Source organism: Acidovorax sp., from assembly GCF_027492855.1.
GTDB lineage: Bacteria > Pseudomonadota > Gammaproteobacteria > Burkholderiales > Burkholderiaceae_C > Acidovorax.
On the sequence record NZ_JAPUDY010000065.1, the window covers coordinates 1 to 57,671 of the forward strand.

Consider the following 57,671-nt stretch of genomic DNA (forward strand, 5'->3'; position numbering starts at 1 on the left):
GCGAGAAGAACACGGCCGAGAACATGCTGGTCAGGATGCCGATGCAGTGCACCACGGCAAAGCCGCGCACCGGGCCGGAGCCGAAGGCCAGCAGCGCCAGGCCCGCAATCAGCGTCGTCACGTTCGAGTCCAAAATCGTGGCCCATGCACGCTCGTAACCGGTGTGGATGGCGACCTGCGGCGAGACACCTTCGCGCAGTTCCTCGCGGATGCGCTCGTTGATCAGCACGTTGGAGTCGATGGCCACCCCGAGAGCGAGCGCCATGGCCGCGATGCCGGGCAGCGTCAGCGTGGCCTGCAGCATCGACAAAATGGCCATCAGCAAGAGCACATTCACGGCCAGCGAGACGGTGGAGAACACGCCGAACAGCGCGTAGTAGATGCACATGAAGACCGCAATGGCCACCATGCCCCACACCACGCTGTGGACGCCGCGCTCGATGTTGTCGGCGCCCAGGCTGGGGCCAATGGTGTATTCCTCAATGATTTCCATCGGCGCGGCCAGCGAGCCCGCGCGCAGCAGCAGCGCGGTGTCGTTGGCCTCGGCCGTGGTCATGCGACCCGAGATCTGCACGCGGCCGCCGCCGATTTCTGAACGAATCACGGGGGCCGTAACCACCTCGCCCTTGCCCTTTTCAAAGAGCACGATGGCCATGCGCTTGCCGATGTTCTCGCGCGTGATGTCCTTGAAGATGCGCGAACCCTTGGCGTCCAGCGTGAGGTTCACGGTGGGCTCTTGCGTCTGGCCGTCAAAACCGGGCTGGGCGTCGGTGAGGTTCTCGCCGGTCAGGATGACCTGCTTTTTCACGATGACGGGCTGGCCGCTGCGCTCCAGATAACGCTCGGAGCCAAACGGCACCGGGCCCCGGCCGGTTTCGGCCGCACGCGCCTCGGTGCCTTCGTCCACCAGGCGCACTTCCAGCGTGGCGGTGCGGCCCAGGATGTCCTTGGCCTTGGCGGTGTCCTGCACGCCGGGCAGTTGCACCACGATGCGGTCCAGGCCCTGCTGCTGGATCACGGGCTCGGCCACGCCCAGCTCGTTGATCCGGTTGTGCAGCGTGACAATGTTCTGCTTGAGGGCCTGCTCCTGCACGCGGCGCGTGGCCTCGGGTTTGATGGAGGCGCGCAGCTTGAACTCGGTGCCTTCGGGCGTGCTGGTCAGTTGCAGGTCGGTGAACTGGTCCGCGATCAGGTTGCGGGCCGCCGTCATGGTGGCTTCGTCGCGCACCTTGATGTCGATGTTCTGGCCTTCGCGGCTGATGCCGCCATGGCGGATGCTTTTGTCGCGCAGCGCGGTGCGGATGTCGCCCGCATACGACTCGGCCTTCTTGGTCAGGGCCGCCTGCATGTCCACCTGCAGCATGAAATGCACGCCGCCGCGCAGATCCAGGCCCAGGTACATGGGGTTGGCGTGCAGGGCCTTGAGCCACAGCGGCGAGCGCGACACGAGGTTCAGCGCCACGATGTACGAAGCGTCGTTCGCATCGGGCACCAGCGCCTTCTGGATGGCGTCCTTGGCCTTGAGCTGGGTGTCGGGCGTGTCAAAGCGCGCGCGCACCGAGTTGCCTTCCAGTGCAACGAAGTCGGGCTTGACGCCGGCTGCCTTGAGGGCTTCTTCCACCCGCTGCTGCACGGCGGCGTCCACCTTGATGGTGGCCTTGGCCGACGACACCTGCACGGCGGGGGCTTCGCCAAAGAAATTGGGCAGGGTGTACAAAACCCCCACGAGCATCACGATCACCAGGATCGCGTACTTCCAGACCGGATAACGGTTCATGTTTACGCCTTTTCCACGCCCTGCCAGCCAACGCCGCGCAGGGGCCGTCCCGCCGCGCTGGCGGCGTCACCGTCTTTGCGCGCAGCGCTAAAGACGGTGAAAAGCGCGCAGCGCCTGCGGGGGATGTTCATTAATTACTTGACCGAACCCTTGGGCAGCACCTGAACCACGGCGCTGCGCTGCATTTGCACCTCGACGCCATTGGCGATCTCGATGTGCAAAAAGCCTTCGGACAGGCGCGTGACCTTGCCGACGATGCCGCCAGCGGTGGCCACTTCATCGCCCTTGGCGATGGCTTCGATCATGGCGCGGTGTTCTTTCTGACGCTTCATCTGAGGGCGGATCATGACGAAGTACAGCACCACAAACATTAGCACCAGGGGCAGCATGCCGGTCAGCGAAGACATGATGTCGCCACCACCAGTGGCGGCTGCGGGTGCGGTTTGGGCAAAAGCGGAAGAAATAAACACGGACTGGACTCCACAACGGATGGTCAAAACACACAAAAGCCGCCAACGGCCAGCGCCAAAGCGCCCACCAAGGCGGAACAGGACATTGTATGCGGCACCCCGCCTGCCGCCCAAGGGCTAAGACCCAGGCCCACAGCGGGTGTTTGCCGGGGCGTACAACACCCATGAAGACAGGGAACGGGATATCAACAAAAACAGGCCCCAGCGCCTGATAAACAAGCGTCAATAGCTCCTATTTTAATAGCAAAAGCCCGCACAAGTGCGGGCTTTTGTATCAGGATACAGGCGCTGCGCCGAACTTCAGGCCGCCTGGCGCTGGTCGGGCGCCGCCTTGCCGGTGCGCCACTGGGCCATCAGGCTGTCCCACTTGGGGCGTGCCGTTTTCAGGTGCCGTTCCTTCACATGGCCGTAGCCCCGGATCTCTTCGGGGATGCGGGCGATCTCCACCGCCAGGGCCAGGTTGTCGGCATTCAGGCGGGCCAGCAGTTCGTCGATGGATGTGCGGTATTCCACGATCAGCGCGCGCTCCATGCGGCGCTCCTCGGTCTTGCCGAACACATCGAGCGCTGTGCCGCGCAGGCCTTTCATCTTGGCCAGCAGGCCAAAGGCGCTGCGCATCCAGGGGCCGAACGGCTGCTTGACGAGCTCACCCTTGTCATTCTTCTTGGCGGTCATGGGTGGCGCGAGGTGGTGCACCAGCTTGTAGTCGCCCTCGAACATGCCCGCGATCTTGTCGGTGAAGGCCTTGTCGGTGTGCAGGCGCGCCACTTCGTACTCGTCCTTATAGGCCATGAGCTTGAACAGGTAACGGGCCACGGCCTCGGACAACTTGGTGCTGGTGCCCAGCTTGGCTTCAGCGGTTTTCACCTTCTCGACAAAGGCCTGGTAGTCGGCTGCATAGGCGGCGTTCTGGTAACCGGTGAGGAACTCCACACGCTTGCCCACCATTTCGGTCAGCGAGGGCTTCTTGACGAACTGGATCACCTGCGCGGCGGCAAACAGTGCCTGCACCGACGCCAGATCGTGCGCGCAGCGGCGGCCCCATTCGAACGCGGCCTTGTTGTTGTCCACCTGCACGCCGTTGAGCTCCATGGCGCGCATCAGCGACGCGTAGGTCAAGGGCACACGGCCCTTTTGCCAGGCGTAGCCCAGCATCAGCGGGTTGGTGTAGATGCTGTCGCCCAGCATCTGGGTGGCCACCTGCTCGGCGTCAAAGCTGCCCACACCGCCCGCGCCCACGGCCGCCGCAATCGCGCTGTCGCAATTGGCGCCGGGGAACTGCCAGTCGGGGTTGGTCACAAAGGCCGCCGTGGGCGTGCTGTGCGTGTTGAGCGCCACGAAGGTGCGGCCCGGCTGCATCACGGCCAGCGTGTACTTGTGGGCGGCGACGATGGAATCGCAGCCGATCACCAGGTCGGCCTTGGCGGTATCGACCTTGGTGGTGTAGATGGCTTCGGGGCGGTTGGCGATCTGGATGTGGCTCCAGGTGGCGCCGCCCTTTTGGGCCAGGCCGCCTGCGTCTTGCGTGATAACGCCCTTGCCGTCCAGGTGCGCGGCCATGCCCAGCAGCGAGCCGATGGTGATCACGCCCGTGCCGCCCACGCCGCCGACCACGATGCCCCAGGCGGCTTCGGCCACGGGCAACACGGGTTCGGGGATGGCGGGCAGCGCCGACAGGTCACCCTTTTTTTCCTTCTTGGGCTTCTTGAGCTTGCCGCCCTCCACCGTCACAAAGCTCGGGCAGAAGCCGTTCACGCACGAATAGTCCTTGTTGCAGGTGCTTTGGTTGATGCGGCGCTTGCGGCCGAATTCGGTCTCCACCGGCTCCACGGAGAGGCAGTTGGATTTGGTGGAGCAGTCGCCGCAGCCCTCGCACACCAGCTCGTTGATGACCACGGTCTTGTCGGGCGTGGCCAGGGTGCCGCGCTTGCGGCGGCGGCGCTTTTCGGTGGCGCAGGTCTGGTCGTAGATGATGACCGTGCAGCCTTTGATCTCGCGAAACTGGCGCTGCAGCGTGTCGAGCTCGTCGCGGTGGTGCACCGTCACGCCTTCGGCCAGCGCCACACCGTCGTACTTCTGCGGCTCATCGGTCACGATGATCAGCTTGACCACGCCTTCGGACTTCAGGCTGTTCATGATCTGCAGCACCGAGTGCCCCTCGGGGCGTTCGCCCACGGTCTGGCCGCCGGTCATGGCCACCGCGTCGTTGTACAACACCTTGTAGGTGATGTTGGTCCCGGCAGCAATCGCCTGCCGAATGGCCAGCAACCCACTGTGGAAGTAGGTGCCGTCGCCCAGGTTGGCAAACACGTGCTGATCGGTGGTGAACGGCGCCTGGCCCACCCAGGTCACGCCCTCGCCGCCCATCTGCGTGAAGGTGCTGGTTTTGCGGTCGGGCATCCAGTTGGCCATGTAGTGGCAGCCGATGCCCGCCACGGCGCGCGAGCCCTCGGGCACGCGGGTGCTGGTGTTGTGCGGGCAGCCGCTGCAAAACCAGGGGGCGCGCTCGCCCGTGTCCACCTTCAGCTCGGCCATGCCCCGCTCGCTGGCCTCGATGACGGTGATACGTGCGTCCATGCGGGCGATGATGTCGCTGGGCACGCCCAGCTTCTTCAGGCGCTTGGCGATGGCCTTGGCGATGATGGCGGGCGTGAGATCGGCCTTGGCGCGCAGCAGCCAGTTCTGGCTGGGGTTGGGCATGCTCCATTCGCCGCCCGTCGCATCGCCCTCGGGTTCGTCGAACTTGCCCAGCACGTTGGGGCGCACGTCGGCGCGCCAGTTGTAGAGCTCTTCTTTCAGTTGGTATTCGATGACCTGGCGCTTTTCCTCCACCACCAGGATCTCCTGCAGGCCCTCGGCAAAGTCGCGGGTGATGGTGGCTTCGAGCGGCCACACCACGTTGACCTTGTGCACGCGGATGCCCAGTTGGCGGCAGGTGTCGTCATCCAGGCCCAGATCCACCAGGGCCTGGCGCGTGTCGTTGTAGGCCTTGCCGCTGGCGATGATGCCGAAGCGGTCGTTGTTGCCTTCGATGACGTTGTAGTTGAGCTTGTTAGCGCGGATGTAAGCCAGGGCCGCGTACCACTTGTAGTCCATCAGGCGCGCTTCCTGCTCCAGCGGCGCGTCGGGCCAGCGGATGTGCAGGCCGCCGGGCGGCATCACGAAATCCTCGGGCATCACGATCTTCACGCGGTCGGGGTCCACGCTGATGCTGCTGGACGACTCCACCACCTCCTGGATGGTCTTCATGCCCGACCACACGCCCGAGAAGCGGCTCATGGCAAACGCGTGCAGCCCCATGTCCAGGATGTCCTGCACGCTGCTGGGGAAAAACACCGGCAGGCCGCAGGCCTTGAAAATGTGGTCGCTCTGGTGCGCGGCCGTGCTGCTCTTGCTGATGTGGTCGTCGCCCGCGATGGCGATCACGCCGCCATGCTGGGCGGTGCCTGCCATGTTGGCGTGCTTGAACACGTCAGAGCAGCGATCCACGCCAGGGCCCTTGCCGTACCAGATGCCGAACACGCCGTCGAACTTCTTCGATTGCGGATACAGGTCCAGCTGCTGCGTGCCCCACACGGCGGTGGCGCCCAGTTCTTCGTTCACGCCGGGCTGAAAAACGATGTTGTTGGCCGCCAGGTGCTTTTTGGCCGCCCACAGGGCCTGGTCATACGTGCCCAGGGGGGAGCCGCGGTAGCCGCTGATGAAACCGGCGGTGTTCAGGCCCGCCGAGGCATCGCGCTGGCGCTGCAGCATGGGCAGGCGCACCAGGGCCTGCACGCCGCTCATGAAGGCCCGGCCGTGATCCAAAGCGTATTTGTCGTCGAGCGTGACAGTCTCTAAGGCCTTGCGGATGGATTCGGGCAGAGGGGCGTTCATGGCTATGTCTCCAATGGCTTTGTGTTGCGTGCCTTGTGGGCGCGGGTGGGGCAGGGCCATGCCGCCCGTTTAGGGCGGTGGCTCCAATGTGAGGAGAAGTGTATGTCTCTGGCGCTGATATGTCTTTGCGTTCTGTGCCGTGTTTAGGCTATTCTGAGAAAGGATCTTTCTTTTTTAGCCATCATCTTGAACACTCTCGACAAATTCGACATCGCCATCCTCAACGAGCTGCAGACCGACGCTCGCCTGACCAACGCCGAGCTGGCCCAGCGCGTGGGGCTGTCGGCCGCACCCTGCTGGCGCCGCGTGCGTGCGCTGGAGGAAGAGGGTTTCATCAAGGGTTACCGCGCCGAGATCGACCGGCACAAGATCGGCCTCGGGGTGCTGGCGTTTGTGCGGCTGGATGCCGACCGCAGCACGGGCGACCTCACGCGCACCATGGAAGAGGCCATCCGCAAGATCCCCGAAGTGATCGCCTGCCACTACATCAGCGGCACCGGCACCTTCGAGCTGCAGGTGGTGGCGCGCGACCTGGACAGCTTTTCGCTGTTTGCGCGCGACGTGCTGCTCAACCTGCCCAACGTGAAAGACATGCACACCAGCTTCTCACTCGGCGAGGTCAAGGCCAGCAGCGCCCTGCCACTCACACACCTGGTACGGGTCAAAGGATGATAGCTATAAAATTCATAGCCACTAAGGATTGATGGACGCGCGGAGAGGCCTGTTTTGGCTTCAAATCCGTGCAGCACAAGCCCCCGCCCCGGGGCGAGGGGCACGATGTGGCTGGGCGCCCTGCAAGGTAACAAGGCGTTAGGGCGTGGTTCCTGCGCGGGGTATGCTGTATAAGCCTGCGGAACCACAGCGGGGCTGCCAAGCTGCCGCACGCACCCTCTCCGCCACCCGCCTGCAAGGCCCTGCACCTCGTGTCCCTGACCGGGGTGTTGATTCGCAAGGTGGCTGCGCGAGCGGTTGCCGGTGGGTCTACCAATACGACGGTTCCTTTCACGCACAGCCCCAGGGCCTGCCGACCGGAGCCCAAAAAGAGGGCGAGGGCGGCATGATCATCTGGGGCATTTTCTGGGGCGCTGTGCTGGGCTCGTGGTTCGGCGGCTACGGCGACTTCGGGCCGTTTGTGGGCGGCATTCTGGGCTTTTTCGCCGGGCTGTCGCTGCGCTGGGCGATCCGCTCGGCCATCCGCACCGAGCTGCAGGCGCACGCTACCAAGGCCACTGCCCAGCCCACGCGGGCACCGCAGGCAGCGCCGGTTGCCGAAGACCGGCCTGTGGCGGCGGCGCCCGTGCCGCAAGGGCCCGTGCCACACGCACCCCCTCCACCACCCACCACCAGCGACGATCCCCGGGATGCGGACGACGCTTTTTGGACCGGCGAACTCACGCCCCAAGGCCTGCCGCGCGTCCCTTCGTTGGCCCCGGCGTCGGCCCCGGTGGCCGCCCGCACGGACGCGCCTGCCGCACCCGCCGAGCCCCGCAAGACAACAGCCCAGCCCGCCCAACCCAACCCCGTCGAGCTGGCCGTGCTCGCGGCCAAGAACTGGTTTCTGGGCGGCAACACCATCGTGCGTGTGGGCTTGGTGATTCTGTTCATCGGCCTGTCCTTCCTCGCGCGCTACGCGGCGTCGGCCGGGCTGCTGCCGGTCGAGTTCCGCCTGGTGGCGGTTGCGGCGGTGGGCATTGCGCTGCTGGGGGTGGGGTTTCGCAAGCGCACCGAAAAGCCCGGCTTTGCGCTGGCCCTGCAGGGCGGCGGCGTGGCGGTGATGTACCTCACGGTGTTCGCCGCCTTCCGGCTCTACGGGCTGCTACCGCCGCTCTGGGCCTTCGGGCTGATGATCGTGGTCTGCGCGGCCAGCTGCGCGCTGGCGCTGCTGCAGGACTCGCGCGCGCTCGCGGTGGCCGCGTTTGCCGGCGGCTTTGCGGCGCCCATCCTGCTGTCCACCGGCCAGGGCAGCCACGTGGGCCTGTTCAGCTACTACACGCTGCTCAACCTGGCGATTTTGTTCATCGCCTACAAGCGCTCCTGGCGCGTGCTCAACGTGGTGGGGTTTGTGGCCACCTTTGGTGTGGCCACGGCCTGGGGGGCGCTCAAATATGTGCCCGATCACTACGCCAGCACGCAGCCCTTCCTGGCGGGCTTTGTGCTGATCTACCTCGTCACCGCCATCCTCTATGCGCGCAACACGCCGACGAAGCTGGGCAAGACGGTGGACAGCATGCTGGTCTTCGGCACGCCGCTGGTGGGCTTTGGGCTGCAGGCCGGGCTGGTGCAGCCGTTTGAGCTGGGTGCGGCCTTCTCGGCGCTGGCCTTTGCGGCGGTCTACCTGCTGGCCGCGACTGTGCTGCTGCGCCGCGCGCAAGCCAGCTGGCGCCTGCTCACCGAATGTTTCATCGCCATCGGCGTGGGCTTTGCCACGCTGGCCGTGCCGCTGGCGCTGGACGCGCAGTGGACCTCGGCGGTGTGGGCGCTCGAAGGCGCGGGCGCCTTCTGGGTGGGCATGCGCCAGGCGCGCTGGATGCCGCGTGCCTTTGGCCTGGTGCTGCAGGTCGTGGCCATGCTGGCGTTCATGGGTGGCGTGGACGGCGGTGGCCTGCAGGTCTCGCCCCTGCCGCTGGCCAACCCGGCCTTCCTGGGCGCGATGCTGATTGCGCTGCCGGCCTTGCTGCTGGCATGGTGGCTGCGCCAGCCCCAACCACACAGCGGCTCGGCCTGGGCCCAGGGCTATGCCCGGGTGGAGGTGCTGCTGCCCAGTCCGGCCTACCTCTACGGCTTTGTCTTCTGGTGCCTGGCCTGGTGGCTGGAGATCACGCGGCGCGTGCCCGGCCTGGAGCAGGGCCAGTGGCCCGTGCCGGTGTTCTCCGGCCGCGTTGCCGAACTGCTGGGCATACTGGCCGTGGTGCTCAGTGCGGCCCTGTCGATGGTGCTCGGCCTGCGCACGCGCTGGGCCGTGGCCACCTGGCCTGCGCGCGCCACCATCGGCGTGCTGGCGCTGGGGTGGGTGGCGCAGGTGGTGGATGGCCACCGCGTGCTGACCACCCCCGCCTGGGCCGTGTGGCCCATCGTGCTGGCGCTGCACGGCTGGATGCTGTGGCAGACCGACCGTTTGCAGGCGGCGGAAGCTGAGGGCCCGTCCGCCCAAAGCGCGTCGCGCTTCGGCTGGTTCCACGCCGCCACGGCCTGGCTGGTGACCTTGCTGCTGGCCGACTGCCTGTGGTCCGGCATCGGCAAGGCCGAGCTGTGGCGCACCTCGTGGGCGGGTGTGGTCCTGCTGGTCAGCGCGATTGCGGTGCTGATGCTGCTGGCGCTGTGGGCGGGCCGTGGCAACCGGCCTGCGGCACGCGCGGCGCTGCCCTGGCCGCTGAACCCGCATGCCGAGGCCTACTACTGGCTGGCGGCCCTGCCTTTGGCGGCGCTGGTGTTCGGGGGCGCACTGCTGTCGGCCGTGCATTCGTCGGGCCACACGGCGCCGCTGCCCTACATCCCGCTGCTCAACCCCACCGACCTGACCCTGGCGCTTGCGCTGGGCGGCCTGGTGTTCTGGCGGCGGGTGCTGCTCGCCGCGCTGCCGCCCCCGGCCCGCTCGGGCGGGGTCACCGGGCGCCATGCGCTGGTGGCCTTGGCGCTGCTCGCGTTCATCGTGATCAACACCGTGTGGCTGCGGGTGGCGCACCACTTCTTTGGCGTGCGCTGGGATGCGTTGGCTCTGTTCAACAGTTTTGTGGTGCAGACCGGCTACGCCATCCTGTGGACGCTGCTGGCGCTCGGCATGATGGTGCTGGCACACCGCCGCGTGCAGCGGCCGCTGTGGCTGGTGGGCGCGGGCCTGCTGGGCGTGGTGGTGGTCAAGCTGCTGCTGATCGATCTGTCCAACGCGGGGGGTGCCGAACGCATCATTGCCTTCATCGCCGTGGGCGTGCTCATGCTGGTGGTGGGCTACTTTGCGCCTTTACCTCCCAAGTCGCCACCCAAGGCGGCCGCCCCTGCGGAGCCTGCCGCGCCACCGCTGGCGCCATCGCAACCAGAAACACTGCCATGAAGAAGCCTGCCGCCCTGAACCTGCCCCTGGTGCTGGCCACTGCCTCCCTTTGCCTGTGCGCCGGTGTGGCCCAGGCGGCCGCCGATGCCAGCAGCCCTGCGGCCTACGCCATCCGCATTCCCGTCACGCTCGCGGCCGATGCGCCGCTGCAGCGTGTGACGTTGCCCGCCCAGGTGCTGGTGCGCCTGCAAAGCCCGGGCTATGCCGATGTGCGCCTCTTCAACGGCGCGGGCCAGCCTGTGCCCATGGCGCTGGCGGGTGTGGCGGCGACCAGCGCGCCCGAGGAATCGGTGACCCTGCCCGCCTATCCCATCCTGGGCGCGGCCAGCAAGGGCGCGGCCGGGCTGGAGGGGCTGTCGCTGCGCATCGAGGAGCGCCAGGGCCAGCGTGTGGTGCAGATCGACACGGTCGCCACAGCAGGTGCTACTGCCACACAAGCCGTGCGCGGTGCGCTGCTCGACGCACGCAATGTGCAGCTGCCCGTGGCCCGCATGGCCGTGGACGCCGATCTGCCTGCGGGCCAGCCCGTGACGTTCCGGGTGCAGGCCAGCAAGGACCTCAAACATTGGCAGCCGCTGGCCGAGACCGTGCTCTACCGCGCCGACGCGGCGGCGGCGCCCACGGCACCAGGCCGCCTGGGCAACGAGCAGATCGACCTGCAGCGCGCCGACCTCAAGGGCCACTACCTGCGCGTGACCTGGGGCGACGCTGCCGTGACCCTGCGCGGCGCCACGCTGGCCACCACGCGCAGCACGGGCCCGCGCGATCGCGTCAGCGCCAGCCTGGCCACGCCCGCCCTGGCCAACCCGCGCGAGCTGGTGTTTGCGCTGCCGTTTGCCACGCCGGTTGCGGCGCTTGCCATCACCCCGCCCGGCAGCAATGTGCTGATTCCGGTGCGCGTGCTGGGCCGCAGCCACCGCGAGCAGCCCTGGTCGCCACTGGCGAGCGCGGTGGTCTACAGGATGACCATGGGAGGTAAGGAACAAGCCAGCGGCCCCGTGGAGCTGGGCGGCGCCTCGGTGCGCGAGATCAAGATCGAAGCCGACTCCAAGACCCCCGGCTTCGCCGCCGCACCTGCTCTGGCGCTGCAGTTTGAGCCCACGCAGCTGGTGTTCCTGGCCAGCGGGCAAGGGCCCTTCACGCTGGCGGCGGGGCTGCCCGGCGCCAGCGCGGCCGCCAGCGCCTTCCTGCCCTTGGCCAGCCTGGTGCCGGGCTACCAGCCCGTGCAGGAGAACCAGCTACCCGTGGCGCTGGCCGATGTGGCCCGGGCCGACATCACCGGCGGCCAGCCCGCAGACGGCGCGCTGGTGCCTGCTGCGACCGCCAGCGGCGGCATCTCCACGCGCAGCGCCGTGCTGTGGGGCGTGCTGCTCGCGGGCGTCGCGGCACTTGCGCTCATGGCCTGGCTGCTGCTGCGGCAGACCCGGCAGGCGGGCACCCAGGCCCCGGCTGCGCCGACCGATGCGGCGTGAAGAGGTGTGCAGAGGCGTGAAAAGGCGCGGGGCCGGTGGTGAGGGCCTGTTTGGCGCAGGTCCGCAGTGGGCTATTTGGTGCTGAGCCACCACGGCCGCGCCAACCGTCGCACAATGCGCAGACATGCCGCCATTGCCGTCCCACGAAAGCACGCGCAGCGTTGCGCCCCCGCCCTCCCCTGATGTCCCGGACCTGAGCCCGGGCGCCCCGCCGCAGAGCGATGCGGCCGCAGACCGTGCCGCGCGTGCGGATCTGGCTCGTGGCACCGAAGAGTCCGTTGCCGCCCAGTTGGGGGACAGCGCAGCGTTGAACCAGACGGCCTCGCTCTCGCCGCTGGCGCCGCTGTCGGTGCCCGTGTTCCGCATGCTCTGGCTCACCTGGGTGGCTGCCAACACCTGCATGTGGATGAACGACGTGGCGGCCGCCTGGCTCATGACCACGCTCACCACCTCGCCCATCCTGGTGGCGCTGGTGCAGTCGGCCTCCACCCTGCCCGTTTTTTTGCTGGGCCTGCCCAGCGGCGCGCTGGCCGACATCCTGGACCGGCGCCGCTACTTCATCGCCACGCAGTTCTGGGTGGCCGCCGTGGCGCTGGTGCTGTGCGCATTCATCCTGGCCGGTGGCATGACGGCGCCGCTGCTGCTGGCGCTCACCTTTGCCAACGGCATTGGCCTGGCCATGCGCTGGCCGGTGTTCGCCGCCATCGTGCCCGAGCTGGTCAGCCGTCCGCAACTGCCCGCTGCGCTGGCGCTCAACGGCGTGGCCATGAACGCCTCGCGCATCATTGGCCCGCTGCTGGCGGGCGCCATCATCGCCAGCGCGGGCAGCGCCTGGGTGTTTGTGCTCAACGCCGTGCTGTCGGTGCTCTCGGGCCTGGTCATCATGCGCTGGAAACGCACCCACGTACCCAACCCGCTGGGCCGCGAAAAGCTGACCAGCGCCATGCGCGTGGGCCTGCAGTTCGTGCGGCAATCACCGCGCATGCGGGCCGTGCTGTGGCGCATTGCCGTGTTCTTCTTGCACGCCACTGCGTTGCTGGCGCTGCTGCCGCTGCTGGCCAAGGGTCTCGACGGCGGTGATGCAGGCACCTTCACGCTGCTACTGGCCAGCATGGGCGCGGGCGCCATCGTGGCCGCCATGTTTTTGCCCCGGCTGCGCCAGGCCATGGCGCGCGATGTGCTGGTGATACGCGGCACCGTGCTGCAGGCCGCCGCCACGGGCGTGATGGCCGTGGCGCCCAATGTCTACGTGGCCGTGCCCGCCATGGTGATTGGCGGCATGGCATGGATCACCACGGCCAATTCGCTCAGCGTGTCGGCCCAGCTCGCGCTGCCCAACTGGGTGCGGGCGCGCGGCATGTCGATTTATCAAATGGCCATCATGGGCGCCACGGCCTTGGGCGCCGCCGTGTGGGGCCAGGTGGCCACACTGACCGACGTGCACGTCAGCCTGGGGATCGCCGCCATCACCGGTGTGCTGGCCATGCTGCTGGTGCAGCGCCTGGTGGCCGACCGCAGCATGGAAGAAGACCTGAGCCCCTCGCGCGCCTTCAAGGCGCCAGTGGCCGAGGTGCCACCCGCCCCAGGCCATGTGGTGGTCACCATCGAATACTTCATCGACCCTGCCCGCGCCACCGAATTCCGCGCCGTGATGCAGGAGAGCCGCCGCAGCCGCCTGCGCCAGGGCGCGCTCTCATGGCAACTGCAGCACGACATCGCCGACCCGGCACGCTACGTGGAGCAGATCGAGGACGAGTCGTGGACGGAGCACCTGCGCCGGTTTGACCGCGTCACCGCCCACGACGTGGCGCTGCGCGAGCGCAAACTCGCCTTCCACACGCGCGACACACCGCCCGTGGTGACCCGGCTTTTGGTAGAGCGATAGCTATCAAAAATATAGCTACTAGCGCTTAATCATCAAGCGCAAGGGCCACTTTTCATCAAGATTCCGACGGCCGCACAAAGCTGCGCTGCAGAATGCCCAGCAGCATGGTGCGCAGCAGCGGCTGCAGCCGCGCGGCGTCGGCGGGGGGCTTGAGTGCGGCGGCCAGCTCCGCCCCGTGGGCGGCTACCGTGCCCGTGACTTCGGCGCGCCAGCGCGCGGCCAGCTCTGCCGCTTCGCCGGGCGGCACGCGCTGCTGGTGGGCGATGACGAGGTAGTGTGTGCAGGCCGCTTCGGCGGCATGGAGCTGCTGGTCTTGCCGCCCCTCGTCCTTCTTCTGGAAAGAGCGCACCACCCAGGCCGTGGTACCGCCCAGCAAGGCCCCCAGGGCCGTGCCCGCGCCCAGGGTGAGGCCGCCCGTGCCCAGATCGATCAGCGCCCCGGCCTTGGCGCCCGCTGCTGCGCCCGCAGCGGCCCCTGCCGACGTGCCCAGGGCCAAGGCCGTGCCATCGACACGGCGGGGCGTTGCTGGCAGCGCCATGGGCTGGGCCGCCGGGGGCAACTGGGGTAAGGGAGGCGCAGGCGGCTGGCCGTGCAGGGCACGCAGTGTGGCGTCGAGCGCCTGCACTTGCTGCGCATACTGGTGGGCGGCGTCGTCGCCGGGGCCCAGCGCTGCGCAGGTCAACAAGTGCTGCGCCAGCGCGTGCACGGATTGGTCGAAACATTGCTCATTGCGCTCCACCCAGGCTGCGCGCAGCCGCTCCAGCGCGTGTTGGTGCGCGGGCAGCGCGGCCTCCAGCCGGTCGAACAGAGCGGGCTCCAGCACCCAGCTTTCGCCAAAATCCGCCCAGCGCAGCGCCAGCACGGGGGCATGGAGCCAGGCGGGTGGCGGCGGTGTGTCGCTGCCCCAATTCAGCACGGCATCCACCGGCTGGCCGGCCTGCGCGAACTGCAGGCGATCGCCCTGCGTGGTCTGCACGGCGCCGCCCTGCAGCGCCTGCGCCTGGGGGCCGTGCAGGCCGACCATGAGGTCGCCCGGCAGGCTGGCGCGCAGCGCATCAAAGGCCGGGTCCGCCAGGTCGATGGCGCCCTGCCACTGGGCCTCGCGCCAGCGCGCCCAGGCGGCCAGTGCCAGCCGGGGCAGCACCACGGCCAGCGTGAGCAGGCCCACGTACATCCACACCCAGCGCCCCCCGGCCAGGCCCTCGCCCGCAAAGTTCTGCGTGGCCGCGATCTCTTGCAGCGAGAACGGCGCCAGGCCCAGCAGCGCCGAGAGCGACCAGAACAAAACGGTAACGATGGCATGCACCTGCCCGGCGTCGAGAAAGGTGCTCTCCCAGCCAAACTGGTAGCGCACGACCAGCCCGCGCAGCAGCAGCGACAGCGCGATGCCCGCACCCCAGGCCGCCGCGCACAGGTGCAGAACGCGCACCGCACGCTGCTGCTGCAGGTGGGCCGTTTGCGCGAGCCAGCGGGCATAAAAATCCGCCGCGACGCGCGCGGCCAGCCCGCGCCCGCTGCCAAAGCGGCCCAAGTGGTGCAGCGCTGGCAGCAGCCATGTGCCCTGCCCCACCGGGCGCCATGCGTGCCAGGCGATCAGCATGTACGCGGCCAGGTTCCAGGCCAGCACGATCAAAAGCGGCGGCGAGAGCAAATCCACCCGGTGCGCGTTGGCGATGCGGTCAATGGCCAACCCCGCCAGCAGGGCCACCACGGGCAGGCCGCGCGCCAGCCAGCGCCAGCGCGCGGCAGGCTGGCGCAGCGCGGCCACGGTGGTATCCCTGCCGCCAGCGCGCTGGGCGATGGTCTCGGCCCGCTCCAGCACCACGTCGCCCACGTCCACGCGCTGCACGCCACGGTGGCGGGCGGCGGCCACGGCGCTGCGCGTGGCCTCGTCGCGCTCGGTCTGGCTGACCAGCGTGCGCCCGGCGTCCGCATGCTCGACCGCCTGGGCGATCAGCACGGTGCGCAGCTGGGGTTCGGTCACACGCATGAATGCTCCTGTTTTAATAGCATTTAGCGCTTGATGAATAAGCGCCAGAGCCATTTTTAATGCCTATTTTGGCCACAACGCCCACAGGCGCAGGCCCTGCTTGAGCCGCCCGGCGACGTCGCCCGCCTCTGGCCCCCAGCCGGTGAAGTAGTCCGCACGCACCGCGCCCAGGATGGCGCTGCCGGTGTCCTGTGCCAGCACCATGCGCTGCAGTTGCACCTGCGGCCCCGTGGACGCCAGCCACACGGGTGTGCCGTAGGGGATGCTCTGGCGGTCCACCGCGATGGAGCGGCCGGGCGTGAGCGGCACACCCTGCGCGCCCTTGGGACCAAAGCCAGCGTCCAGCGCGTTGAGCTGCTCTTCGCGAAAGAACACATAGCGCGGGTTGCTCCACAGCAGCTCGTTGGTGCGCTGCGGGTTGGCGGCCAGCCAGGTGCGGATGCCCGGCCAGGTGGCATCACGCGTGGCGCCCTGGTCCAGCAGCCAGCGGCCCACGCTTTGGTAGGGCTGGTCATTGGTGCCCGCGTAGGCCACCCGCACCACCGACACCGAGCCGTCCGCCTCGGTGATGCGCAGGCGGCCCGAGCCCTGGATGTGCAGCACCAGCGATTCGACCGGGTCGCGCAGCCACGCAATGGCGCGGCCAGCCAACGCGGCCTGGGCCTCGGGCAGCGTGTCGATCTGCTGGCGTGTGTACCAGGGCTTGCGTGCACCCAGGGTGGTGGGCACCCGGTAGATGGGCACGGTGAAGCCGTTGCCGGGCTGGCGCGCGGCATCCATCATGGGTTCGTAATAGGCGGTGAGCAGGCCTTCGGCATTGCCATCGGTGGCTTCCACGCGGTAGGGCTGCAGGCGGGCGATGAGCCAGGCGCGCTGCTCGTCGGCGGTGGCGATGCTCAGCTGGCGCACCTCGCCGCACAGCGCGGTGAAGGGCGGCGCGGGCCGCTCGCAGCTTTTGATCCAGGCGTTCCAGGCTTCGTGCAGCGCGTCGTTGTTGAAGCCCGGCAGCTCGGCCCAGCGCACGGGCACCCAGCGGCTCTTGGGCTGCGACAGCGGCGGCGGCAAGGGGCCGGTGTCGCCGGGCAGCACGGTGGCGCTGGGCGGCTGCAGGGGCGGCGGTATAGCCCCAGGGGTGGAGGGACTTGGCGCGGGAGGGGTGGAGCAGGCGGCCAGCGTTCCTACAATCAGCGCCGTCAATAGTGGGCGCAGGAGTGTCAATGTCATGGGGTTGATTTTGCTTGAAGCGCTGCTGGCGCTGGTGGTGCTGGTGGCCATCGTGTGGTGGACCATGTTCTCGGGCCGCCGGCGCGGGGAGCTGAAAGTGAAAGACGAGCCCGCGCAAGGCGACGACTCGGCACCGCCCCCACCGCCTTCAGCGCCCCCTGGGGCCTCCTGATCCGCACGGCACGCCCCCGCCCGCCTGTGCGTGCCGTCCTACAGGCATTGTGTGGTCCTGCCGATGGCGGCGGGCCGTGCTCCGGGCCACCATGGCTGCTGTGTCCGTCGCTGTGCACGGATCCACTGAACCATTAAGGAGCACACACATGCGCAAACACATTCTTTTGGGCGCCACCGCCGTCATCGTTCTGGCCACTGGCTGTGCCAGCATGGACGACACCCAGCGCCGCACCGCGACCGGGGCCGGGGTTGGCGCCTTGGCAGGCGCGGTCATCGGCTCGGCCACCGGGGGCAACGCTGGCACGGGCGCGGTCGTTGGGGCAGGCGTGGGCGCCTTGGGCACCTACATCTGGTCGCAGAACATGGAGCGCCAAAAGCGCGAGATGGAGCAGGCCACGCAGGGCACCGGTATCGCCGTGACGCAAACGGCGGACAACCAGCTCATGCTCAACGTCCCCAGCGACATCTCGTTTGCCGTAGGCCGTTCGGACATCCAGCCCAACTTTGCGCCGGTGCTCGACCAGTTCGCAGCCAGCCTGCGCAACAACCCGAACACCGACGTGCGCATCGTGGGCCACACCGACAGCACGGGCAGCGATGCCATCAACAACCCGCTGTCGGTGGACCGCGCAGCCAGCACCCGCGGCTACCTGAATATGCGCGGCGTGGACAGCCGCCGCATTGCGGTGGAGGGCGTGGGGTCGCGCTACCCCATCGCCACAAACGACACTGCAGACGGCCGTGCGCGCAACCGCCGCGTCGAGATCTTTGTGGGCGAGCGCCCACGGGGCTAAAAGAAAAATCGCCTATTGCCCTGTTCGCAACAGGTTGGCCAGCTCCACCGCAGACTTGACCTGCATCTTGTCGAACACGCGCGAGCGGTGCACCTCCACTGTGCGCACGCTGATGTCGAGCTGGTCGGCGATCAGCTTGTTGGGCAGGCCGGCGACAACCAGATCCATCACGTCGCGCTCGCGCTCGGTCAGCTCGCCCAGACGCACCTGCAGGTCGCTGCGCTCGCGCAGTTGCGTGAGGCGCTCGGTGGACTGGGCCAGCGCCTGCTCGATGCGGTCCACCAGGGCGTTGTCGGAGAACGGTTTTTCGCAGAAATCGAACGCGCCGCGCTTGACGGTGTCCACCGCCGTGGGCACGTCGGCATGGCCGGTGAGGAAGATCACCGGCATGGTGGCCAGGTCGCCCCGCGCGGCCAGCAGGTCGAACAGCGCCAGCCCGCTCATGCCCGGCATGCGCACGTCCAGCAGCAGGCAACAGGGCTGGCGCTGGGCCGGGCGGCTTTGCAGCATGGCGTCGAAGGCCTCGGCGCTGTCAAACGACTCGCTGGGCAGCCTGCGCGAGCGCAGCAGCCACGCCAGGGCTTCGCGCACGCTGGCGTCGTCGTCCACGATGTACACGGTGGCGTTGGTGACGGGCTCCATAGGTCAGTTCATACCAGTCTGCATTCAAAAAATATAAATACGTTCACGCTGAATATGAAACCGGCGCAGCCGCTCAGGGGGGTTGTCCGTCATACAGGGAGCGTGAAGGTGAATACCGTACCACGCGGCTCATGGGGCGCGAATCCGAGGAACCCGCCGTGCTGCTCGATCACCGTGCGGCACATGCTCAGGCCCAGGCCCATGCCCTCTGCGCGGGTGGTGAAAAACGGTGTGAAGAGTTTCTCCGCCACTTCGGGCGGAATGCCGGTGCCCTGGTCGATCACCGCAAACTCGATCCAGCCACTGTATTTGTTGGAGGCCGCCCGCCGCACCCGGATGTCGAGCACGCGGGTGCGGATCGCCGGGTCGTCCATGGCCTGCATGGCGTTGCGCGCCAGGTTCAGCAGCACCTGCTCGACCATGGTGCGGTCGCACAGGGTGGGTTCCAGGCCCGGCTCCACCGCAGTGTTCACGCGCACGCCGAGCTTGCGCGCCTGCAGGCTCACCAGCGGCAGGATGGCGTCGAGCAATTGCTGCGCATGCACCGCCTCGCGGGCCTGGTCGCGCCGGCGCACGAAGTCGTGCACGCTTTTGATCACGCGGCCAGCGCGTTCGGCCTGGCGGGCGATCTGGCGCATGGCCAGGCGCATGTCCTGCAGCGCCGCGGGCTCGGCTGCAGGCGCTCCGGCGGGCGCTGTGGCCTGCTCCAGCAGGTTCAGCGAACCATTGGCGTAGCTTGAGATGGCCGCCAGCGGCTGGTTCAGCTCGTGGCTGAGCAGCGAGGCCATCTCGCCCACCGTGGCCAGCCGTGCAGTGGCCTGCAGGCGCTCTTGCGAGGCGCGCGAGAGTTCCTCCACCCGCCGTTGTTCGCTGATGTCCAAAAACGCGCTCATCCAGCCTGCACGCAGGCCCTGCGCATTGATCAGCGGGGCCTCGATGATGAGCACGGGAAAACGCGTGCCGTCCTTGCGCATGAACTCGGACTCGAAGCCTTCGCGCGGCGGCATGGTGCCCGCAAAACGGACGGCCTGGCGCTGCTGGTACTCCTCCACGCGCTCGGGCGGCCAGTAGGGGGCTGATGCGCTCAAGCCCAGCAGTTCCTCGGGTGTGAAGCCCACCATGTCGCAAAAGGCTGGGTTGACGTAGGTGATGCGCCCTTCCAGGTCGCGGGCGCGCAGGCCGGTGACCAGCGAGTCCTCCATGGCCTTGCGAAAGGCCAGCGCGTCGGCCAGGTCGCGCTCAGCGCGCAGGCGGCGGCGGTTGTCGCGCACCAGCACCGCCATCACGGTCACCAGGGCGATCGACATGGCCGTGACCAGCGCCGTGAGCACGTTGGGAAACACGCTGGGCGCGGTGTGCCAACTGTCCATGCGCAGCACCAGGGTGGTGCCCGGCAGGTCCAGCAGGTGCTGCGCGGTGAACATGCGGGAGCCCCGGCGCGGCGCGCCCATTGCGGCCAGGCGCGTGCCATCGGGTTCAGTGAACGAGGCCTCCTGGCTGCGCGTGAGGTTGTGCGCCACCAGGTTGATAAGGATGTCCTGCAGCGCATAGGTGGCCACCAGAAAACCCGTGGTGCGCCCACCTGCGGTGAGAGGCACGCACAGCTCCATCATCTCCGACCCCAGGCCATCGCCGTGGGGCTGGAAGTAGCTGCTGGAGTAGGCAGGGCTGCCCAGGCGCCGGGCGTTGGTGCAGGCAATGGTGAGCTCGGACTGGCTGCTGTCACGCACCCGCACGTCCCAGGCCACAGGGCGGTAGGGTGACTGCACATGGGTGCGCATCCGCAGGCTGGCGTCGCGCCACTCCAGGCGCACCATCTCGCGGCGGCCGCGCAGCAACTCCGAGGCATCAACCTCCCAGGCCAACTGGCCGGAATGGTCGGTGGGCAGCGCCTGCAGGCTTTGCAGGTTGCGCGTGAGCGCGGAGCGAATGTCGGACACCGCATCGGCCGCGTCGCGCTCCAGGTGCGACTGCACCTGGCTGGCTTCGTAGCGCCCTGCCAACCACACCATGGTGGCAAGCATCGACACCACCAGCAGCACCAGCGCCGTCCACAGGGACCAGCGCCGCCAGGCGCCACGCCAGCGCTGCAGCAGGGTGCGTTGTGGCCTAGGGCGTGTCACAGCACGCGGTGTGTCAGCGCAGGCAGCTGTGTGCGGATGTCGCGCAGCCGCTGCGCGTCCAGCACGCCAGTCACGGTGCCCGGCGCCTGGTCCTGCTGCGCCAGCACGGTGCCCCAGGGGTCCACCAGCATGCTGTGGCCCCAGGTGTGGCGTCCGTTCTCATGCACGCCGCCCTGCGCGGGGGCCAGCACATACGCCTGGTTTTCCACGGCACGGGCGCGCAGCAGCACCTCCCAATGCGCCTGGCCCGTGGTGTGCGTGAAGGCGCTGGGCACCAGCAGCAGGTCGGCGCCCGCACGGGCATGGGCGCGGTACAGCTCCGGAAACCGCAGGTCATAGCAGACGGACAGGCCCACGCGCCAGTGCTGGCCATCGCGCGCCTTGAGGTCAAACTGCACCGGGGTATCGCCTGCCTCGATGACGCGGCCTTCGTCGTACAGCTCGCGCCCGTTGTCGAAGTGAAACAGATGGATCTTGTCGTAGCGGGCCACGCAGGCACCGGTGGGGTCGAAAACCAGCGTGGTGTTGCGCACCCGGTCTGGCGTGGTGGTCTGCAAAGGCAGGGTTCCACCCACGATCCACATCTGCAGCGCGCGCGCCGTGTCGGCGAGAAAACGCTGGATGGCCCCGTCGCCATCGGCTTCGCGCGCGGCAAGCTTGTCGGTGTCCTTGTGGCCCATCAGGCCAAAGTATTCCGGCAGCACGGCCAGTTCTGCGCCGCCCTGGGCGGCCTGCGCGAGCAGGGTGTGTGCGGCTTGCAGGTTGGCGTCACGCTCGGTGCCTGACACCATCTGGATGGCGGCAACTTTCATGAGGGCTCTCCGGTTTTGGGGGGATTGGAGCGGGGCGCAGTTTCGGCGGCGGGACTGGCCTCGCGGCCACGGCGCGCCACGCGCACCACGCGCGGGTCGGTCCAGGTGCCGTCCACCCGGAACTCTTGTGTGGCTGCCTCGATGAGCGGGCCGCGCAGGAACACCTGGGCCAGGAAGCTGCCCAGGCCGATCACGGGGTTGATGGCCGTGGCCACCAGCGAGGCGGTCATGGCGTTGATCTCGGGCACCACCACCACCCGCAGATCCTGGGTTTCGTGGTCGATGTCGGCATGGCCCTCCATCAGCACGGCGGCATTCACGCCCTTCATCTGCAGGTTGTTGGTGGTGGCCACGCCGCGCTCGATGCGCACGTCGCCGCGCACGAAGTCAAACGCAAAACCTTCGCTGAACACGTCGCGGAAATCGAGCGTGAGCCGACGCGGCAGCGACTGCAGGCTCAGCACACTGAGCAGCTTGGCCAGGCCCGGGTCGGCCTTGAGGAACTGCCCGGCTTCGATGTTCAGGTTGATCTGCCCGTTCATGGAGCGGTAGTCGGGGCTGATGGGCGCGCCGATCCAGGCCACCTGCCCCTCCATGCGCCCCTTGCCGTTGCGCACCACGTTGGCCATGCCCATGCGGCCCAGCAGGTCGCCCGAGTCACGGATGTCGAGCTTGAAATTCAGCACCGTGCGCCGCTCGGCCGACCGGGGGCCGGTGCCACCCGCTCCTGCTGCATTGAGCATGGCCCAGTTGCCGTTGGCCGTGAAGCTCGCATCAGGGGCCGTGATGTTGAACTTGGAAAGCCGCCATTCGCGCTGGGGGCCATCGCCGCCCCGGTTCTGGGCTTCTACTTCCACCCGCCCGAGCCGTTTGCCGCGCAGCTCGAATTCGTCCACCACGATGTCGAGGGCAGGCAGGGCGCCGGGTTGTTCGTTGAGCAGATCTTCGACCTGGTTCGCCTCACTTTGCGGCATGTTCACGCGCGCAAGGCGCGCAAACACCCGGGCGGTGGTGTTGTCGGGGGGCGCGGGCGGTCGATATTCCAGGTAGCCATTGAGCTCGGTGGCATCAAGGTTGGCGCGCCAGGTGGCGCCATCGCGCTGGGCGCCCGCCACCACGTTGTGCAGCGTGCGGCCCTGCAGCGTCAATTCGCGCGCACGCAGCGCCAGCGTGGTGGGCAGGTAGTCCTGCGCCAAAGACTGCGCGGCAGCAGAAGGCGCAGCGGAGCCGGTGGCGCGGTCGCTGCCCTCAGGGGCCGTGGCCTGCGCCAACACAGCCTCCCACGCGTCCACATCCACCTTGCCCTGGCTGATGTTCGCGGCCACTCCCTGTACCGGCAACGGCGCGGATTCGCCATTGCCCAGCCCCAGGCCGATGGCGCCCCGCAGCACACGGGGCTGAGTCCCGCTCAGGTCGCGCAGGTAGGTGGCCGAACCCAGTGTGCCCAGGTCCAGCGTGATCTGGTCGCGCAGCGGTGGTGCGCCGCTGCCGTTGCTGCTGCTGGCGAGGCCAGTGAGCGACTCGCGCGCCACCTGGGTCTCAAAGCGCAGGGGCTGGCTGCTGTCGGCAGGCTTGCCGAGCGGGGGCGGCAGCGCCAGGGCCAGGCCCTGCAGCGTGGTGCTGACCTGCAGCTCGGGCACGCCCCTGCGGAATGCCAGCGCCAAGGTGTAAGGGGTGCTGCCCGTGGCGCGGCGGGCCAGTTGCGACAGCATGCCCAACTGGGGTGTTTGTTGCAGGCCTTCGGCGGTGGCCGTGCCCTGGGCGCGTAGCTGCACGGCCGCCTCGGTGGCGGGTGCGTTGGCGGCCAGCGCCCGCATGCCGCCTTCAAGCCGCACGGGGCCGCCCAGCGCCTGGGCCTGCACGTTGGAGAGCGAAAACCCGGTTTCGCTGAATTGCACGGCACCTCGCACACGGCTCAGCGGAGGGGTATCGGGCCGGATGCGCAGGTCGTTGTTGCCCGCCAGGGTGACACTGCCCTGCACCTTGGACTTCTGAAGCTCGCTGATTGGCAGTGCCAGGCGCAGCTGCAGGTCGGCATTGCCGGTGCCGCTGGCCTGGTCGAGCGCGTTGCCGGTCAGCCCCCCCAGCGGGGAGGCGGCCATGAACGTGAGCAGTTCGGGCAGCGGCCCCCGTGCGTCGGCACTTACCGCCACCACGGTGTGTGCCAGGTCGGGGATCTTGGCCTCCACCTTGGACAGCCGCAGGCCCTTGCTGCCCACAAACCCGCCACTGGCGCCACGCACCTGCATGGACGAGCGCTCGAAGATCAGCTCGCCCCCCAATTCCGCGAGCGCGGGCCACGGCAAGCTGCCCGCAGGCTGCAGGGACGGTGGCACATAGGCATAGGTCACGCCCTTGACGTGCGCTGCAATGCGGAACTCCCCCAGCTTGGGGTCGTTGAACGGCAGGTCGTGCAGATCGCCCTTGACGCGGAACTGCACGCTGCTGGCGCTGCCAGCCACCACGGCATCGCGCACATAGTGGCGTGCATCGGCGGGGATGGACAGGGGCAGGTAGCGGTGCACGCGCGTGCCGTCCGCTCGGGTCAGTGTGCCCGTGAGGTCCAGAACGCCCGGAAAACGCGATTTGTGGGCCACCTTGGCCGCGTCGCTGGTGCGCCAGGTGGCGCGGGCCTCGCCCTGGGCGTCGGCATTGGCAAACTGCACATCGTTGGCCTGCACGGCAAGGCGGCTGCCGTCGATCTGCCAGCGCACGTCGGCGCTGAGCCGGTCCAGCGGCAGCACCGGGTCTTCAAACACACCCGGCAGCATCAGCGCACCCTGCGCCATCGTGAGAGCCGCCTTGCCACCGGCCTGGGTCATGTCAATGTCCACCGTGGCGCCGCGCAGGCCCAGGTGGACGGGGGCGGTGCCCGCCGGTGCCCCGGCCAGCGCCAGGCCCTGGATGCGCCCCTTGACCTGGTACTGCTGCAAAGCGTCCAGCGGGCCTTTCCAGGTGGCCTGGATCTCATCCACCAGCCCCTCTGGGGTGTAGGTGCGAATGGCGCCATGGGCAGCGGCCCCGAGCGGCAGGCGGCTGGCAATCTGCGCCAGTGCCGCCAGGTCCAGGCGGTCTGCGCGGAGCTCGCCCTGCTCCACGGCCTTGCCCGTCGCGGTGGTGTGTATCAGCCGCAGATTTCCGCCGGGCCAGGTCAGGCCGTCGTCGGTCTGAAACTGCAGCCCCTGGGTAGAGAACTCAAACCCGCCGTTCAGCCGCCGTGCGCCCAGGCGTCCCCGGATGGAAGGCAGCGCCAGCGCCTGCAGGCTGGGGTCGAGGGTGGTGTTCACATCAGCCAACGCAAGATCGGCCGTGCCGCCCACGAGCTGCCCGCCGCGCAGGTCGGCCCAGGCGCGCAGCGCGCCACGGCCCCGCGCCACTGCGATGCCAACATCCGCATGGTGGCGCAGGCGCGAAACGTCCACGCGCGCGAAGTCGGCGAACACTTGGCCGTTCCAGTGTTTCCAGTTGCCGTCGCCCGCCCGCAACAGCGGCGCGCGGAACAGGCCAACCACCGTGAAGCGGTCGCCCCAGGCTTCGGGCGGGGTGGCGTCCAGGCGCATGTGGTGGTGCCAGTTGCCGTTGCGCAGCACCAGGTCGACCTTTTCCAGCGCCAGTTCTGGCGCGCCGCGCTGCTCGTCCGTCCAGCGCACGGTGCCGCCCTGGATGAAGACCTCGCCCTGCGAGAAAAGCCAGTCGGCCGCCGCGCTGGTGTCGTCCTGGCTCTGGGAAAACTCCAGCCCCGCCACATAGATACGGCCATCGGTGGCACGGCGCACGTCCAGATCCGGCCCCTCGACATACAACTGCTCGAAACCGCCCCGTAGCACCGAACGCGGGGACAAGGCCACCACCACCCTGGTCAGGTGCAGCGCCGGCCGCCCCGAGGCATCCAGCAGCGCCACATCCGACAACTCGATCGACGGGACCAGCCCCTCGGAGTGCGCCGCGATAGCACCGATCCTGACGGGAACCCCCAATGCCCGTGCGGCATGTGCCTCAATCTGTGGGCGGAATTCACCGATTCGCGGCACAATCCAGCCATGAAGAGCCCCCCACGCGATGGTCAGCAGCAGCCAGAAGGCAACTAGCAAGCTCAGCGACCACCGCGCAAAACCTGCCACTATTTTCAGCAGGCGTGAGGGGTGCGTAGTGGAATCGATCATGGTGGGACTGAATGTGGCAGGAATTATGACCCGCAGGCCCTGCGCGGGTTCACTACAAACCAGTGTTCTTATGTACGCAGCCTCTGGCTGTGGCCGCCATGTCCGAATCTCCCTCTAACCCCCGTTGCCACCAGCCCTTCCCCGAGGGGCCGCTGGCCGAGCATTCGCGCTTTTACCAGCGCCTGCACCGCCGCTACGCGAACGACCTGGCCCTGCTGCCCCCCGGCACCCCGGTGCTGGCCACCCTGGAGCAGGCCTACGACGCGCTGTGCGCCCGGGGCTGCGATACCGGCACCGCCTTGCGCATGCTGCGGCAACTGGTCATGGAGCGGCTCATCCAGCTCGATTGCGAGGCGCAGGCCCCGCTGGCCGACATCACCCGCGCCGTGACCGAGCTGGCCGAGCTGGCGCTGGACCGTGCCTGCACCCAGGCGCGCCGCGAGTTGGACGAACGCCACGGAGCGCCCTGCGGCCCCCAAGGGCAGGCCGTGCAGCTCTGGATCATCGGCATGGGCAAGCTGGGTGCGCGCGAGCTCAACGTCTCCAGCGACATCGACCTGATCTACGTGTACGAGCACGATGGCGAAACAGCGGGCATGGAGGGTGGCCGGGGCCGCATCTCCAACCACGAATACTTCGCACGGGCCGTCAAGGCCATCTACAGCCTGGTGGGCGACACCACCGAGCATGGTTTTGTGTTCCGTGTGGACCTGGCGCTGCGGCCCAACGGCAACTCCGGCCCGGCATCGGTGTCGCTGGCGGCGCTGGAGGAATACCTGCAGAACCAGGGCCGCGAATGGGAGCGTTTTGCCTGGCTCAAAAGCCGCGTGGTGGCGCCGCGCGATTGCATCGGCAGCCCCGAGGTGCAGGCGCTGCGTGGCGTGGTGTTGCCCTTCGTGTTCCGCCGCTACCTGGACTACAGCGTGTTCGATGCGCTGCGCTCCCTGCACAGCCAGATCCGCGACCATGCCGCCAAGCGCAGCGCGGGCCACCCGGAGCGCGCCAACGACGTGAAGCTCTCACGCGGCGGCATCCGCGAGATCGAATTCACCGTGCAGCTGCTGCAAGTGGTGCGTGGCGGGCAGTTCCCCGAGCTGCGCCGCCGCCCCACACTCGACGCCCTGCAGCGCCTCGCCCATGCCGGCCTCATGCCGCAGGCAACGGCCGACGCGCTGGCCAAGGCCTATATATTCCTGCGCCGCGTGGAGCACCGCATCCAGTACCTGGACGACCAGCAGACCCATGTGCTGCCCACGCGCGACGACGACCTGGCCTGGATCGCCCAGACCCTGGGCTTCAAGGATTGCTGCGCGTTTTTGCACGAGCTCGATGCCCACCGCGAACTGGTGGCCCAAGAGTTCGACACCCTGCTGGGTGGCGCGGGCAAGAAGCAGTGCAACGGTGGCGGCTGCGGCGGCCCCCGTTCCACCACACCACCGCCGCCTGAACTGGAAACCCTGCTGGAGCAGTTGCCGCCCGGCTTTCGCGAGCGTGTGGCCGAATGGCGCAACCACCCGCGCGTGGCGGGCCTGCGCGACGAGGCGCGCGCGCGCCTGTTCCGCCTGGTGCAGCGCACGGCACTGTGGATCAACGAAGGCCGCGTCACCGAAGAAGCCGCGCTGCGCATGGCCAACTGGCTGGAGCCCTTGCTGCGCCGTGAGAGCTACCTTGCACTGCTGCTGGAACGCCCCTCGGTGCACGAGCAATTGCTGCACCTCTTGGGCGCGGCCAAGTGGCCCGCGCGCTACCTGCTGCAGCACCCCGGTGTGATCGACGAGTTGGTGGGCGCCTCCCTGCTGTCCGAGCGTTTTGTGGTGGCCGATTTCGAGCGCGAGCTGGGCATGCGCCTGGCTTCGCTGCAATCCACGGGCGAAGACGACGACGAAACCCTGCTCAACCTGCTGCGGCGCGCCCAGCATGCCGAAACCTTCCGCACCCTGGCCCGCGATGTGGAGCGCCGCATCACCGTGGAGCAGGTGGCGGACGACCTCTCGGCGCTGGCCGACAGCGTGCTGCGCATCACCAGCCAGTGGTGCTGGAGCCGCCTCAAAAACCGCCACCGGGACGAGCCCCAGTTCGGCATCATTGGCTACGGCAAGCTGGGCGGCAAAGAGCTGGGCTACGGCAGCGACCTGGACATCGTCTTTGTGTTCGACGACGACGACGAGCGGGCCTCCGAGGTTTATGCCGCCTTTGTGCGCAAGCTCATCAACTGGCTCACGGTGAAGACCGGCGAGGGCGATCTGTACGAGATCGACACGGCGCTGCGGCCCAACGGAAACTCGGGCCTGCTGGTGACGAGCTTCGACGCCTACGCCAACTACCAGCAGCAGCGCGGCAGCAACACCGCCTGGACCTGGGAGCACCAGGCCATGACGCGTGCGCGCTTCGTGATGGGCGGCGCGGCCCTGCAAGCCCGTTTCGACGCAGTGCGCGAAGCCGTCATCACCTCCACGCGCGACCCACTGGCCTTGCAGGGCGAGATCGTGACCATGCGCGAGCGCGTGCGCTCGGCCCACCCCACGCCCGCCGGGCGGTTTGACGTCAAACACAGCCAGGGCGGCATGGTGGATGCAGAGTTCGCCGTGCAATACCTGGTGCTTTCGCAGTCTGCAGCCCACCCCGAGCTGCGCGGCAACGTGGGCAACATCGCGCTGCTGCAACGCGCCGAGCAGGTGGGCCTGCTGCCCGCTGGCGTGGGCCAGGCGGCGGCCAGCGCCTACCGGGAGCTGCGCCGCGTGCAACACGTGGCGCGCCTGGACGAGGCGCCCATCCACGTCACGCCGCCCGCCTTGCAGGCCGAGCGCGACGCGGTTCTGGCACTGTGGCATGCCGTGTTTGGGGAAGCCCCAGGGGTCAAGGCATAGCGCTTTTCAGATGGCGGCAAACGGGTTGCATCTTGAAGCAATTCGCCGCCTGAAACGGTCCGTAATTTAAACACCCGTTTGAATTGCGGTGATCTAATCCGGGGCCATGAACTCCGGCGCCCGCCCCATCCCCGCATCCCAGCGCACCGCCCGCAGCGACGGTGAAGACACACGGGCTCGCCTGCTGCAGGCGGCTCTTCAACTTTTCTCTGAAAAGGGCTTTGCCCAGACCTCGGTGCGCGCCATTGCGCAGGCCGCAGGTACCAACGTAGCCGCCATCGCCTACCACTTTGGCGACAAGGCGCAGCTGTACACGGCCACCTTCTACGAGCCCTTTGGCAGTAGTAGCGAGCTGATTCCGGTGTTTACCGATCCGGCCCTCGATCTGCAAAGCGCGTTGCACCACTACTTCGCGGGCTTTTTGGAGCCGCTGAAACACGACGACCTATTCACCCAATCGCTGCGCCTGCACGTGCGCGAGCTGCTCGACCCCACCCATGTCTGGTCCGAGCTGATGGAACGCGAGTGCCGCGCCCCGCATCTGGCGCTGGTACAGGTGTTGTGTCGGCACATGGGCGCAAGCGAGGTGGACGACGAGCTGCACCGGCTCGCCTTCTCCCTGGCAGGCCTGGCCATGCAACTGTGGACGCAGCGCGACCCCCTGCTGGCCATTGCGCCGCAGTTGGGGGGATCGGGGGCTGTGGACCTGTGGGTGGAGCGGCTCACCGGCTATGCCCTGAGCATGGTGCAGGGCGAGATCACCCGGCGGGCGGCCGCCAACCAGCCCACACGCAGTGCTCCCCGTGCATCGCACAAGAAGGAATCCAACGCATGACTCTGAACAAGGCCCGATGCATCTGGGCGGTTTGTCTGCCCCTGGCGCTGGGCGCGTGTGCCGTCACCGCGCCACCGGCCCACATCGCAGCAGCCACGCCCGTGGCGTGGCAGGCGCCTCTGCCGCACCAGGGCTCGCTGGGCAACATGGCCCAGTGGTGGACCCAACTGGGCGACCCCTTGCTGGTCGAGCTGATCGACGCAGCCCAGGCCGTGAGCCCCGGCATCGCCCAGGCCCAGGCGCGCATTGCGCAGGCCCGTGCCACGCAAGTCAGCAGCCGGGCCGCGCTGCTGCCCGCGCTCGATGCACAGGCCAGCGCCAGTCGGGGCTTCAACGAGCAACTGGCTGGCACGGCCACCACGGCCCAGGCCGGGTTGCAGGCAAGCTGGGAGATCGACCTCTTCGGTGCGAACCGGGCCACCAAGACAGCAGCGGACGAGCGGCTGGCAGGCGCCCAGGCGCTGTGGCACGAGGCGCGCGTGAGCGTGGCCGCCGAGGTGGCGCAGCAGACCAGCAGCCTGCGCACCTGCCTTAATCAACTGCGCGTGGCCGAGCGCGATGCGCAATCGCGCGGCGAGACCTCACGCCTGGCCCAACTCAGCGAGCGCGCGGGCTTTACCGCACCCGCCACTGCCGCGCTGGCCCGCGCCAGTGCCGCCGAAGCCCAGGCCCGCACCGCGCAGCAACACATGCAGTGTGATGTGGAGACCAAAACCTTGGTGGCGCTCACTGGCTGGGAAGAGCCCGCCCTGCGCACCCGCCTGGCAACGCCGGTGGCTGCGGCCCCTGACACGCTGTTTGCCATGGGAACGCTGCCCGCCCAGGTGCTGGCCCAGCGCCCCGACATCTACAACGCCGAGCGCGAGGTGGCAGCCGCCAGCGCCGAGGTGGGCAGCGCGCAGGCCCAGCGCTATTCACGCCTGTCGCTCAGCGGCACCGTGGGCGCGGCCTGGGTGCGCACCGGCGGGGTGACAACCGACCTCAACACCTGGACCATCGGCCCGCTGGCGCTGAGCGTGCCTTTGTTCGACGGCGGTCGGCGCACGGCGTTGACCGATGCTGCGCAGGCACGCTACGACGAGGCCGCAGCCCTGTACCGCGCCAAGGTGCGCCAGGCTGTGAGCGAGGTGGAGCAAGCCCTGGTGCGGCTGCAGAGCACGGCCGAACGCAACGCCAGTGCGCGGGTGGCAGCCGAGGGCTACCGCACTTCATTCGATGCCACCGAGGCGCGCTGGCGCGGCGGCCTGGCGAGCCTGGTGGAGCTGGAAGACGCCCGGCGCACCGCGCTGGCAGCCGAGAACGCACTGATCGCGCTGCAGCACGAACGCCAGACGGCCTGGGTGGCGCTGTACCGCGCCGCCGGTGGCGGCTGGGCGCCATGAAGCACGCCCCTCGCAGTCGCCTGCAGCGCCATGGATCACTGAATTGAATTCTTCAGGACAGATGCAAATGCAACATTCCTCTTTCTCCTTCCAATTTTCTCCCACCGCCTTCGCCGTGATCGCCGCCTGCGTGCTGGCCACGGGCGGTGCCCTGGTGTACTCCGGTACATCGCGCGCTGCCGATGAGCCCAAAGCAGGCCAGCCCCGCCCCGCGCTCACCGTGAGCACGGCCCTGCCGCTGCGCGCTGCCGTGCCGGTGCGCCTGGCCGCCAACGGCAACGTGGCCGCCTGGCAAGAGGCGAGCATCGGCGCCGAAAGCAACGGCCTGCGCCTGACCGACGTGCGCGTGAACGTGGGCGACGTGGTCAAGGCCGGCCAGGTGCTGGCCACCTTTTCGGCCGAGACCGTGTTGGCCGATGTGGCGCAAATGCGCGCTAGCCTGCTCGAAGCCCAGGCCCATGCGGCCGAGGCGGCGGCCAATGCCGAGCGGGCGCGCTCGCTGCAGGCCACGGGCGCTTTAAGCCAGCAGCAGATCCAGCAGTACACCACCGCCGAGCAGACCGCCCAGGCCCGCGTCGAGGCCGCCAAGGCCACCCTCAGCGCGCACCAGTTGCGCCTGAAGTACACGCAGGTGGTGGCGCCCGACAGCGGTGTGATCTCGGTCCGCACCGCCACCGTGGGCGCAGTGGTGAGCGCGGGCACCGAGCTGTTCCGCATGGTGCGCAAGGGGCGCCTGGAGTGGCGCGCCGAGGTCACGTCCGCTGAGCTGCGGCGCGTTCAACCCGGCGCCAAGGTCAGCGTCACCGCCACCAGCGGCGCGGTGGCCGAAGGCACGGTGCGCATGATCGCGCCCACCGTGGACCCACAAACGCGCAATACGCTGGTGTATGTCGATCTGCCCACCCACAGCGATTTCCGTGCCGGAATGTTTGCGCGCGGCGAGTTCGCGCTGGGCCACAGCGATGCGCTCACCGTGCCACAAGAGGCGCTGGTGGTGCGCGATGGTTTTACCTACGTGTTCGTGGTGGGGGCAGAGCAGCGTGTGCAGCAGCGCAAGGTGCTCACCGGCCGCCGCATGGCCGACCGCGTCGAGGTGCTCTCGGGCCTGGACGCTGGGGCCTCCGTGGCCGTGCGCGGCGCGGGCTTCTTGAACGACGGCGACCTGGTGCGCGTGGTGCCTGCGCCACCCGCCAGCAGCAGCTCGTTGACCCCTCGTTTTGACAAAAAACTGGCTCTAGCGCTTATTGGGCAAGCGCAAACAGCTATCAATTGAGGAGCATTCTTCATGAATGTATCCACCTGGTCCATCAAGAACCCGATCCCTGCGCTGATGCTGTTTGTGCTGCTGACCTTCGGCGGCCTGCTGTCGTTCAACGCCATGAAGGTGCAGAACTTTCCGGACATCGATCTGCCCACGGTCTCCGTGACCGTGGCGCTGCCCGGCGCCTCGCCCACGCAGCTAGAGAACGACGTCGCCCGCAAGATCGAGAACAGCATCGCCACGCTGCAGGACTTGAAGCACATCTACACCAAGGTGCAGGATGGCGGTGCCACCATCACGGCCGAGTTTCGGCTGGAAAAACCCACGCAAGAGGCGCTGGATGACGTGCGCTCTGCCGTGGCGCGTGTGCGCGGCGACCTGCCCGGTGACGTGCGCGACCCCATCGTGACCAAGATGGACCTGGCCGCGCAGCCCGTGCTGGCCTTCACCATCGCCTCAGGCCGCATGGACGACGAGGCGCTGTCGTGGTTTGTGGACGACGCCGTGGCCAAGAAGCTGCTCGCGGTGCGCGGCGTGGGCGCCGTCAACCGCGTGGGCGGCGTTCAGCGGGAGGTGCACGTGGCGCTGGACCCGGTGAAGCTGCAGGCCCTGGGCGCCACGGCGGCCGACGTGTCGCGCCAACTGCGCCAGGTGCAGCAAGAAAGCGCGGGCGGGCGCACCGACCTGGGCGGCAGCGAGCAGCCCGTGCGCACACTGGCCACCGTGCAGTCGGCGCAAGAGCTGGCGGGCCTTACGCTGGCACTGTCGGACGGCCGCCGCATCCGGCTGGACCAGGTGGCCACGGTGTCGGACACCATCGCCGAGCCGCGCGCACTGGCCCTGCTCAACGGCAAGCCCGTGGTGGGCTTTGAGGTGGCGCGCAGCAAAGGCGCGAGCGAGGTCGAGGTGGGCGCCGCCGTGCAGGCGGCCCTGCAGGAGATGCGCACACAGCACCCTGACCTCGAAATCACCGAAGCCTTCAACTTCGTGCAGCCCGCACAGGAGGAATACGACGGCTCCATGCACCTGTTGTACGAAGGTGCGCTGCTAGCCGTGCTGGTGGTGTGGCTGTTCCTGCGCGACTGGCGCGCCACCTTTGTCTCGGCCGTGGCGTTACCACTGTCGGTCATCCCGGCGTTCATCGGCATGCACCTGCTGGGTTTTTCGATCAACGTGATCACGCTGCTGGCGCTGTCGCTGGTGGTGGGCATTCTGGTGGACGACGCCATCGTGGAGGTCGAGAACATCGTGCGCCACCTACGCATGGGCAAAACACCCTATCAGGCGGCCATGGAAGCCGCCGACGAGATCGGCCTGGCCGTGGTGGCCACCACCTTCACGCTGATCGCGGTGTTTTTGCCCACCGCATTCATGAGCGGCATCGCGGGCAAGTTCTTCAAGCAGTTTGGCTGGACGGCCTCGCTCGCTGTGTTTGCCAGCCTGGTGGTGGCGCGCCTGCTCACGCCCATGATGGCGGCCTATATCCTCAAACCCATCGTCGGCGACCACAAGGACCCGCGCTGGATGACGGTGTACCTGCGCTGGGCTGCGTGGTGTGTCAGGCACCGCTGGGTGACCTTTGTCGCCACCGCGGCGTTCTTCATCGGCTCGCTGGCGCTTATCCCGCTGCTGCCCACGGGCTTCATCCCGCCCGACGACAACTCGCAGACCCAGGTGTACCTGGAGCTGCCGCCCGGCGCCACGCTGGCGCAGACCCGCGCCGTGGCCGAGGACGCGCGCACGCGCATCGCCCAGGTGGCGCATGTGAAAAGCGTGTACACCACCATCGGCGCGGGCTCGGCCGGGGGCGACCCCTTCATGGGCAGCGCCAATGCCGAGACACGCAAAGCCACGCTCACCATCCTGCTGGCCGAGCGGGGTGACCGCCCGCGCAAGCAGGGCATCGAAAACCAGATCCGCGCCGCGCTGGAAACCCTGCCCGGCGTGCGCAGCAAGGTGGGCCTGGGCGGCTCGGGCGAGAAATACGTGCTGGTACTCACGGGCGACGACCCCAAGGCGCTGACCAGCGCGGCCCTGGCGGTCGAGAAAGACCTGCGCACCATCCCCGGCCTGGGCAGCATCTCGTCCACCGCCAGCCTGGTGCGCTCCGAGATCGCCGTGCGCCCCGACTTCGCGCGCGCCGCCGACCTGGGCGTGACCAGCAGCGCCATCGCCGAAACCCTACGCATCGCCACCGTGGGCGACTACGACGTAGCGCTGCCCAAGCTCAACCTCTCATCGCGCCAGGTGCCCATCGTCGTCAAGCTGCAAGACGACGCCCGCAAGGACCTGTCGCTGCTTGAGCGCCTGCCCGTGCAGGGCAGCAAAGGCCCGGTCATGCTTGGCCAGGTGGCCACGCTGGAGTTCAGCGGCGGCCCCGCCGTGGTAGAGCGCTACGACCGTGCGCGCAACGTGAACTTCGAAATCGAACTCTCGGGCCAGCCGCTGGGCGACGTGACCAAGGTGGTAGAGGCCTTGCCCTCCATCAAGAACCTGCCGCCGGGCGTGCGCCAGGCTGCAGTGGGCGACGCCGAGGTGATGGGCGAGTTGTTCGCCAGCTTCGGCCTGGCCATGCTCACCGGCGTGTTGTGCATCTACATCGTGCTGGTGCTGCTGTTCAAGGACTTTTTGCACCCAGTCACCATCCTGGCGGCGTTGCCGCTATCGCTGGGCGGCGCCTTCGTGGGCTTGCTGATCGCACAAAAGAGCTTCTCGATGCCCTCACTCATCGGGCTCATCATGCTCATGGGCATCGCCACCAAAAATTCGATCCTATTGGTCGAATACGCCATCCTGGCGCGGCGCGAACACGGCATGACACGCTTCGAGGCCCTGATCGACGCCTGCCACAAACGCGCCCGCCCCATCATCATGACCACGCTGGCCATGGGCGCAGGCATGGTGCCCATCGCCATAGGCTTCGGCGCGGCCGACCCTACATTTCGCTCGCCCATGGCGGTGGCGGTGATCGGGGGGCTCATCACTTCTACCCTGCTAAGCCTGCTGGTGATCCCGGCCGTGTTCACCGGGGTGGACGACCTGGGCCAGTGGTTCGGGCGCGTGCTGCGCAGGTTGCGGGGCGTGCGGCCCGCAGGCCCGCCAGCTGCGCACTGAGTGGCGCTAACGAGGGGGTGAGCGACCGCTCGAGGTGATTCTGGAACGGTGTCTGCTCGATGAACTCGTTCCTGGGCGCGTTAGCGGTAGGTGGTCTTGGCCTGCCTCAAGGGTTGAGCGCACAGTCAATTGCTATCATATTAATAGCAATCCATGATTGATGGACAAGCGCTGGGTTGCTATTTCAGGGTGCATCGTAGAGTGCCGGCATGGGGTCGTGAGGGCAAGATGCAAGACCTGACCCTGGCACCCCTGCTGGCACCCCTCTGGCACCCCTGTTCTCGTAGTCATACGCAAGAGGATCGCGACTGCTCTGAGGTGCGAGCGAACCGGAAGAGTCGCGCGCTGCCGTGTTGCTGACCCATCCGCCTTCGCCGCCTTCATCCCAATAGCCCGAAGTCCCTGAGGAGCCTGCATAGCTCACGTTGCCGCCAAGCCACAGCCCATTGCTCCAGTCTGTGGGGGCCCGCAAACCCGTTGCGCTACGACCCGAACCGCCCAGGCTGTAGACGGAATCGCGAGGCTGCATGGAATCCGCCAGAGAGCTCCCCAATGCATTGCCAAAGGCATCAGCGATTACTTAAACAAGGGCAATATGTACGGTTTCCAAACGAGCATTAGCAACATAATACAGGCTACAAAAACCGAAAAACCCCAATAAAATCGCTTCTCGGATTTAGAGTATTTTTTATAACCTTCTTTATCTGGAAAGCCTAGCATTTCATTTCCCTATTTTCTCTGAGTATCCATATAGCTGATATACAAACACGTTATTATTTACACGAGGGCCAATCCTAATTCAATCGACGTTGCCCCACCGTACGAGTGATTAATGACAATGCTTGGGGCACAAGGGTCAGGTCTTGTCTTTTGCCCATCTACCCCTCCTTTTCCTCAAACTCCACTCCGACTCCAATCAAAGCCAGCCACACTGACACGATATCAGCCCTGCATCCTTGGCTAGATATCGCATCCTGGACGATCATATGGCCGCTTGTGGAACAGGTGTGGTTGTCCTGGCACCAGTTCTTCCTGGCCCGTCGGCCGCGCACTGAGTGGCGCTAACGGTCTGTGGTGAGCGACCGCTTGGAGTATGTCTGTAGCGGGGTTTGCTCGCTGGGCAGAGTGCTGGCGTGTTGTGTTAGCGGTAGGTGGTCTTGGCCTGCCTCAAGGGTTGGGCACACAGCCAAGCGCTATCATGTTAATAGCATTCTATGATTAGTGGACAGGCGCTGAATTGCTATTTGGGGGGACATCGCAGAGCGCCTGTATGGGCTTATGAGGGCAAGATACAAGACCTGACCCTAACGCTCCGGCTTGCGGCTCAGGGGTGGCGGCGAGCTTTATCTTTTTAGCTGCTGTCTGCTATCTATCCGATCGCTGGCAGCGTCTGTTGGACGGGTGGCTTGGGACTATTGCAGACAGGACAATCAATCTTGCCCCCAGCGGTGGTTTGGCAGCAAAGGCGCTTTGCACTTTGAGCATTTCTTAGGGAACAACAGTACTCCAGTTGTTCCCGCTTTGCTGCTGCTGGGTACCGTACCGCAGCGCGGACAGCGGTACACAAGGCCAACGTAGGCAAGGAGGAGGAGGCCACAGAACCAGCCAGCGCCAAATGCGACTAAATTGCCATTGAACTTTGCCGCTATAAATCCTGCGAGAAAGAACCCAAAGAACGGTACAACGCCAAACCATAGACCGAGTCTGTGCCGCAAAATAAACCGACGACTTGTTTCCACATCTTCAAGGCTGTTATCGCGGCCCAGGCAGTCGCTTCGCCAACCCATTAACGGCTCCCAGGCTGTTGCGCGGGTGCAAGGGTCACGGGTGCAAGCACGGGTGCAAGGGTCAGGTCTTGTCTTTTGCCCATCTACCCCTCCTTTTCCTCAAACTCCACTCCGATTCCAATCAAAGCCAGCCACGCTGACACGATATCAGCCCTGCATCCTCGGCAAGATGTCACATCCCGGACGACCTATGGCCGCTTGTGGAGCAAGTATGGAGCTCCTGGCACCAGTTCTTCATGGCCCCCGCCAGCCGCGGACTGAGTAGCGCTAACGGTGTGTGGTGAGCGACCGCTTGGAGTATGTCTGTAGCGGGGTTTGCTCGCTGGGCAGAGTGCTGGCGTGTTGTGTTAGCGGTAGGTGGTCTTGGCCTGCCTCAAGGGTTGGGCGCACAGCCAATAGCTATTATATTAATAGCGCCATACGATTAATGGACAATCGCTAAATTACTTTTTTAGGTGCATCGTAGAGTGCCGGTATGGGCTTGTAATGGCAAGAAACAAGACTTGGCCCTCACATCCTTCTCACATCCTTGACCCTCACATCCTCACATCTGTGCAGGTCTTTCAATCCTGTCCCCACCGATGAGTCGGCAGCAATGGTGCCTTGCACTTAGGGCATTTTTTGGGGAACAGCAATATGCCCGTTGTGCCCGGCTTGCTGCTGCTAGGAACTGTGCCGCATCGCGGACAGCGATATACAAGGCCAACATACGCAAGTAAGAGCAGCCCACAGACCCAAAACATAGAAAAGGCAACCAAATTACCTTGCAGCTTGATCGCCAGATACATAAAACCGAAGGCGCCAAAAAATGGAACCACTCCACACCATAGGCCCAAAGCATGCCTACGTGTGAATCGTTGGGTGACTTCAGTATTACTCAGTCCAGCATCACGGACTAGATAGTCTTGACCCCACTTCATCATTGCCCCCTCGGCTGACGCGGCTTAACGCCGAACTCAAGCAGGTTCGCCTTGGCCTCCCAACCCAGCTTCGGAGCAAGGGGTGAGCTAGTCCAAGTTACGCTGCCCTGAACGTACCTTCGATTTTTTATCGCATCGGGTGCTAGGGTCACGCGTGCAAAGGTCAGGTCTTGCCTTTTGCCCATCTACCCCTCCTTTTCCTCAAACTCCACTCCGACTCCAATCAAAGCCAGCCACGCTGACACGATATCAGCCCTGCATCCCTGGCTAGATGTCGCATCCCGGACGATCTATGGCCGCTTGTGGAACAGGTGTGGTGGTCCTGGCACCAGTTCTTCTTGGCCCGCCGGCCGCGCTCTGAGTGGCGCTAACGGTCTGTGGTGAGCGACCGCTTGGAGTATGTCTGTAGTGGGGTTTGCTCGCTGAGCAGAGTGCTGGCGTGCTGTGTTAGCGGTAGATGGTCTTGGCCTGCCTCAAGGGTTGGGCGCACAGTCAAAAGCTATCGTATTAATAGCACTCTATGATTAATGGACAAGCGCTAAATCACTTTTTTAAGGTGCATCGTAGAGTGCCGGCATGGGCTTGTAATGGCAAGAAACAAGACCTGACCCTCACATCTGTTGCCTCCGCGATCCAGGTGAGAGGCCACAGATTCGCCGTCGCTACTACCTGGGGCGTGGAATGCTATCCAATCAATAGCTGCTAGCGCTCTACCGACAAGCGCTAGCGACCCCAGCTTTCGTTCGCCCAGGACCGTGGATTGGTGTTTTCATTGCTGCCGCGCTGCCAAGGGCTATAGAGGTCGCAGAGGTACACCGTCATGCCCGTGCTCTGGGTGAGCGTTGCATGCGCGGCTGGCGTACAAGGCCAACCGCAGCAGTTGTCTCAGACTCGGTCATCCGGTCTCTTGGCTGTCATATCCAGAGGATCGCGGGCACGCCCCACGGGGTATCACCAGGGGAAAAGCCGGGAAATCACCCGGTAGGTGCTGGCTTTGGCGGGTGGGTAAGCGTTGGATAATGCCGAGCGCACCATGAACCTCGTCAGCCTGAACATCGAATCCATCCAGATCGGCCACCCGCTGCCTTTTGTCTTGCGGGGGGCTGATGGCGTGCTGCTGGCGCAAAAAGGCTATGTGATCCGCACCCGCGAAGAACTGGCCAAGATGGTGGCGCGAGGCCGCGAGCTGTGCGTGGACACCGACGAGTCGGGCGATAGCCACCGCGCCTACCTGGCGCAACTGCAGCGCATGCTGATTGCCGACACCAACCTGGGCGAGATTGCCGCGATGAAGATGACGGCGGCGGAGGAGTCTGCCAGCCGAGCGCGCTCCGGCAAGGCCCTGGCGGACTGGCCGGAACTGCAACTGCGCGCCACGCAGTTGCTGCGCGCACCGTCGCCCGGTGACTTTGGCGCGCGTTTTCAGGCCCTGCATGACGAGTTGACCCGGCAGTGTGAGCAGGCACCCGATGCAACCCTGTTGGCGCTGATCTACCTGTCGGCCCAGGAGACGCGCATGTACAGCGCCACGCATTCCCTGCTGGTGAGTTGCGTGTGCATGGTGGTGGCGCGCGAAATGCTGCGCTGGCCCGATGGGCGAGTTCAGCAGTTGGGGCAGGCGGCCCTGAGCATGAACATCGCCATGACCGAGCTGCAGGACCAGTTGGCCCAACAGACGCACCCCCTGACCGCTGCTCAGATCACGGCGGTGGAAAACCATGCGGCACGTTCCGAGGTGCTGCTGCGCCACCTGGGCGTGGCCGACCCCTTGTGGCTGGAGGCGGTGCGCTGCCACCACCACCGGTCGCCAGGGCCGCTGGACAAGAAAACCCAGGCCCAGCAGATGGCGCGCCTGGTGCAGCGTGCCGATATTTTCGGCGCCCGGCTGGCGCCCCGTTTTGCTCGACTGCCCATGCCGGTGACCGCGGCAATGCAGGCCAGTTACTACGACGAAGACCACCAGGTGGATGAGGCCGGCGGCGCGCTGGTCAAAACCCTGGGTGTGTACCCGCCGGGTGCCTTCGTGCGGCTGGCCAGCCGCGAGGTGGGCGTGGTGATCCGCCGCGGCACCACGGCCACAACACCCCGTGTGGCGGTGGTAACCAACCGCGACGGCATGCCCACCGGCGAGCCCATTCCCCGCGACACCGGCATGCCGCCCTGGAAGGTCACCGGCGTGGTGGCCTTCAAGGATATGCGGGTCCAGCTCTCGCTGGAACGCCTGCTCCAGATGGTCTGACGCCTGGCGGAGAGCCTGTTTGCGGCCTATGGAGGGTCGCCAACAAGACACTAACAGGCTCTTGGCACTCGCCCCCTCCAAGCTTTCATCTGGACAAAACCGGTGGAGCCGTTAAATTGGAGGCGTTGTCAGCCCATGGCTTGCTGGCCGTCGATTGCGCTATGAACACACTTTCACGGTTTTGTTACACCTCAGGCCTGTGGGCGGTGCTGTTGACTGTGCCCACGGCGCAGGCGGCGGATGTGCCCCCCGGCTGCCCCGCCGTGCTGCAACATACGGTTGACCGCCTGCAGGACGAAAAACCCCAGTCGCTGTGCCAGTACGCTGGCCAGGTGGTGCTGGTGGTCAACACCGCCAGCTTTTGTGGTTTCACCGGCCAATACAAGGGGCTGGAGGAGCTGTATGCGCGCTACAAGGACAAGGGGCTGGTGGTGCTGGGCTTCCCGTCCAACGATTTTTCGCAGGAAACGGGCAGCAACCAGCAGATCGCTGACTTTTGCGAGAACACCTTCGGCGTGAAGTTTCCGATGTTTGCCAAAAGCAGCGTCAAGGGTGCCGATGCCTCGCCCTTGTTTCGCCAGCTTGCGCAACTGTCGGGCACAGCGCCGCGCTGGAACTTCCACAAATACCTGCTGGGCCGCGACGGCAAGATGGTGGACAGCTATTCCAGCCTGACCGGGCCGGACAACAAGGGCCTGGTGCGAGCCATCGAACAGCAACTGGCGCTGCCCGCGCCCCGGTGAGCGCCATGCTTGCTTTACTTTTCTTTAAGAAAATTTCGGAAAGGGCCTGGAACTTCGCCAACCTGGCCCCACTCTATCTATCCATTGCGCAACGTGCTTGCACGGCGTACAGTTTTAGTGTTGCGAAGCCTTTCGGGCCCCTGGGTTCCGACTGACCTCCTGGAGCGCTTCTCCTCCCTCCCTCTCTTATTCGTTTCGGGACGCTTCGCAACCTTTTTATTCCAGGTGTCGGCCAGAGGAGGCCGCGCACCCACCGCCCCAAGCCTTGATGATCACACCAGCGCCTGCTGAAGCCGGGAGTGCCCCGGCAGCGGCACCGCGCGTTGCAGCACGCCTTCGGCCAGCCACAGCGCACTGTTCCATGCGCGTTGAGCCACGTAGGGCAACGGCAACTGCTGGTAATCGTCGTTGAACACTTCAAAGCTGTAGTCACCCTGGTAGCCCATGCCGTCGAGCGTGCGCACCAGTTCGGCCAGCGCCTGGCTGTGCACACCCTCGCCGGGGAACACGCGAAAGTGCCGTGCGGTGTCGATGCGCTCCTGCACGGTGCGGGTCTCCTGCCACATGAAGTCCGAGAGCTGCACCAGGTAGATCTTGTCCGGGTCCACGTCTTCCAGCGCGGACAGCGGCGTGCTGGTGGCGAACTGGTGGTAAGAGTCGACAGCCAGGCCGAGGTTGGGGCAATCGGCCTGCTGCACCGCCGCCCAGGCCTGGTGCACCTCGTTGATATGCCGGCCCCACGACAAGCCCTCGAACGCCACGCGGATGCCGTGTGGCAGCGCCAGCAGGGCCAGCTTGCGCAGGTCGCGTGCAATGGCGTCCGCATCCGCCGTGGCGTGCGACGAGGTGGAGCTGCAAGCCAGCAGCACCGGGGCGCCCAGGTCACGCGCCATCAGGATCATCTGCTTGGCAATGTCCACCTTGTAGCTGTGCAAGTGGCCCGACAGGCCTTCAAAGTCGCGCAGCACCTGGAAGCCCGTCACGCGCAGGCCGCTGCTGCGCACGGCATGCACGGCGGCCGCTATGCCCTCAGGGTGGCCCACGATATCGCGTGCGGCCAGCATGATCTGGCCAAAGCCTGTGGCTTTGACGGCAGCCAGTTTGGCCTCCAGCGGACCGGCCAGGCTGATGGTGTCCATGCCGAAGTCGGCGACATTGCGTTGCATGGTGGATGTGCGCATGGGATGGCCTCCAGGGTCAGCGGGCGTCCAGCACCAGCTCGAAACTGGGCGAACCCACATCGGCGCGGGTCAGGGCGCCGCGTGTGCCGGTGTGCACGCCCGTGGGCGATTCGACAAAGTCCACGCCGCGTGCACGCAGCGTGTTCACGGTGGCCAGCACATCGGGCGTGCCAAAGGCCACGCGCTGCAGCAGCTCCTCAGGGTCGGCGTCGAGCGCATCGACCAGCGGCTCGATCAGTTGCCAGTGCAGCGTGCCGCAGGGGCTGGCCAGGATGCGGCCATGCGTGAGCACGCCAAACGATTGGTTCGGCGCAAGTTCGGCAAAACCAAACAGTTCCGCGTAGAAATGAATCCAGTCCTGCGCACGGCCCAGGCCGATGTACTGCACCACGCCGAACAGATGCAGGCCCTGCAGCGCGGGCGGGCGCGGGTTGACGGTAGGGATGGGCACAAAGTCCACGTCGTAGATCGAGAACTCCTTGAACCGGTCCACAAAGTAGATGCGGCTGGCCCCCACGCCGTGGATGGCGGGAATGTGCAGCTCCATCACCTCCACCTCGGTGTGCACGGCCCAGGCGCCCAGCTCCAGCACGCGGCGGTAGACTGCGGCTGCGTTGCCCACGCGAAAAGCGATGGCGGCCAGCACAGGGGTTTCCGTGAGTGCGGGCGGCGCATGCACACCTGTGCGCTCGTTGTCCTGGTGGGCGTTGACGATGATGTTCATATCACCCTGGCGGTACAGCAGCACCTCGCGCGAGCGGTGGCGCGCCACGGGCTGAAAGCCCATGCGCTCCAGCGCCTGGCCCAGCGCCTGCGGGCGGCTGGTGGCGTATTCAATGAACTCGACGCCCTGCAGGCCCAGGGGGTTGGGCATGTCGCCCAGCGCTTCGCGGGTGGCCACCATCGGGGTGCTCATGGTTTCGACTCCTTGTATGTTGGGGCGGGCAAGGCGTTCAGCGCGCGCTGACCAGGCGGCGGAAGTGGGCGTCCATGCGGGCCGCATCGGGCGCCTCGCCGGTGAACAGCTCGAAAGCGCCCACGGCCTGGCCCACGGCCATGCCGCCGCCGTCAGACACCTTGCAGCCCAGCGCCCGCGCTGCACGGACCAGCGCGGTGTCGAGCGGGAAATACACCACCTCGGACACCCACATCGCGGGCCGCAGCAGCGCCGCGTCAAGCGGGAGCCCCGGCAGCTTGTCCATGCCCGTGGGCGTGGCGTGGATCAGCCCGGTGGCGTTGGCCATGGCCGATTGGATCTCCATCGCCTCGGCCCGGGGGCCATAGAGTGCGTTCACGTCAGCGGCCAGTTGTGCGGCACGTTCGGGCTGGGCATCCACGATGCTCAGGTGCTGTGCGCCCAACCGCAGCACGGCATGCGCAATGGCGGCGCCCGCACCGCCCGCGCCCAGCAGCACCACACGGCTGAGGTCGGCGCCAGGCAGCGCACGGGTAAAACCCCAGGCCCAGCCCGACCCGTCGGTGTTGTGCCCCACGAGCTGGCCGCCCTGCACCACGACCGTGTTCACGGCGCCCATGGCGCGGGCTTCTTCCGACAGGCTATCGAGGTAGGGGATCACCGCCTGCTTGCAGGGGTAGGTCACGTTGCAGCCCGCGTAGCCCATGATGCGCGCCGCCGACAGCAGGGTGTGCAACTGCTCGGGCCATTGCTCCAGTGAATGCGCCGAGCGGTCCAGGTCGATGAGCTGGTAGTGCAGGCGCATGCCGTGGTGGCGCGCCTCTTCTTCGTGCAGGGCGGGCGACAACGACTTCTGGATGCCAGCGCCGATCAGCCCGATCAGCACCTTGCGGGGGCTTGTGGAAAACATGATGGGCGCGGTGTGCTCACGGGCAGATGCAGGATGAGGTGCTGCGGCGAGGCGCAGCACAGGAAACGTTGCGTTGCGCGGGTTACTTGCCGCCGCGCAGCTTGGCCAGCGTGGCATAGACCTCTTGCACGGTTTCGGCACCCACCTTGTCGCTGTGCTTTTCGACCACGGGCTTGACCTTGGCGCGCAGCTTGTCGAGCTCGGCGGGCGGGAACTCGGTGACCTGCATCCCGGCCTTCTTGAGTTCTTCGAGCGCCACGTCGGCCTGCGAGCGCGAAACGCTGCGCTGGAAGGTGGTGGCTTCGGCCATGGCTTCGGTCACGGCCTTCTGGTCGGCGGGGTTCAGGCTGTCCCAGAACTTCTTGCTCACGATCACGGCCTGGGGGTTGTACATGTGGCGTGTGATGGTCAGGTGCTTTTGCACCTCGGCGAACTTGGACGACAGGATGGTCGAGAACGGGTTCTCCTGGCCGTCCACGGCCTTTTGCTCCATGGCCGTGTACAGCTCGGGGAAGGGCATGGGCACGGCGTTGGCGCCCAGGGCGTTGAACATGTCGATGTAGATCGGCGACTGGATCACGCGGATCTTGAGGCCCGCGATGTCCTCGGCCTTGGTGATGGGCTTCTTGCTGTTGGTGAGGTTGCGAAAGCCCAGCTCCCAGTAGCCCAGGCCCACAAGGTTTTTGGCCGAGAGCTTGTCGAGCAGCTTCTTGCCGAAGGGGCCGTCGGTCACTGCATCGGCCTCTTGTGGCGATGCGAACAGGAACGGAAAGTCGTAGATGCCGAATTCCTTGGCCTGTGCCGACAGGATGCCAGCGTTGAGCACGGTCATCTCCACGGTGCCGCCCTGCAGGGCCGACACGGTTTGCAAGTCACCGCCCAGCGTGCCGCCGGGGAAGAGCTTGACGGCGATGCGGCCACCGGTTTTGGCGGCCACCAGGTCGGCAAACTTCTGCGCGCCCTGGGCCTGGGGGTGGTCCTTTTGGTTCTGGAAGGCGAACTTGATGGTGCGCTCCTGGGCATGTGCGGCGGGCAACAGCGACGCGGCGACGAGGGCGGTGGCAAGCAAGGTTTTGAGCAGCTTCATGGAAATGTCTCCTTGGGTTTTGGGCGGGGCAACAACGGAACAGGCGGGGAACAGGTGGGAGGCAGGTCAACCCCCGAGCCAGCGCAGCGGCGCGGTGACGATGGAGGGGAACAGCACCAGCAGGAACATCACGGCAAACTGGGCCAGCATGAAGGGCATGACGCCCCGCGTGACCTGCGACATGGAGATGCGCCCCACCCCGGCCACCACGTTGAGCACTGTGCCCACGGGCGGGGTGATGAGCCCGATGGCGTTGTTGATGATGAACAGCACGCCGAAGTACACCGGGTCGATGCCCGCTGCCTTGACCACAGGCATGAGCACGGGCGTCATGATCAAAATGGTGGGCGTCATGTCCATGGCCGTGCCGACGACCATGACCAGCACCATGATCGCGATCAGCAGCAGAGTCTGGTTGCCCATGAAGGGCTCCAGCATGCCGATGACCTTGGAGGGCAGGTCGGCCACGGTGATGAGCCAGGCCGAGACCATGGCGGCAGCGACGAGAAACATCACCACCGCGCTGGTGCGGGCCGAGGCCCGGAAGATTCCGGCCAGTTGGTGCACGCTCAACTCGCGGTAGATGACCATGGCCACGAACAACGCATACACGGCGGCCACCACGGCGGCCTCGGTGGGGGTGAAGACGCCCATGCGCAGGCCCACCAGGATGATGATGGGCAGGCCCAGCGCCCACACGGCTTCGCGCAGGGCCAGCATCAGTTCGGCGCGGGTGGCGCGCTTCGGGGGCGCCACGTCTTCGCGCCGAACCAGCCACCACCAGGTGATGGCCAGCGCCAGCCCCAGCATCACGCCCGGAACGATGCCTGCCAGAAACAGCTTGCTGATGGACACGTTGGCGGCCACGCCAAAGATCACGAAGCCGATGGACGGCGGGATCACCGGGGCGATGATGCCGGCCGATGCAATGAGCCCGGCCGAGCGCTCCTTGTTGTGGCCCGCCGCCACCATCATGGGCAGCAGCAACGAGGCCAGCGCGGCGGCGTCGGCCACGGCCGAGCCCGACACGGCGGCCAGGATCACCGCCGCCATGATGGCCACGTAGCCCAGGCCGCCGGGCACATGGCCGACCAGCGTGAGCGCGAGCTTGACGATGCGCTTGGACAGGCCGCCCACGTTCATGATCTCGCCCGCCAACATAAAAAACGGCACGGCCAGCAGCGGAAAGCTGTCGGCGCCATTGACCACGTTCTGCGCCAGGATCTGTGCGTCGAACAAGTCCAGGTGCCACATCAGCGCCACGCCGCTGATGAGCAGCGCAAACGCGATAGGAATGCCGATTGCCATGGCAAGCAGCAGGGAGCCGAGGAAGATGGTGACAGTCATGGCGGGGTCCGTGCTGAGGCGTTCAGGGGCGTGGGTCGCCAGGGGCTTTGGCGGAGGCATCCGCGCTGGCGGGGGGCGTGGCCGCGTCGCGGCTGAGGTGCTCCAGGGCAGCCATGTCTTCGCTTTCCTGCACCATGACGAGCTCATGCTCGGCCAGCGGCACAAACAGCGTGCGCAGCAGGTCGTGCAGCAAGATGGCGATCCCCGATCCGCCCATCAGCACGCCGCTGGCGTAGAAGAAACCCACCGAGGCACCGGTGACAGGCGCTTCGGTCTCCCAGTTGATGACCATCTGGGCCCAACTGCCGGAGAGCAGCAGCCAGGACACATAGAGCATGGCCACCTGCGCCAGCACCAGGCAGACCTTCTTGCCTGCTGCAGGCAAACGGGAGACCAAAGCGTCCGTGCCCAGGTGGCCGTGTTCGCGCAACGCTACCACGGCACCCATGAAGGTCAGCCACACGAACAGCCAGCGCGAGAGTTCTTCCGACACCGTGATGCCGGAGTTCATGGTGTAGCGCAGCACCACGTTGCCGAACACCAGCACCACCATGACAGCCAGGCACAGCCCCGAGAGGATGTCGAGCGCGCGGGTGTAACCCCGTAGCCAGCGGTCGGCCAGTGCAAGCATGGTGTCTCCAGTCGTGATTGATTGCCTGGAATAATTTTGTACGAACTGGTTAGTATTTGATCTAAGTGCAAACCCTTGCCGCCCCACTGTGATAGGCCGGGCGCAAAAACTGGGCCGCGGCGGCAATGCCGCGTGCTTCGGGGAAGCTCAGGGCCGCAGGAAGCGCACGATCATTTCGATGATCGATTCACGGCGTTGCGCCGTGGCGGCGGGCGTATCGAGCGAGCGCTTGAAGATCGCGCCAAAGGTGTGGCGGTTGGCGACGTTGAAGAAGCACAGCGCCGAGATCGACATGTGCAGGTCCACCGGGTCCACGTCGGGGCGGAACACGCCAGCGGCCACGCCGCGCTGGTACACGTCGCGCACGGCATGGATGACGGGGATGTTGAGCTCCTGGATGGTGGCGGACTGGCTGATGAACTCGCCCCGGTGCATGTTCTCGTTCATCACAAGGCGGATGAAGTCAGGGTTGGCAAGCTGGTAGTCCACTGTGAATCCGACCAGCGTGCGCAGGGCTTGCTCGGGCGCCAGGTCTTCGAGGTGCAGCTCCGACTCGATCCGCCGGATGCGCCGGTAGGCATCCTCCAGCACCGCCACATACAAGCCTTCTTTGCTACCAAAATAGTAGTAAATCATGCGCTTGCTGGTGCTGGTGAGCGCTGCGATCTCGTCGATGCGCGCTCCGGCCAGCCCCTTGTCGGCGAACTCCGCCGTGGCCACCTGCAGGATGTTGGCCATGGTGCGGTCGGGGTCGTTGATGCGCACGCGGTCCGCGCCCGGCGTGGCGGCCGCATCGCGCGCGGCGCGCTGGCGCGTGGCCCGTGCGCCGGGTGCTTTGGAGGGGTTTTGAACCATCTCGTTCATAAGCGTCCGAGCATACGGCAAGCCCGGCGCTGGGGCTTCAAAAAAACGCGATCAGAACGGCTTGGTGTCCGCGAAGCTCGGGCGCAGCATCAGCTTGTCGAGCAGCTTGCCCAGGTTGGGGTACTCGCCGCGCCAGGCGACTTCAGGAAAGCGGAACTCCAGCCAGGCCAGTGCACAGCCCACGGAAATGTCGGACAGGCTCAGGTGGATGCCGCTGCAATACGGCTTGTCGCCCAGGCCTTGGCTCATGGCCTTAAGGCCGTCGTTCACCTTGCCCAACTGGCGGTCGATCCAGGCCTGGCTGCGCTCGCTGTCCTTGCGGTGCGCCCAGGTGGCTTCAAGGCGGGCCAGGACGGCTGCGTCCAGCACGCCATCGGCCAGGGCCTCCCAGGTCTTGACCTCGGCGCGCTCACGGCCCTGGGACGGGATCAGCTTGCCCACGGGCGACAGGGTGTCGAGGTATTCCACGATCACGCGCGAGTCGAACACGGCCTCGCCGCCCTCCATCACCAGGCAAGGCACCTTGCCCAGGGGGTTGGAGGCCGAAATGGCGGTGTCGTCTGCCCAGACGTTGTCTTGTACGAACTGGTAGTCGAGCTTTTTCTCAGCCATCACGATACGTACTTTGCGTACGTAGGGGCTGGTAATGGCTCCGATCAATTTCATGGTGTGTCTTCCAGTGCGCGGGATTAGCTGAACAATTCGGTTGGATTCTATCGACAGCGGCCCAACACGAGACTGACAGGGCACGGCGCCTACAATTGCGCGCCATGAGCCTGTCCACCATCACCGCCCTTTCGCCGCTTGACGGCCGTTATGCCACCAAACTAGCCGCCCTGCGCCCGATCATGAGCGAGCACGGCTACATGCACCGCCGCGTGCAGGTGGAAGTGGCCTGGTTCATTGCGCTGTCGGATGCAGGGTTTGCTGAATTCAAGCCGCTTACCACCGGAGCACGCGCTTACTTGCTGGGCCTGGTCAAGAACTTCTCCGAGGCCGATGCGGCCGCCATCAAGGAGATCGAGAAGACCACCAACCATGATGTGAAGGCGGTTGAATACTGGATCAAGAGCAAGTTCGAAGCCCGCCCCGAGCTGGAAAAAGCCTCGGAGTTCGTGCACTTTGCCTGCACCAGCGAAGACATCAACAACACCAGCCACGCGCTGCAACTGCGCTCGGGCCGCGACCAGGTCGTGCTGCCGGGGCTGGACCGCATCGTGCTTAAGCTGCGTGAAATGGCCCACGCCTTTGCCGACGTGCCCATGCTCAGCCGCACCCACGGCCAGACGGCCAGCCCCACCACCGTGGGCAAGGAAATGGCCAACGTGGTGATGCGCCTGCAGACAGCCTGCGAGCGTATTTCCGCCGTCAAGATCATGGGCAAGATGAACGGTGCCGTGGGCAACTACAACGCCCACCTGTCGGCCTGGCCCGACTTCGACTGGGAAGCTTTCAGCAAACAGGTCATCGAGACGCCCGAACCCCTGGGCCTGGGCCTCACATTCCAGCCCTATTCGATCCAGATCGAGCCACACGACTACATGGCCGAGCTGTTCGACGCCGTGGCGCGCGCCAACACCATCCTGATCGACCTGTCGCGCGACATCTGGGGTTATGTGAGTCTGGGCTACTTCAAGCAGCGCCTGAAGGCCGGTGAGATCGGCTCCAGCACCATGCCCCACAAGGTCAACCCCATCGACTTCGAGAACGCCGAAGGCAACCTGGGCCTGGCCAACGCGCTGCTCAAGCACCTGTCCGAAAAGCTGCCCATCAGCCGCTGGCAGCGCGACCTGACCGACAGCACGGTGCTGCGCAACATGGGCGTGGCCCTGGGCTACGCCACGCTGGCCTACGCCTCGCTGCTCACCGGCCTGAACAAGCTGGAAATCAACGAAGAAGCCCTGGCCGAAGACCTGGACGCCTCCTGGGAAGTACTGGCCGAGCCCATCCAGACGGTGATGCGCCGCTTTGGCGTGCAGGGCGCCTACGAAAAACTCAAGGAAGTGACCCGCGGCAAAACCGTGACAGCCGAGGCGCTGCACGGGCTGATCACCTCGCTGGAGATCCCCCAGGCCGAAAAAGACCGCCTGCTGGCGATGACGCCCGGCAGCTACGTGGGCAAGGCGGCCGAGCTGGCGCGCCGGGTCTGATTTTTAATAGTCTTTTTTGCCTCTGGCGCTTATTGGATAAGCGCTAGCAGCTATCTATTTAGTAGTGAGGCTGCATGGCCATCAAATCCACCATCTTCAAGGCGAACCTGCAAATAGCCGACATTGACCACGGCTACTACGCCGACCATGCGCTTACGCTGGCACGCCACCCCAGCGAAACCGACGAGCGCATGATGGTTCGGCTGGCCGCGCTGGCCATACAGGCGCACCAACTCAATGACCTGTGCAACGGCGACGCCACGCTGGCGTTTGGCGCGGGCCTGTCGGACCCGGACGACCCGGATGCCTCGCTGACCGACTTCACCGGGCGCAAGCGCGTGTGGATCGAGGTGGGCCAGCCCGAGGACAAGCCGCTGACCAAGGCCTGCAGCAAGGCCGACTCCGTGGTCGTCTATTGCTTCAACCACGCGGCGGAAATCTGGTGGAAGGGCATCGAGACCAAGCTCTCCCGGCTCGAAAAGCTCCAGGTCTGGCGCATCCCCACCGAGGCCTCCCAGGCCCTGGCGCAACTGGCCGAGCGCAGCATGCAACTGCAGGCCACCGTGCAAGAAGGGGCGATCACACTGAGCAGCACGCAGGGCAGCGTGCATGTGGAGCCCGTGCGCTGGAAGTGATCCAGCCCGCACCAATTTTTAGCCAAATTGGCACCTAGCGCTTTATTGACAAGCGCAAGCAGCTATCAAATCAGGAGTAATTGATAGCAACTCCGCCCGTTGTCAGTCGCGTGGCATGAGCGTGCCGCACTGCCAGCACTGCTCAAAACCACCTTCCACGATTTCGCCGCACTGGCAGGCCCAGTGGCGCTGCGGCAGGGTCTGCAGCTCTTGCAGCAGGGCGCGGGCACGGGTGGCGTGTTCGTCGTGGTCCAGCCAGATTTCGGGCAGGCATTGGTCGGGCGGCAAATGCCCGGCGGCGGCGCTGAGGTACTGGCGCTGCACCGACGCCGTCATACCCGCCTCGCACAACAAATCCGCCCACAGCGTGGCAATGGCGATGTTGGGGGCTTGGGTCAGGCGCAGCATGGCACCACCATAGCGGGTTGCAGGGCTGGCGTACAGGCCCCTATTTTTTATCCGTTGCCTGGGCCGCGCGGGGCGAGATGCCCTCGGCTGCGCGCTCTGCATAGCGGTTGAAGCGCCAGGCCGAATGCTCCAGGGTGATGCGGCGCCACACCGTGCGTTTTTCTGCAGGGGTCATGCCCAGCCAGAACTGCACCTCATCGAACGTGCGCCCGCAGCCCTTGCACAGATCGTCGCCCTGGCTGGTGGAGCAGATGGCGATGCAAGGCGTGTCGGGGGTGGTGCCATACCAGGCCAGCCACGCAGCCAAGGCCTGGGGCGCAAGGCCGTTTTCATCCACTTCGGTCTCGCGGCGATAAGCCATCTGCGCATAAACCTCGCCCAGCGCCTGTATCTCAGGCGCCAGGGAGACGCCGTCGGGCGACGGCGCACGGCTGCGCCAATGGTTGATGGCGGCTTCGATGTCGGTGATGTGAATGGCGGCCATGGAGGGCGGGGACACAAGGGGGCTGGATCATAGCCGCCCGCCCAAAAGAAGCTGACGATAGTGTTATTGAAGGCTGGTGCTATACGTGCAATGGCGGGCCGCAGTCCGCCATAAGCAGAATCCACAACACCGTGGCCCTTGCGCGGCAACGCTGGCGATGTTCCAATCAAGGGCTCGAAGGGGAGTAGCTCCCGACTTGCCCTGTGGCACCGCCAGACCATGGCATGCGCAGCGCAAGGCATCGGATTTGTCGTCAATACGAAGCGAAACATCGCTTCCGGCGGTCCGGGTTCCACGTGCATATCCATGCGCTGAACTGAGCAAGACCTTTGATGGGCTCCTCTGTGGGCTGATCAAGGCCATCTCTCCATTTGCCACCCCCGCTTGTGGCAAGAAGTTCTTGATCCTCCTATCGCGGGCCCTCTGTTCCTGGGACGGACTCGGCGCTACAGTGGCGGCGAGAGCCTCCTTTCGCGCTATTTGATACTGAGGAATTTATGGACTTTTTGGCATCGCCCGAATTCTGGCTCGCACTCGGCCAGATCATCATCATCGACATCCTGCTGGGTGGCGACAACGCCGTGGTCATCGCTCTGGCCTGCCGCAAGCTGCCCCCCGCTCAGCGCACCCAGGGCATCATCTGGGGCACTGCAGGCGCCATCATCCTGCGCGTGATCCTGATCGCCTTCGCCATGACCCTGCTGGCGCTGCCGTTCCTCAAGTTCGTGGGCGCCATTCTGTTGGTGTGGATCGGCGTCAAGCTGCTGGCCCCCGATGAAGACGGCCATGGCGACGTGCAAGGCAGCGACAAGCTGCTGGCCGCCATCAAGACCATCATCGTGGCCGACCTGGTGATGAGCGTGGACAACGTGATCGCCATTGCCGGCGCCGCGCAGAACGCGGGCGAACACCAGTTCCTGCTGGTCGTGCTGGGCCTGTTGATCTCGATCCCGATCATCGTCTGGGGCAGCCAATTGGTCATCAAGCTCATGGAGCGTTTCCCCATGATCATCACGCTGGGTGGCATGCTGCTGGGCTGGATTGCTGGCGGGATGCTGGTGACCGACCCTGCCCTGGCCAACCCCGACAAGTGGCAGTGGATGCTGAAGATGCCCCTGGACAGCGAAGGCAACGTCCTCGACGCCATCAAGTACGGAGCCAGCGTGGCCGGCGCTTTGCTGGTGCTACTGGCTGGCAAGATCATCCTGGCGCGCCGTGCGAGCGCTGGGTCCGCAGCGGCGGGCGGCCACTGACCCCCTCGCGGCGAGCCGCTTGCTTGTTCATCTGGAGATGGGTATGAATAGAGTCATCGTGTACGTGGACGACGCGGCGTATGCCCAGCAAGTGCTTGCACCCTTGTTTGCCCGCGACGTGGCAGCACAGACCCAGTGGGTGCTGGTGGCCTGCGCGCCCCGCATGACCCATCGCATCAGCAAGTGGGTAAGCCACAGCGCGCGCGAAAACTGGCGCGCCAAGTGGGCCGACAAGCTGTTTGCGCAAATCCTGCCCGCGCTGCGGGCACCGGCCAGCAGCCTTGTAACCACCGTGGTGGCCAAGGGGCCGCTGGTCGAGCTCACCGAGCAGTTGCAGGCGGCGCAACCCTTGGCTGCGCAGGTGCTGGACGCCCGGCGCCCGAAGTCCGATGCCCAAGAAGAGAAACAGAACTCGGCGGGCCTGCGCTGGTCATCGCCCCGGCCCGGGACCCTGTTGGGCAGCCTGCTGACGGGGTTTGGCGCCATGTGGGTGTTGGCGCTGGAGTGAGTTGAAGCGCCTCACCCCTCCTCGCTGGACGGGGATACATTTTTCTAAAAAGGGCCCGCGTGGCCCTTTTTTTTTGGGCCGGGCCGATGCTATTCTTAAGCCATGAAACTGCTTCTCAAATGGCTGCTCAGCGCAGCCGCGCTGCTGTTCGTGGCCTATATCTACAGCGGGGTCGAGGTGAAAAGTTTTCCCTCGGCATTGCTCGCGGCCTTCGTGATCGGGCTGTTCAACGCCATTTTGCGGCCCGTGCTGGTGGTGTTGACACTGCCCGTCACCATCGTCACCGTGGGGCTGTTCCTGTTCGTCATCAACGCGCTGATGTTCTGGGCGGCGGCCAGCGCGCTGGACGGCTTTCACGTCACGGGGTTTGGCGCCGCACTGCTCGGCTCCCTCATCTATTCGGCGCTGGGCGTGCTGATCGAGTCAGCGCTCGGCGGCCTGTTCACGAAGGAGTGATTCCATGGCGCGCAGCCGGGTGTCGATGATGGACGCCTCAATGTGGTCCGCAGCGGCGCCGCCACGGCGCGCCAAGTCCTGGCCTGCCTTGAACCGGTCCACCGCCGCCGCATAGTCATAGCGCGCTGCGTGCGCCTCGGCTTCCGCGCGAATGGCGCGCAGACCCTGCCCCTGGGCCTGCCACACGGAGGCCAGCAGTTGCCACACCGTTGCATCCTTGGGATGCGTGGTCACCCAGGTTTGCAGGGCTTGCGCACCCTCGCCTGCCCGGCCCGCCCTCAGCAGAGCCTGGGTGCGCAATACCAATTCGGGCCTGCGCACCACACCGCCTTCGGGCACGGCTGCCAACGCAGCCGCCGCATCACCTGCGGCCAGTTCAATCTCTGCATCCAACAAACGCACTAGCCTTCGGGCCGCCGGGTCGGCGCGGACCAGCTCGTCCAGCTTTCTGACGGCAGCCCGCGCACCGGCGGCATCGCGCAACTGATGGCTACCCAAGGCCGCCGCATACAACGCTGCAGCGCGCCGATAGGCTGGCTGGCCCGAGAACCCGACGCCCTGCGGCTCCGCAATCCATTGGCGCAGGGTATCCACGCCAGGGTTGGCGAGCACCCGTGCCCGGGCGGCCACCATGGCATGTTCAAGCGTGACAGCCCCGGTTGCCGGAGCCGTTGTGCCAGGCGGGATGCGTGACTGCATGTCCGCCATGCGCTCCGTGGTCAGCGGATGGCTGCGCAGATACGGCCACGAGCCGTTGTCGTTAAGCCGGTTGGCCTGCTGGAGCTTGTCGAACATGCTCACGAACCCCTGGGGCGCAAAACCCGCCGGAGCCATCAACCCATAGCCAACGCGGTCCGCCTCGCGCTCCATGTCGCGCGAGAAATTAAGCTGGTTTTGTATGGCCAGCGCCTGCCCACCCACCACCAGGGCCTGCGTAGCGCCGGGGTTCTTGCTGGCCGCCAAGGCGCCCAGAATCATCGCCCCCAGCAACAGCGGCGTCTGCTTGCTCTGCTGCGTGATCAAGCGCGAGATATGGCGCTGGGTGACATGGCTCAATTCATGCGCCAGCACCGAGGCCAACTCATCGCGCGTGGTGACCACCCCGATCAGGCCCAGGTGCACCCCCAGGTACCCACCGGGCAAGGCGAAGGCGTTCACCGTGCGGTCACGGCCGAGCAGAAGCTCCCAGGCAAAACGTTCATCCAGTTCGGGGGAGAGTTCACCACGCGCTTTGGCGGCCGCCATCAGCGGCTGCCAAATACCCTGCACATAGTCCGCGATGACCGGGTCATCAATGTAGTCGGGGTCGCGGTAGAGCTCGCGGATGATCCGGTCGCCGAGGCGCCGCTCGGCGCTGGTGGTGAGATCGCTGTTGTCGCCGAGGGTGGGGAGGGAGGGTTGGGCCTGCACCGCTACCGGAGTAACGGCACTCATCGCTATCAAAAGAGAAGCTACCAGCGCTTGACAAGCATACGTTAGTGGCTTTTTTTTACCCGATATCAACACTTGTGGTCTCCCTAGCGCCACCCACCGGCAACAACGCTCACTTGGCGACGCGTGACCGTATGATGCTCTGACATCCAGATTGTTTCGTACATGTTTACAACCTAACGTGCTTGCCTAGGCCAAAACAATGACTTCCAAAACACCAGACACCTCCGCAACTACTAACGCATCCCCTCTCACCCACTTCAACGCCCAAGGCCAAGCCCACATGGTTAATGTTTCCAGCAAAGCGGCCACCCACCGCATTGCCGTAGCCACGGGCCGCATCGAAATGGCACCGGCCACGTTGGCAATCATCCAATCCAGCACCGCAAAAAAAGGCGACGTTCTTGGTATTGCACGCATCGCAGGCATCCAGGCTGCAAAAAAAACTAGCGACCTCATCCCCCTATGCCACCCGCTGGCACTCACCCGGGTCATGGTAGATTTTGAGCTATTACCTGCCGAAAATGCCGTCCATTGCAGCGCCACGGTGGAAACAGTGGGTCCCACCGGCGTTGAAATGGAAGCCCTCACCGCAGTCCAAATCGCACTACTAACGATTTATGACATGTGCAAAGCCGTCGACAAACACATGAGAATGACTGATGTACGAGTGGTGAGAAAGCAGGGAGGGAAAAGTGGAGATTTCGCAAGACAACCCCAGATCTGAAGGGTAATACTATTTTTGAAATCCATTAATCTCAAAAACTAGAAACCATCACCCTTCAAAAAACCTTGAATCATCCCTTTACGATCCAGAATAGCAATCCAATCTTGTCGCGCAACAATGGGCAAATAAAAAAAGTCTCCGAAATCTGAATTACTTGGGCCAATTACCTTTTTTGCAGCATTTTCTTGCTGTGGAAATTTTTTTAGAAAGTCGCGCAAATTTTTAGCCTTCTGTAGAGACTTGGCCGCAGCATCCCCTTCATAGCGGATATAAAAATCTGCGCGCTCGGCGTAGTCCCTGCCTCCTTGCACAGATTCGAACATCACTTTTTGACGCTCTTGTGCGTCTTTCGGCTCTCGGATCGCAACAATCATTGGACCCACATTCCAGCGTGGTTGCAATAATTTCTCCAAGTTATTCACCGCGGGCGCTTCCAATTCTGGTAGCGTAATGACTTTAAACCGGTCCACCTCCTGAACCAAATACACTGGACGTGCATGCCAGACCACATTCAGCCCATACGAGAGGGCTCCTAATTGAACAACAAACACCAACCCTAAATCTCGCCACAGTTCTGATCGGGGTTTTTTGGTATTGAAAACAACTGCTGTGAGGATTGGACCGCAAACGACGTCGATGGAAATGATAAGCAAAAATAGATTTCGCCCACCGGAGAGATTTCCATATGGATATGGATACCACAATCCAAAAACCAACGTAGCAGCTATCAAACCAATCACAAGGCTACATAGCAAATGAAAACCTGATGCGCGCAAAGCTGCTTGCAATCGCTGAGATTTAATCATCAATACTCCATCCCCAAATAAAAAAGAGCGCCGAAGCGCTCTTTTTTAGTAAGGCCTAATTAACGGCACTCAGCAGGTGCAAAGCGAACAGGCAGTGTAGGGCCACCGGCCACAGCCAAAGCAGTACGTGTGGTTGCGCCGGCGGCATAGCAATCCCAGCGCAAATTCACCGCAGCAGGCGTACTAGCAGTTGCAGTACCAGCCATCGCAGCACCATTGGCCGTTACATTCAGGACCAAACGGTTTGTGGCAGCAGGCTGAACCACTGGCAGAAAACCAATGGATATATGACCTGTCGCTTGCGCAACGCCAATACCGTTCGAGTTTGCAGTTGCAAACGCAGTTTGCAACTCAGCAACAGTACAAGCGCCAGCAATAGCACAGGTTGTTGCGCCAACAGAGCGGGTCGCCACGGTACCACCATAGCCTGCGCCGAAGGCGTTGCCGTTTGCATTATTTTCACCAACTGCCAATTTTGCTGCCCCTGCAAGAGCCAAACCCTCAGTAACACGTGCACGCACCGTGTAGTCTTGATAAGCCGGCAGGGCGACAGCAGCCAAAATACCGATAATCGCAACAACGATCATCAATTCAATCAGGGTAAAACCCTTTTGGAGAGAACGCTTCATGAAAAACTCCTAAGAAAAGTTGCAAATGCACTGTTACCAAGCAATCTGCGTGCCTGATTGATCGGATGGCATCTAACGGTCGCTGGATCGTTGCACAAAGTCTTGGCGCAGACAGATGACTCCTTTCAATAGGGAGACAACGCGACAAAGTCAAGCATCCAGCAGGAAAATATCAGAAAAATACTTGCTCCTCAACATTGTTGACACCCCTCTTCAGAAATCGGCACTCACACAATCCGGAGCGCGTCAAAAAACGCCTCCCCAGCCTCGGATGCATTACATTTTTGTCAGTCAGTATTGTCAAAGCGACCACTCACACCTCAAGTGCCTGACCTGCGCTCAGCCAACGGATGTCATGTGGACCAAGCCGAGCGCCTGCCATGCCATCGAGCTGTCGGATTTCCTCCATGATGAGGTCAGTTTCCGAGGGCTTGGTGTGCGTGATGTAGATAGGGTAGCGGTTCGCCGAGGGGATGTTCGCCAGCTCCTGAGCCAGCGTGTCGGGCGACAGGTGCAGGCTGCGGCGGGCTAGGTCCCGTTCGCGGTTGCTAAAGGCTGTTTCTATGACAAGAAAAGCTACGGACATTGCGTTGACGCGGTCCCAGAACAGTGGATTACGTTCTGTGTCCCCGCTGAAAACCCACCAGCCT

The 57,671-nt window shown here is 65.5% G+C and carries 42 protein-coding genes (1 of these 42 running past the window's edge); 19 read left to right on the forward strand and 23 right to left on the reverse strand.

Annotation, left to right across the window (positions count from 1 at the left end; translation table 11 throughout):
• The 3 genes from secD to Q0105_RS12190 form a co-directional block, all read right to left on the reverse strand.
• Positions 1-1,777 (reverse strand): protein translocase subunit SecD (gene secD, locus Q0105_RS12180; RefSeq protein ID WP_298212106.1); only part of this gene is annotated, 1,777 nt, incomplete at its 3' end.
• A 134-nt stretch (positions 1,778-1,911) separates the two neighbouring features.
• Positions 1,912-2,247, reverse strand: a complete 336-nt coding sequence (yajC, locus tag Q0105_RS12185; protein ID WP_298212108.1) for a preprotein translocase subunit YajC — start codon at positions 2,245-2,247, stop codon at positions 1,912-1,914.
• Between the two features lie 300 nt (positions 2,248-2,547).
• Entirely contained in the window at positions 2,548-6,123 is a 3,576-nt protein-coding gene (locus Q0105_RS12190) for an indolepyruvate ferredoxin oxidoreductase family protein (RefSeq protein ID WP_298212110.1), read from the reverse strand.
• Positions 6,124-6,309: 186 nt separating this feature from the next.
• Here Q0105_RS12190 and Q0105_RS12195 point away from each other — a divergent pair, with 186 nt between their 5' ends.
• The 4 genes from Q0105_RS12195 to Q0105_RS12210 all read left to right on the forward strand — a co-directional run bounded on the left by Q0105_RS12195 (position 6,310) and on the right by Q0105_RS12210 (position 13,528).
• Positions 6,310-6,795, forward strand: a complete 486-nt coding sequence (locus Q0105_RS12195) for an Lrp/AsnC family transcriptional regulator (RefSeq protein ID WP_298212113.1) — start codon at positions 6,310-6,312, stop codon at positions 6,793-6,795.
• Positions 6,796-7,180: 385 nt separating this feature from the next.
• Positions 7,181-10,171, forward strand: a complete 2,991-nt coding sequence (locus tag Q0105_RS12200) for a DUF2339 domain-containing protein (RefSeq protein WP_298212115.1) — start codon at positions 7,181-7,183, stop codon at positions 10,169-10,171.
• Complete coding sequence (locus Q0105_RS12205) at positions 10,168-11,643, forward strand: DUF3999 domain-containing protein (protein WP_298212117.1); 1,476 nt, start codon at positions 10,168-10,170, stop codon at positions 11,641-11,643. The genes Q0105_RS12200 and Q0105_RS12205 overlap by 4 nt, the downstream gene beginning before the upstream one ends.
• A gap of 124 nt (positions 11,644-11,767) precedes the next feature.
• A complete protein-coding gene (locus Q0105_RS12210; protein ID WP_298212120.1) occupies positions 11,768-13,528 on the forward strand; it encodes an MFS transporter in 1,761 nt (586 codons plus the stop codon).
• Positions 13,529-13,583: 55 nt separating this feature from the next.
• On the opposite strand, the gene Q0105_RS12215 is transcribed toward Q0105_RS12210, so the two are convergent.
• Positions 13,584-15,518, reverse strand: coding sequence for a DUF2868 domain-containing protein (locus Q0105_RS12215; protein WP_298212121.1), 1,935 nt, complete (start codon positions 15,516-15,518; stop codon positions 13,584-13,586).
• A 63-nt stretch (positions 15,519-15,581) separates the two neighbouring features.
• Positions 15,582-16,808, reverse strand: a complete 1,227-nt coding sequence (locus tag Q0105_RS12220; RefSeq protein WP_298212123.1) for an MltA domain-containing protein — start codon at positions 16,806-16,808, stop codon at positions 15,582-15,584.
• On the opposite strand from Q0105_RS12220, the gene Q0105_RS12225 reads away from it, so the two are divergent.
• Together Q0105_RS12225 and Q0105_RS12230 are read left to right on the forward strand one after the other, a co-directional pair.
• Positions 16,741-16,914, forward strand: a complete 174-nt coding sequence (locus tag Q0105_RS12225) for a hypothetical protein (protein WP_298212125.1) — start codon at positions 16,741-16,743, stop codon at positions 16,912-16,914. The genes Q0105_RS12220 and Q0105_RS12225 overlap by 68 nt on opposite strands.
• A gap of 148 nt (positions 16,915-17,062) precedes the next feature.
• Complete coding sequence (locus Q0105_RS12230; protein ID WP_298212127.1) at positions 17,063-17,710, forward strand: OmpA family protein; 648 nt, start codon at positions 17,063-17,065, stop codon at positions 17,708-17,710.
• A gap of 12 nt (positions 17,711-17,722) precedes the next feature.
• On the opposite strand, the gene Q0105_RS12235 is transcribed toward Q0105_RS12230, so the two are convergent.
• The 4 genes from Q0105_RS12235 to Q0105_RS12250 form a co-directional block, all read right to left on the reverse strand.
• On the reverse strand, positions 17,723-18,352 hold the full coding sequence (locus tag Q0105_RS12235) for a response regulator (RefSeq protein ID WP_298212129.1): 630 nt from the start codon (positions 18,350-18,352) through the stop codon (positions 17,723-17,725).
• Between the two features lie 89 nt (positions 18,353-18,441).
• Positions 18,442-20,475, reverse strand: a complete 2,034-nt coding sequence (locus Q0105_RS12240; protein WP_298212132.1) for an ATP-binding protein — start codon at positions 20,473-20,475, stop codon at positions 18,442-18,444.
• Complete coding sequence (locus Q0105_RS12245) at positions 20,472-21,287, reverse strand: carbon-nitrogen hydrolase family protein (protein ID WP_298212134.1); 816 nt, start codon at positions 21,285-21,287, stop codon at positions 20,472-20,474. The genes Q0105_RS12240 and Q0105_RS12245 overlap by 4 nt, the downstream gene beginning before the upstream one ends.
• Positions 21,284-25,450, reverse strand: a complete 4,167-nt coding sequence (locus Q0105_RS12250; RefSeq protein ID WP_298212136.1) for a YhdP family protein — start codon at positions 25,448-25,450, stop codon at positions 21,284-21,286. Before Q0105_RS12250 ends, Q0105_RS12245 begins: the two co-directional genes overlap by 4 nt.
• A 98-nt stretch (positions 25,451-25,548) precedes the next feature.
• On the opposite strand from Q0105_RS12250, the gene glnE reads away from it, so the two are divergent.
• From glnE to Q0105_RS12285, 7 genes are all read left to right on the forward strand, one after another.
• Entirely contained in the window at positions 25,549-28,317 is a 2,769-nt protein-coding gene (glnE, locus tag Q0105_RS12255; protein ID WP_298212138.1) for a bifunctional [glutamate--ammonia ligase]-adenylyl-L-tyrosine phosphorylase/[glutamate--ammonia-ligase] adenylyltransferase, read from the forward strand.
• Positions 28,318-28,423: 106 nt separating this feature from the next.
• Positions 28,424-29,152, forward strand: coding sequence for a CerR family C-terminal domain-containing protein (locus Q0105_RS12260; RefSeq protein ID WP_298212140.1), 729 nt, complete (start codon positions 28,424-28,426; stop codon positions 29,150-29,152).
• On the forward strand, positions 29,149-30,534 hold the full coding sequence (locus Q0105_RS12265; protein WP_298212142.1) for an efflux transporter outer membrane subunit: 1,386 nt from the start codon (positions 29,149-29,151) through the stop codon (positions 30,532-30,534). The genes Q0105_RS12260 and Q0105_RS12265 overlap by 4 nt, the downstream gene beginning before the upstream one ends.
• 67 nt (positions 30,535-30,601) lie before the next feature.
• Complete coding sequence (locus tag Q0105_RS12270) at positions 30,602-31,807, forward strand: efflux RND transporter periplasmic adaptor subunit (RefSeq protein ID WP_298212144.1); 1,206 nt, start codon at positions 30,602-30,604, stop codon at positions 31,805-31,807.
• 12 nt (positions 31,808-31,819) lie between these two features.
• Positions 31,820-34,909, forward strand: coding sequence for an efflux RND transporter permease subunit (locus Q0105_RS12275; RefSeq protein ID WP_298212146.1), 3,090 nt, complete (start codon positions 31,820-31,822; stop codon positions 34,907-34,909).
• Positions 34,910-38,649: 3,740 nt separating this feature from the next.
• Positions 38,650-39,855 carry a phosphohydrolase gene (locus Q0105_RS12280; protein ID WP_298212148.1) on the forward strand — a complete coding sequence of 402 codons (1,206 nt, stop codon included), beginning with the start codon at positions 38,650-38,652 and terminating at the stop codon, positions 39,853-39,855.
• 161 nt (positions 39,856-40,016) lie between these two features.
• Positions 40,017-40,598 (forward strand): glutathione peroxidase, encoded by a 582-nt coding sequence (locus tag Q0105_RS12285; protein WP_298212150.1) that lies wholly within the window; start codon positions 40,017-40,019, stop codon positions 40,596-40,598.
• Between the two features lie 272 nt (positions 40,599-40,870).
• Here Q0105_RS12285 and Q0105_RS12290 read toward each other — a convergent pair whose 3' ends face one another.
• The 8 genes from Q0105_RS12290 to Q0105_RS12325 form a co-directional block, all read right to left on the reverse strand.
• Positions 40,871-41,779: a sugar phosphate isomerase/epimerase family protein gene (locus Q0105_RS12290; RefSeq protein ID WP_298212152.1), complete on the reverse strand. Its 909-nt coding sequence runs from the start codon at positions 41,777-41,779 to the stop codon at positions 40,871-40,873.
• A gap of 16 nt (positions 41,780-41,795) precedes the next feature.
• Positions 41,796-42,695 (reverse strand): VOC family protein, encoded by a 900-nt coding sequence (locus Q0105_RS12295; protein WP_298212154.1) that lies wholly within the window; start codon positions 42,693-42,695, stop codon positions 41,796-41,798.
• A 37-nt stretch (positions 42,696-42,732) separates the two neighbouring features.
• On the reverse strand, positions 42,733-43,605 hold the full coding sequence (locus Q0105_RS12300; RefSeq protein ID WP_298212156.1) for a shikimate dehydrogenase: 873 nt from the start codon (positions 43,603-43,605) through the stop codon (positions 42,733-42,735).
• 82 nt (positions 43,606-43,687) lie between these two features.
• On the reverse strand, positions 43,688-44,692 hold the full coding sequence (locus Q0105_RS12305; RefSeq protein ID WP_298212158.1) for a TRAP transporter substrate-binding protein: 1,005 nt from the start codon (positions 44,690-44,692) through the stop codon (positions 43,688-43,690).
• Between the two features lie 66 nt (positions 44,693-44,758).
• Positions 44,759-46,039, reverse strand: coding sequence for a TRAP transporter large permease subunit (locus Q0105_RS12310; RefSeq protein ID WP_298212160.1), 1,281 nt, complete (start codon positions 46,037-46,039; stop codon positions 44,759-44,761).
• A 22-nt stretch (positions 46,040-46,061) separates the two neighbouring features.
• Positions 46,062-46,670 (reverse strand): TRAP transporter small permease, encoded by a 609-nt coding sequence (locus Q0105_RS12315; protein ID WP_298212162.1) that lies wholly within the window; start codon positions 46,668-46,670, stop codon positions 46,062-46,064.
• Between the two features lie 147 nt (positions 46,671-46,817).
• On the reverse strand, positions 46,818-47,534 hold the full coding sequence (locus Q0105_RS12320) for a TetR/AcrR family transcriptional regulator (RefSeq protein WP_298212164.1): 717 nt from the start codon (positions 47,532-47,534) through the stop codon (positions 46,818-46,820).
• Positions 47,535-47,585: 51 nt separating this feature from the next.
• Positions 47,586-48,200 (reverse strand): glutathione S-transferase N-terminal domain-containing protein, encoded by a 615-nt coding sequence (locus Q0105_RS12325; protein ID WP_298212166.1) that lies wholly within the window; start codon positions 48,198-48,200, stop codon positions 47,586-47,588.
• 104 nt (positions 48,201-48,304) lie between these two features.
• Between Q0105_RS12325 and purB the strand changes: the two genes are divergently transcribed.
• Together purB and Q0105_RS12335 are read left to right on the forward strand one after the other, a co-directional pair.
• On the forward strand, positions 48,305-49,684 hold the full coding sequence (gene purB, locus Q0105_RS12330) for an adenylosuccinate lyase (protein WP_298212168.1): 1,380 nt from the start codon (positions 48,305-48,307) through the stop codon (positions 49,682-49,684).
• Between the two features lie 74 nt (positions 49,685-49,758).
• Positions 49,759-50,319: a YaeQ family protein gene (locus Q0105_RS12335; RefSeq protein ID WP_298212170.1), complete on the forward strand. Its 561-nt coding sequence runs from the start codon at positions 49,759-49,761 to the stop codon at positions 50,317-50,319.
• 102 nt (positions 50,320-50,421) lie between these two features.
• On the opposite strand, the gene Q0105_RS12340 is transcribed toward Q0105_RS12335, so the two are convergent.
• Positions 50,422-50,727, reverse strand: a complete 306-nt coding sequence (locus Q0105_RS12340) for a DUF2007 domain-containing protein (RefSeq protein WP_298212172.1) — start codon at positions 50,725-50,727, stop codon at positions 50,422-50,424.
• A gap of 40 nt (positions 50,728-50,767) precedes the next feature.
• A complete protein-coding gene (locus Q0105_RS12345) occupies positions 50,768-51,211 on the reverse strand; it encodes a DUF3717 domain-containing protein (protein WP_298212174.1) in 444 nt (147 codons plus the stop codon).
• A gap of 497 nt (positions 51,212-51,708) precedes the next feature.
• On the opposite strand from Q0105_RS12345, the gene Q0105_RS12350 reads away from it, so the two are divergent.
• The 3 genes from Q0105_RS12350 to Q0105_RS12360 all read left to right on the forward strand — a co-directional run bounded on the left by Q0105_RS12350 (position 51,709) and on the right by Q0105_RS12360 (position 53,428).
• Entirely contained in the window at positions 51,709-52,464 is a 756-nt protein-coding gene (locus Q0105_RS12350) for a TerC family protein (RefSeq protein ID WP_298212176.1), read from the forward strand.
• A 43-nt stretch (positions 52,465-52,507) separates the two neighbouring features.
• Complete coding sequence (locus Q0105_RS12355) at positions 52,508-52,972, forward strand: hypothetical protein (RefSeq protein ID WP_298212178.1); 465 nt, start codon at positions 52,508-52,510, stop codon at positions 52,970-52,972.
• Between the two features lie 102 nt (positions 52,973-53,074).
• A complete protein-coding gene (locus Q0105_RS12360) occupies positions 53,075-53,428 on the forward strand; it encodes a phage holin family protein (RefSeq protein WP_298212180.1) in 354 nt (117 codons plus the stop codon).
• Here Q0105_RS12360 and Q0105_RS12365 read toward each other — a convergent pair.
• The gene (locus tag Q0105_RS12365; protein ID WP_298212182.1) at positions 53,396-54,862 is read right to left on the reverse strand and encodes a M48 family metalloprotease; all 1,467 of its coding nucleotides are present in this window, start codon (positions 54,860-54,862) and stop codon (positions 53,396-53,398) included. The two genes, Q0105_RS12360 and Q0105_RS12365, sit on opposite strands and share 33 nt — an antisense overlap.
• 199 nt (positions 54,863-55,061) lie before the next feature.
• Here Q0105_RS12365 and moaC point away from each other — a divergent pair, with 199 nt between their 5' ends.
• Positions 55,062-55,586 (forward strand): cyclic pyranopterin monophosphate synthase MoaC, encoded by a 525-nt coding sequence (gene moaC / locus Q0105_RS12370; protein ID WP_298212184.1) that lies wholly within the window; start codon positions 55,062-55,064, stop codon positions 55,584-55,586.
• Between the two features lie 38 nt (positions 55,587-55,624).
• Here the strand turns inward: moaC and Q0105_RS12375 are convergent, their stop codons facing one another.
• The 3 genes from Q0105_RS12375 to Q0105_RS12385 all read right to left on the reverse strand — a co-directional run.
• Entirely contained in the window at positions 55,625-56,392 is a 768-nt protein-coding gene (locus Q0105_RS12375) for a pilus assembly protein (RefSeq protein ID WP_298212186.1), read from the reverse strand.
• Positions 56,393-56,451: 59 nt separating this feature from the next.
• Positions 56,452-57,021 (reverse strand): pilin, encoded by a 570-nt coding sequence (locus Q0105_RS12380; protein WP_298212188.1) that lies wholly within the window; start codon positions 57,019-57,021, stop codon positions 56,452-56,454.
• 313 nt (positions 57,022-57,334) lie between these two features.
• Positions 57,335-57,671, reverse strand: partial view of a 3',5'-cyclic-nucleotide phosphodiesterase gene (locus Q0105_RS12385; protein ID WP_298212190.1) — the 3' end only. It continues 452 nt past the right edge of the window; only the last 337 of its 789 coding nucleotides appear in the window; its start codon lies beyond the right edge, outside the window; its stop codon occupies positions 57,335-57,337.

What these genes read in the sequence shown, in the direction of transcription:
- Q0105_RS12190 (WP_298212110.1), bottom strand. Translation starts at nt 6,123, where the DNA reads ATGAACGCCCCTCTGCCCGAATCCATCCGCAAGGCCTTAGAGACTGTC.
- Q0105_RS12200 (WP_298212115.1), top strand. Translation starts at nt 7,181, where the DNA reads ATGATCATCTGGGGCATTTTCTGGGGCGCTGTGCTGGGCTCGTGGTTC.
- Q0105_RS12205 (WP_298212117.1), top strand. Translation starts at nt 10,168, where the DNA reads ATGAAGAAGCCTGCCGCCCTGAACCTGCCCCTGGTGCTGGCCACTGCC.
- Q0105_RS12210 (WP_298212120.1), top strand. Translation starts at nt 11,768, where the DNA reads ATGCCGCCATTGCCGTCCCACGAAAGCACGCGCAGCGTTGCGCCCCCG.
- Q0105_RS12215 (WP_298212121.1), bottom strand. Translation starts at nt 15,518, where the DNA reads ATGCGTGTGACCGAACCCCAGCTGCGCACCGTGCTGATCGCCCAGGCG.
- Q0105_RS12225 (WP_298212125.1), top strand. Translation starts at nt 16,741, where the DNA reads ATGGGGTTGATTTTGCTTGAAGCGCTGCTGGCGCTGGTGGTGCTGGTG.
- Q0105_RS12220 (WP_298212123.1), bottom strand. Translation starts at nt 16,808, where the DNA reads ATGGTCCACCACACGATGGCCACCAGCACCACCAGCGCCAGCAGCGCT.
- Q0105_RS12230 (WP_298212127.1), top strand. Translation starts at nt 17,063, where the DNA reads ATGCGCAAACACATTCTTTTGGGCGCCACCGCCGTCATCGTTCTGGCC.
- Q0105_RS12235 (WP_298212129.1), bottom strand. Translation starts at nt 18,352, where the DNA reads ATGGAGCCCGTCACCAACGCCACCGTGTACATCGTGGACGACGACGCC.
- Q0105_RS12245 (WP_298212134.1), bottom strand. Translation starts at nt 21,287, where the DNA reads ATGAAAGTTGCCGCCATCCAGATGGTGTCAGGCACCGAGCGTGACGCC.
- Q0105_RS12250 (WP_298212136.1), bottom strand. Translation starts at nt 25,450, where the DNA reads ATGATCGATTCCACTACGCACCCCTCACGCCTGCTGAAAATAGTGGCA.
- glnE (WP_298212138.1), top strand. Translation starts at nt 25,549, where the DNA reads ATGTCCGAATCTCCCTCTAACCCCCGTTGCCACCAGCCCTTCCCCGAG.
- Q0105_RS12260 (WP_298212140.1), top strand. Translation starts at nt 28,424, where the DNA reads ATGAACTCCGGCGCCCGCCCCATCCCCGCATCCCAGCGCACCGCCCGC.
- Q0105_RS12265 (WP_298212142.1), top strand. Translation starts at nt 29,149, where the DNA reads ATGACTCTGAACAAGGCCCGATGCATCTGGGCGGTTTGTCTGCCCCTG.
- Q0105_RS12270 (WP_298212144.1), top strand. Translation starts at nt 30,602, where the DNA reads ATGCAACATTCCTCTTTCTCCTTCCAATTTTCTCCCACCGCCTTCGCC.
- Q0105_RS12275 (WP_298212146.1), top strand. Translation starts at nt 31,820, where the DNA reads ATGAATGTATCCACCTGGTCCATCAAGAACCCGATCCCTGCGCTGATG.
- Q0105_RS12280 (WP_298212148.1), top strand. Translation starts at nt 38,650, where the DNA reads ATGAACCTCGTCAGCCTGAACATCGAATCCATCCAGATCGGCCACCCG.
- Q0105_RS12285 (WP_298212150.1), top strand. Translation starts at nt 40,017, where the DNA reads ATGAACACACTTTCACGGTTTTGTTACACCTCAGGCCTGTGGGCGGTG.
- Q0105_RS12290 (WP_298212152.1), bottom strand. Translation starts at nt 41,779, where the DNA reads ATGCGCACATCCACCATGCAACGCAATGTCGCCGACTTCGGCATGGAC.
- Q0105_RS12295 (WP_298212154.1), bottom strand. Translation starts at nt 42,695, where the DNA reads ATGAGCACCCCGATGGTGGCCACCCGCGAAGCGCTGGGCGACATGCCC.
- Q0105_RS12300 (WP_298212156.1), bottom strand. Translation starts at nt 43,605, where the DNA reads ATGTTTTCCACAAGCCCCCGCAAGGTGCTGATCGGGCTGATCGGCGCT.
- Q0105_RS12305 (WP_298212158.1), bottom strand. Translation starts at nt 44,692, where the DNA reads ATGAAGCTGCTCAAAACCTTGCTTGCCACCGCCCTCGTCGCCGCGTCG.
- Q0105_RS12310 (WP_298212160.1), bottom strand. Translation starts at nt 46,039, where the DNA reads ATGACTGTCACCATCTTCCTCGGCTCCCTGCTGCTTGCCATGGCAATC.
- Q0105_RS12315 (WP_298212162.1), bottom strand. Translation starts at nt 46,670, where the DNA reads ATGCTTGCACTGGCCGACCGCTGGCTACGGGGTTACACCCGCGCGCTC.
- Q0105_RS12320 (WP_298212164.1), bottom strand. Translation starts at nt 47,534, where the DNA reads ATGAACGAGATGGTTCAAAACCCCTCCAAAGCACCCGGCGCACGGGCC.
- Q0105_RS12325 (WP_298212166.1), bottom strand. Translation starts at nt 48,200, where the DNA reads ATGAAATTGATCGGAGCCATTACCAGCCCCTACGTACGCAAAGTACGT.
- purB (WP_298212168.1), top strand. Translation starts at nt 48,305, where the DNA reads ATGAGCCTGTCCACCATCACCGCCCTTTCGCCGCTTGACGGCCGTTAT.
- Q0105_RS12335 (WP_298212170.1), top strand. Translation starts at nt 49,759, where the DNA reads ATGGCCATCAAATCCACCATCTTCAAGGCGAACCTGCAAATAGCCGAC.
- Q0105_RS12340 (WP_298212172.1), bottom strand. Translation starts at nt 50,727, where the DNA reads ATGCTGCGCCTGACCCAAGCCCCCAACATCGCCATTGCCACGCTGTGG.
- Q0105_RS12345 (WP_298212174.1), bottom strand. Translation starts at nt 51,211, where the DNA reads ATGGCCGCCATTCACATCACCGACATCGAAGCCGCCATCAACCATTGG.
- Q0105_RS12350 (WP_298212176.1), top strand. Translation starts at nt 51,709, where the DNA reads ATGGACTTTTTGGCATCGCCCGAATTCTGGCTCGCACTCGGCCAGATC.
- Q0105_RS12355 (WP_298212178.1), top strand. Translation starts at nt 52,508, where the DNA reads ATGAATAGAGTCATCGTGTACGTGGACGACGCGGCGTATGCCCAGCAA.
- Q0105_RS12360 (WP_298212180.1), top strand. Translation starts at nt 53,075, where the DNA reads ATGAAACTGCTTCTCAAATGGCTGCTCAGCGCAGCCGCGCTGCTGTTC.
- Q0105_RS12365 (WP_298212182.1), bottom strand. Translation starts at nt 54,862, where the DNA reads ATGAGTGCCGTTACTCCGGTAGCGGTGCAGGCCCAACCCTCCCTCCCC.
- moaC (WP_298212184.1), top strand. Translation starts at nt 55,062, where the DNA reads ATGACTTCCAAAACACCAGACACCTCCGCAACTACTAACGCATCCCCT.
- Q0105_RS12375 (WP_298212186.1), bottom strand. Translation starts at nt 56,392, where the DNA reads ATGATTAAATCTCAGCGATTGCAAGCAGCTTTGCGCGCATCAGGTTTT.
- Q0105_RS12380 (WP_298212188.1), bottom strand. Translation starts at nt 57,021, where the DNA reads ATGAAGCGTTCTCTCCAAAAGGGTTTTACCCTGATTGAATTGATGATC.